Origin of the sequence: Streptomyces massasporeus, from assembly GCF_014648995.1 — a bacterium.
GTDB lineage: Bacteria > Actinomycetota > Actinomycetes > Streptomycetales > Streptomycetaceae > Streptomyces > Streptomyces massasporeus.
Window position 1 is genome coordinate 1 of sequence record NZ_BMSE01000012.1, and the last position, 57554, is coordinate 57554.

The following is a 57554-nucleotide window of genomic DNA, read 5'->3' on the forward strand; positions in this document are numbered from 1 at the left end:
ACAACTTCGTTGCACGCAAAGCCAGTGACAGCAGCTCAGAGCCGAGATTTCATTGCAACGACCTTGCCGCCTAACGCAACAACGCCCCTCACGCCGTTGCAATGAAATGAAGATGAACGCTATGGTGCGGACATCACGCACCACGAAGGAGGCCGCGATGCCGGGAGGCAGACTCACTCAGCAGGAGCGCCAGCAGATCGCACTGGGACTGGCCGACGGCCTCGCCTACGCGGAGATCGCCCGGCGCCTTGACCGCCCGACCTCGACGGTCACCCGCGAGGTCATGCGCAACGGCGGCCCCACGGCCTACCGCGCCGACCTGGCCCATCGCGCCACGGAACGCCGCACCCGCCGCAAACAGGCCGCACCACGGGACCCGAAGGCGCTCCCGCAGCCCGACGGACGGGACGCCGAGGCCGTACGCGAGTACGAGGAGACGTTCACGACCGTCATGATGGGGTCGGGCATGCCGAAAATGATGTCGCGCGTGATGGCCTGCCTCTGCATGACCGACTCGGGCAGCCTCACGGCCTCCGAACTGGCCCAGCGCCTCCAGGTCAGCCCGGCGTCGGTGTCCAAGGCGGTCGCGTACCTCGACAGCCAGGGCTTCGTCCGCAGGGAGGCCGACCAGGGCCGCCGCGAGCGCTACGTCGTCGACGACGACATCTGGTACCGGTCGATGCTGGCCAGCGCACAGGCCATCGCCAAGGTCGTCGACACCGCACGGCAGGGCGTCGGCATCCTCGGCCCCGGCACTCCGGCCGCCGTACGCCTCGAGAACATCGCCCGTTTCCTCGACTTCGTCGCCGAGAGCTCCGCCCGCGCCGCGGAGCAGGCACGCGACGTCCTCCATACCAAGCCCGAGACCGCTTCCGACTCCCCCACAAACCCCCGGTAGCCCCACCGCCACCTCGGCAGATAGGTTCGTTGCATGCCCGACTACCTCGACGACCTGCGTCTGGCCCACGTCCTCGCCGACGCCGCCGACGCCGCGACGATGGACCGGTTCAAGGCCCTCGACCTCAAGGTCGAGACCAAACCGGACATGACCCCGGTGAGCGAGGCGGACAAGGCCGCGGAGGAACTCATCCGCGGCCACCTCGGGCGCGCCCGCCCCAGAGACGCGATCCTCGGCGAGGAGTACGGCGTCGAGGGCACCGGCCCCCGTCGCTGGGTGATCGACCCGATCGACGGCACCAAGAACTACGTGCGCGGTGTTCCCGTCTGGGCCACGCTCATCTCGCTGATGGAGGCCGGCGAGGGCGGCTTCCAGCCCGTCGTCGGCGTCGTGTCCGCCCCCGCCCTCGGCCGTCGCTGGTGGGCCGCGAAGGGCCATGGCGCGTTCTCCGGCCGCAGCCTCACCAAGGCCTCCCGGCTGCAGGTCTCCCGCGTCTCCAAGCTCTCCGACGCCTCCTTCTCGTACTCCTCGCTGAGCGGCTGGGAGGAGCAGGGCCGCCTGGACGGCTTCCTGGACCTGACCCGCGAGGTGTGGCGCACACGGGCGTACGGCGACTTCTGGCCGTACATGATGGTCGCGGAAGGCGCCGTCGACATGTGCGCCGAGCCGGAACTGTCCCTGTGGGACATGGCCGCCACCGCCATCGTCGTCACCGAGGCGGGCGGCACCTTCACCGGCCTCGACGCGCGCCCGGGCCCCCACAGCGGCAACGCGGCCGCGTCGAACGGTCTGCTCCACGACGAGCTGCTGGGATACCTCAACCAGCGCTACTGAGCCCCCCGTTGTTACCGAGCGCCCCCTTGTTGACCCTCCCTTTACCTGCCACCCTGAGAGTCCCCCACTTGTGAATTTGTGAAATTCTGAACGAACGGCGGGGAGACTCCCAGGAGGTGGCTCCATCCATGCTCGTCCGTGACGCCATGAGCACTGTCGTCCTCACCATCGGCCCGACCCACACCCTGCGTCAGGCCGCAGCGCTGATGTCCGCGCGCAAGGTCGGGGCGGCCGTCGTCCACGACCCCGACGCCGGCATCGGCATCCTCACCGAACGCGACATCCTCAACTCCGTGGGCCTGGGCCAGGACCCGGACACGGAACGCACCCACGCCCACACCACCAACGACGTCGTGTTCGCCGCCCCGGCCTGGACCCTGGAGGAGGCGGCGGCCGCCATGGCGCACGGCGGCTTCCGGCACCTCATCGTGCTGGACGGCGGCGAACCCGCCGGCATCGTCTCGGTCCGCGACATCATCCGCTGCTGGGCACCGGCACGACAGCGGGTTCCGGCGTAACCACGCGGACGGGCCGGGCCCCCGAAGAGCCCGGCCCGTCCGCCACCGCAAGCGGTCCAGCGCTGGAGTTCAGCCGCGCAGGGCCTGGACCGCGACCTCCAGCCGCTTGCCGTAGTCTCCGTCGGCCCGACGGAAGTTGTCGATCGCCCGCTCGACGATGTCGTCGCGCGAGACCTTGGCGATGAAGCCGGCCAGGTTGGCGACCAGGCGCTCCTTCTCGCCCTCGCTCATCAGACGGTAGAGATGGCCCGCCTGCACGAAGTCGTCGTCCTCGGCGTGCACCGGAGCCGGGTGGTTGCCCGTCGCGCCGCTCACGGCCGTGGCGGACCACAGCGGACGGTCCGTCTGGAACGGGCCGCCGAAGCTGTTCGGCTCGTAGTTCTTCGCACCCGCGTGCCGGCCGTCGTAGAGGTACCCGTCCCGGGAATTGGTGCGCGCCACGGTGGCGTGCGGCCGGTTCACCGGCAGGTGGTCGGCGTTGATGCCGACCCGGTATCGGTGGGCGTCGCCGTAGGCGAAGAGGCGGCCCTGGAGCATCTTGTCCGGGGAGGGGCCGATGCCCGGCACGAAGTGGGCGGGGCTGAAGATCGACTGCTCGACCTCGGCGAAGACGTTCTCCGGGTTGCGGTTGAGCTCCAGCCTGCCGATCTCGACCACCGGGTAGTCCGCGTGCGGCCAGACCTTGGTCAGGTCGAACGGGTTGAAGCGGTAGGTCGCCGCCTCGGCCACCGGCATGATCTGCACGCCGACGGTCCAGGTCGGGTACTCGCCGCGCTCGATGGCCTGGCGGAGGTCACGCTGGTGGGAGTCGGGGTCCTCACCGGCGAGCCGGGCCGCCGCGTCGGCCGTCAGGTTCTCGATGCCCTGGTCGGTCTTGAAGTGGTACTTCACCCAGAACGCCTCGCCGGCCTCGTTGCTCCACTGGAAGGTGTGCGAGCCGAAGCCGTCCATGTGGCGGTACGAGGCGGGGATGCCGCGGTCGCCGAACAGCCAGGTCACCTGGTGCGTGGACTCGGGTGACAGGCTCCAGAAGTCCCAGACGTTGTCCGCCTCCGTGGAGCCCGTGTAGGGGTCGCGCTTCTGGGTGTGGATGAAGTCCGGGAACTTGATGGCGTCCTTGATGAAGAACACCGGGGTGTTGTTGCCGACGAGGTCGTAGTTGCCCTCCTCGGTGTAGAACTTCAGCGCGAAGCCGCGCGGGTCGCGGACCGCGTCCGCCGCCCCCAGATTGCCCGCCACCGTCGAGAAGCGCAGGAAGACCTCGGTCTGCTTGCCGATCCCGGAGAGGAAGGCGGCCCGCGTGTACGGGGTGACGTCGGCGGTCACCGTGAAGGTGCCGTACGCACCCGCGCCGCGGGCGTGGACGACACGCTCCGGGATGCGCTCACGGTTGAAGTGGGCCAGCTTCTCCAGCAGCAGCTGGTCCTGGACGAGCACCGGGCCGCCGACGCCCGCGGTCTCGCTGTTCTGGTTGTCGGCGACCGGAGCCCCGGCCTCCGTCGTAAGCGGTCCCTGCGTCACGTGCGCCTCCTGCACCATTCCTGACCAGTCCTGTCCACCGGCCAAAGCCGTTCTCGATCCTACAATAGACAATGTCTAAAGCAAGTGTGGCTCTAAACTCACACCTGTTCGGGACCTGGTCCCCTTAGCTGTTAGGCTGGTGGCCATGAGTGACCTTCTGGAACGCCTGCGCGGACGCGGATGGCGAATGACCGCGCAGCGGCGCGTCGTGGCCGAGGTCCTCGACGGCGAACACGTCCATCTGACGGCCGACGAGGTCCACGCCCGGGCCGTCGCCAAGCTGCCCGAGATCTCCCGGGCGACCGTGTACAACACGCTGGGTGAGCTCGTAACCCTCGGCGAGGTGCTGGAGGTCTCCACCGACCAGCGCGCCAAGCGGTACGACCCGAACGCCCACCAGCCACACCACCACCTGGTCTGCGCCCAGTGCGGCGCGATCCGGGACGTCCACCCGGTCGGCAACCCGCTGGCGGACCTCCCCGACACCGAGCGCTTCGGCTTCACGGTCTCGGACGTCGAGGTGACCTACCGCGGCGTCTGCCCGAACTGCGCGGCCGCCTAGCCCCCACAAACGCGCGAGAGCCCCGGCACTGATGGGTGCCGGGGCTCTCTGCTGCCATGCTGCATGACGCCGCCGCAAACACCGAGGGCCGGAACCCTTTCGGATTCCGACCCTCGGCCTTCAGTAGCGGGGACAGGATTTGAACCTGCGACCTCTGGGTTATGAGCCCAGCGAGCTACCGAGCTGCTCCACCCCGCGTCGTTGAATGCAACGTTACGTCACTGCGGAGGGCGGATGCAAATCCATTGCCCGGCTGCACCCCGGCCCCACCCACCACACCCCACACCACCTCACGCGGACAGCTCCTGCCGCAGCGCGTCCCTCAGCCGCTCCGCCCGCTCGGTGACGGACGCCGGCCCCAGCGACACCGCCCGGTCGGCCCACCGCTGGCCCTCCGCCAGTTCACCCCGACGCGCGTAGACCAGGGCCAGCCGCAACGCCGCCCGCCCATGCCCCGCGTCGGCGGCGCGCGTCCACCAGACCGCCGCCTCGGGCTCGCTCCCCTCCCGGGCCAGCAACAGCCCGAGATTGAACGCGCCGTTGCGGGACCCGGCCTCGGCCGCCTCCCGGTACCACCGAGCCGCCTCGACGACGTCGCCCCGGGCCGCCGCCAGCATGCCGACCCGCACCTGCGCCCGCCGATGCCCCTGGGAGGCCGCCCGCTCGTACCACTCCTCGCACTCGCTCCGCCGGTGCACCGGCTCCCCGAGCTCGTGAGCGGGCTCCGGCGGCCGCCGTGCGTCGAGCACGGTCGCCAGCCGGTACGCGGCCTCGGCGCTCCCGCCCCCGGCCGCACACCGCAGATGCCGCTCGGCCTCCTGCTCGTCGCCGTCCCGCAGCCTCGCCATGCCGACCTGGAGCGCCGCCTCGGTGTGCCCGGCGGCAGCGGCCCGCTCGTACCAGCGCAGCGCGGCCTGCTCCTCGCCCCGCCCGGCGTGCAGGATGCCGAGGTTGAAGGCGGCGTCCACGCTCCCGGCCTCCGCGGCCTTGGAGAACCACGGCTCCGCGCCCGTCTCGTCGCCGCCCCGCAGCAGCAGGATCGCCAGCGCGTTGGCGGCCTCCCGGTGCCCGGCGTAGGCCGCGCGCCGGTACCACTGCTCGGCCTGCGGCGTGCGCCCCTGCTCGGCGCACAGCAGGCCGAGGTTGTACGCGCCGTTCACGTCGCCCGCGTCCATCGCGGCCCGGTACCACCGCTCGGCGGTCTGGGTCTCGCCCCGCTCGGCGTGCAGCGCGCCCAGCGCGTTCGCCGCGTTGCCGTCGCCGTCCTGGGCGGCCCGCAGCCACCACACGGCGGCGTTCTCGGTGTCGCCCGCGTCGCGCAGCAGGAAGCCGAGCGCGCAGGCGGCCCGCGCCTCGCCGTCCTTGGCGGACGTCAGGTACCAGCGTCCGGCCTCCTTGAGCTCGCCGCGCCGCTCCAGGATCGTCCCGAGGTGCAGCGCGGCCCGCCGGTGACCGCGCGCGGCGGCCTGCCGGTACCACTGCTCGGCCTCCTCGGGCGCCTGGACACCGTTGTCACCGTCGGCTTCCCGCGGCGCCTTGCGGTCCAGCGTCCGCGCCAGCCGGTACGCCGCCTCCCGGTGCCCGCGCTCGGCGGCGACCCGCATCCACTGCTCGGCTGCGGCGTCCCCGCGGTGCTCCAGCAGGTCGGCGAGCGCGTACGCGCCCAGCGTGTGCCCCTGCTCGGCGGACTGGCGCAGCCAGTACTCGGCGGCGGGCTCGTCACCGCGCTCGCGGTGGTGCCGGCCGAGGGCGTGCGCGGCCGCCGTGGATCCGGCGACGGCGGCGATCCGCCACCATCCGGCGGCCTCGTCGGCGTACCCCCGCTGGTGAAGGAGGACTCCCAGGTTGTTGGCCGCCGCCCGGTCGCCCGCGGCGGTGGCGGCACGCAGATGAGGCTCGGCACCGTCGAGATCGCCACGGCGCAGCAGCATGGCCCCGAGGACACTCATCGCTTCGACGTCGCCGGCCTCGGCGGCCAGCCGCTGACGCAGCTCCTCGGCCGCCTCGTCGGCGATCTCCCCGGTCTCGTCCGGGGTCTCGGTGTCCTCCCGGCTGGAAGGCTGCACAAAACGCCCTGTCTCGAACAGAGTTGCCTTGTCCCCCATAACGTCCATCGTCGCACCACCTGCAACCTGGGTACACCTGGTATACCGCAGCCAGTGAGGTCACTTCAGCGTTTTGTCGACATGCCCACAGAGAGACAAGTCAAACACAGATCGGCCAACTCCCCCCGGCGGCGCGGCCACAACCTGCGCCAGCACATGCGTTCACACATCACGAAGGCCCGGATTCCTGTGTGGAATCCGGGCCTTCGATGTCGCTCTGTCACTCGGACATTGCGATTTCAGTAGCGGGGACAGGATTTGAACCTGCGACCTCTGGGTTATGAGCCCAGCGAGCTACCGAGCTGCTCCACCCCGCGCCGTTGTGTTCACAACCGTATCACGGCGCGGGGTGGGCATTTGACCAGGCCAGGGCCCTAGCTGCTCGGCTTCGGGCTGGGGCTGCCGCTCGGCTTGTCGCCGGGCTTGCTCTCGCCGCCCCCGGCGCCGCCCTTGCGGCTCGCCTCGGACTGCGCGTCCTCGGCCCGCCGCAGGGCGTCCTCGAGGTCGTTCTGCGCCTTGCCGTACGCCTCCCAGTCGTTCTTCTTCAGGGCCTCCTGGCCCGCGTCGAACGCCTTCTGGGCGTCCTCCAGAGCCTGTTGGACCGTCGGGTTGTCGGACGTCGGCGGGGGTGTCGTCGTATCGCCCTCGTCCGGTGGCTCGGTGGTCGGGCCGTCCGCTCCGAAGACCTTGTTGAGGGCCTCGTCGAGGGTGTTCTCGAAGGCGGTCTGACCTCCGTAGGTGACCAGCACCTTGCGCAACAGCGGGTACTTCAGTCCGCCACCGCGTACGTAGACCGGCTCCACGTACAGCAGTCCGCCGTCGAGCGGCACCGTCAGCAGGTTGCCGTACTCGACCTCGGAGTCGCCGCCTCTCAGGAGCCTGATGGACTCGGCGATGTCCTCTTGCGAGTTGAACTGGCTCTGGACCTGCTTGGGTCCGTTGACCGTGGTGTTCGTCGGCAGTTTCAGGATTCTGATCTTGCCGTAGTCACTGGTGCCCGCCTCGGCGTCGACCGCCATGAAAGCACTGAGGTTGTCCCGGCCGTTGGGCGTGAGGGTCGTCGTCAGCGAGAAGGCCTGCGCCTTCTGGTCGGGCATCTTCATGCTCAGGTAGTACGGCGGCACCGCACTGCCCGACCGGTTCGTCGGGTCGTCCGGCACCTGCCACACCTCGCTGCCGCTGAGGAACGTCGTGGCGTCCTTCACGTGGTAGCGGGTGAGCAGCTCCCGCTGGACCTTGAACAGGTCCTGCGGGTAGCGCAGGTGGTCCATCAGGTCCTTGGAGATGCCGCTCTTGGGCTCCACCGTGTTCGGGAAGGCCTTCATCCAGGTCTTCAGGACCGGGTCCTTGGTGTCCCACTGGTAGAGCTTGACCTCGCCGGTGTACGCGTCGACGGTCGCCTTCACCGAGTTGCGGATGTAGTTGACCTGGTTCTGCTGGGCCACCACCGCGCGGTTGTCGTTGGTGGCGGTCAGCGAGTCAGCCGTCGTGTCACCGAGGGTCGTACGCGAGGAGTACGGGTATCCGTTGGTCGTCGTGTACGCGTCGACGATCCACTGGATCCGGTGGTTCACCACCGCCGGGTAGGCGTCGCCGTCGATGGTCAGCCAGGGCGCGACCGCCTCGACGCGCTCCTTGGGCGTGCGGTTGTACAGGATCCGCGAACCGTCGCCGATGGCACCGGAGTACAGGATCTGCGGCTCGCCGAACGCCACCGCGTACGCGGCCCGGTTGACCGGGTTGGAGAGGTTGACCCCGCTGTCGCCCTTGTAGCTGGTGGTCTTCTCGCCGTTGTCGTCGGAGTAGTCGATCTCCTTCTGGGGACCGCCGACGATCGAGTACGTGGTGGTCTTCTCGCCGTAGTAGACCCGCTGCTCGTACGTGCCGAGGTCGCCCTCGGACGGGAGGTCGGACTCCGTGAAGTTCGGCCGGCCCTGGGCGTCGGCGCTGGTGCCCTCGGCGGCGACCACTCCGTATCCGTGGGTGTAGCGGAAGTGGTTGTTGATCCAGTTCTTCTTCGGGATGCCCGCGAGGTTCAGCTCACGCAGACCGATGACCGTGTCCTGGTCCTTGCCGTCCTTGGCGTAGCGGTCCACGTCCAGGTTGTCCGGGAACGCGTAGTAGTTCCTGATCTGCTGGAGCTGCTGGAACGTCGGCGAGACGATGTTCGGGTCCATGATCCGGATGCTCGCCGTGGAGGGGACGTCGTCGCGCAGGGTCGACTTGTCCTCGGTCTTGCTCGTGCCCGAGTAGTCGGTGACCTTCGTGCCGTCGATGCCGTACGCCTGGCGCGTGGCCTCGAGGTTCTTCTCGACGTACGGCGCTTCCTTGGCCTGCTCGTTCGGCTGGACCTGGAACTTCTGCACGATGGCCGGGTAGAGGCCGCCGATGAGGATCGCGGAGAGCACCATCAGACCGAAGCCGATCACGGGCAGCTGCCAGGTGCGCCGCCAGATGGTGGCGAAGAACAGCAGCGCGCAGATGACGGCGATGCAGAACAGGATGGTCTTCGCCGGCAGGTAGGCGTTGGCATCGACGTACCGCAGGCCCGTCCAGTTGTCGGTCGCCCTGAAGTCGCTGGACTTCACCGCGAGTCCGTAGCGGTCGAGCCAGTACGCGACCGCCTTGAGGGCCACGAAGATGCCGATGAGCACCGACAGGTGCCCGGTGGCCGCGGCCGTGGCGCGGGCGCCGGGGCTGGTGACGCGCAGGCCGCCGTACAGGTAGTGCGTGAGCGCGGCGGCGATCACGGACAGGATCGCGGCGGCGAAGCCGAAGCCGAGCAGGAACCGGTACCAGGGCAGGTCGAAGGCGTAGAAGGAGACGTCCAGCTTGAACTGGGGGTCCTTCTGACCGAAGGGCACGCCGTTGACCCACATCAGCCATGTGCGCCACTGGCCGGAGGCGGAGGCTCCGGCGATCAGACCCACCAGGGCGGTGATCCCGAACAGCAGCCACTTCTTGTAGGGCGCGATGCCCATCCGGTAGCGGTCGAGGTTCTGCTGCTCCATCGACATGGCGCTCAGCGGCGGCCGCAGCCGGTGCGCCAGCCAGATGTTGAAGCCGACGGCGAGGGCCATGAGCACGCCGAAGACGAAGAAGAGCCCGATCTTGGTCCACAGGGTGGTGGTGAAGACCGAGGAGTAGTTCACCGAGCGGTACCAGAGCCAGTCCGTCCAAAACCCCGCGAACATGGTGAACGCCATGCCGAGAACGGCCAGGACGCCCAGCGTCATGAGCAGGGTCCGGACACGCCGGGACGGGCGGCCCACTCTGATCCGCGGCCCCGAAGGGCCTCCGCCGCGGTCCGGCATCTGGAAAGCCAAGGTGCGCACCTCGAAGTTCGCTGTTGATTCGTCAGGCCCGCGTCTTCACGGACCGTGCGTGGCCCCCGTGATCGTGGGCCCCCACCTATGCAACTTACTCACCGTTTACTCGGTTCCCGATTCCGGTCAGGAACGAGAGAGGATTGTGACCATGTCCAACACTCCCATGGCTGCGAACCCGCTCACCCGGGCCGTTCTCGAGATCGACGAGTACGTCTCCGGCCTCGGCTGGGACCAGCCAGCCCGCCTTTTCGCCCTCGTCGACACCGCACGGCTGCGGGCCGAACAGCCCTCGCTCGCGGACCGGCTCGGCCTGGGGGACGAGCCGGAGAATTCCGGCCTCACCCCGATCGAGCAGGATGAAGTTCCAACGGGCAAGCCGCTCGACGAGTTCCTCGCCACCATCGCCTGGCCCGACGCGGTGGTCGGCTGCTCCCTCGCCGTGGAGCGCCTGATGCTGCCGCCGTCCGCGGAGGCCCAGGTTCCGAAGGGTCTGAGCGAGGCCGCGCTCACGAAGTGGGTGGCGGATCACCCGGACCGCCAGGAGGTCCGCATGACGGTCGCGGTCCTGCGCGACGGCACGCGCGAGTCGGCCCTGCGGCTGCGCGAGAAGGACTCCCCCACCGAGGTCCTGACCGGCTCCGACCTGGTCCCGGGCCTGGCGGAGGCGCTGGCGGCGACGTTCGAGGAGTAGTCCCTGACGGCGGAGGGGTCCGGCCTTCCGGACCCCTGGCTCCTTGGTCCTCCGGCCCTCTGACGCCTTGGTGCCTTGGTCCTGGCCTACTTACCGCACTTCGGCAGATCCGCGGTGTCGCCGCTGCGGATGTCCTTGAGAGCGCCGAGGGCGTCCTTGATGGTGCCCACCTTGATCAGGGTGAGGCCGTCGGGGGTGTCCTTGGCGGCGGCCGCGCAGTTGTCGGCGGGCGTCAGGAAGTACTGCGCGCCCTTGGCCCGCGCGCCCACGGTCTTCATCTCGATGCCGCCGATCGGCCCGACCTTGCCGGCGTCGTCGATCGTGCCGGTGCCGGCCACGAACCTGCCGCCGGTCAGGCTGCCCGGGGTGAGCTTGTCGTAGATGCCGAGCGCGAACATCAGCCCGGCGCTCGGTCCGCCGACGTCGGCGAGCTTGATGTCGATGGTGAACGGGAACGTGTGGTCGGTTCCCGCGGAGATCCCCACGATGGCCCGCTTCTCACCGGCGTCGTCCGACGTCGTGGTGGTCATCGTGATGTCCTGCGTCTTGGTCGGCGTCCGCTTCTCCTTCTCCGCGGCGGCCTGCTCCTTGGCCGGCACGATCGTGAAGCGGACCTCCTGGCCCGGCTTGTGCTTCGTGACGAGCTTCGCGACGTCGGCCGGCTCCTTCACCGCCGTACCGTCGACGGCCTTGATCACGTCCCCCGCGTGCAGCTTGCCCTCCGCGGGGGACCCCTTGACGACCGTCGAGACGATCACCCAGGACTTCACCGGAACGTCCAGCTGCTTCAGGGCGGCGACCTTGGCGCTCTCCTGGGACTGGCTGAACTCCTCGGCGTTCTCCTGGGTGGACTGCTCCTCGGTCTTGCCGTCCGGGTAGAGCGTCTCGTGCGGCACGACCTTGTTGTCGTGCGCGAGCCAGCCGTAGACGGCCTCGACCAGGTTCATCCGGTAGTCGGCGCTCGTGACCCGGACCGTGGTCATGTTCAGGTGGCCACTGGTCGCGTACGTCTTCTTGTCCGCGATCTGCAGCACCGGCTCACCATCGTGATCGCCCAGCGTGTTCACCGTCGGCCCCGGGGACATCTCCGCGTAAGGCACGGGGATGAACACTCCCGCGCACAGGAGCGCGATCAGCATCAGGGTGGAGGCGAGCATCGTCGCGGTGCGGCGTGGCATGACACGACACTACGGGACGGTCCTGTCAGCGCACCGTCAGGGCCGCCCGTCCGGGGCGACCCTGAGCTCCATCACGCTTGTGACCTGCTGTTTCCTGGCCCGTCAGGCACCAGGCCGGGGCTTCTCCATGGCCTCCCGGAAGCGGGCGTAGCCGGTGAGCTCCGGGCCGTCGTTACGGACCTTGCGGGTCCGGTTGGCCCAACTGCCCCAGAGCCCCGCGCCGATGGCAGCCACAAGCGGAATCAGCAACCAGGCGAGAGCCGCCATGCCGACCTCCAACCCCATTGAGCGTCCGCAACTGACTGATCAGCAGATTAACCATCCGCAGTGACAACGCTCACGCCGGGGGTGCGGTTACGCAACCGGAAGGCGGCCCCCGAGATCAGCAGGCGCCGACCCACTCCTCGGTGCCGTCGGAGAACTTCTGGTGCTTCCAGATCGGCACCTCGTGCTTGAGGTCGTCGATCAGCTTCCGGCAGGCCTCGAAGGCCTCTCCGCGATGCGGGCAGGAGACGGCCACGACCACGGCGAGATCCCCGACCCGGAGGTCCCCCACGCGATGCACGGCCGCCAGGGCCCGCACCGGGAACTCCGCGACGACCTTCTCGGCGATCCGCCGCATCTCGGCCTCGGCGCTGGGGTGGCACGAATACCCCAGCTCGTCGACGTCGGCACCCCCGTCGTGGTTGCGCACGGTTCCCACGAAGAGCGCGGTGCCGCCGGCGGCGTCATCCCCGACCGCCCGGAACACCTCGTCCAGGGAGAGGGCCGAGTCCCGGATCCCGATCAGCTTGATCGGGTCCTGCGCGGCCTGCTCACCGGGGTGATCGTTCGTGGTTGCCATGGGTCCATCGTGCCGCACGCGACCGACAGCGCGGAATAGAGTCATCGACCGGCACGCGCGCGTACCCGTTTGGAGTCTCCTACAGGGGCCTCCTTCTTCGGCCCCTGCATGGGTGTCCTCAGATCCGCCGTCGGGCCTTCCGCGCCCGCCGCACCACCGCCGCCGCGCCCAGCAGCGCCACCGTCGCACCCGCGGCACCCGCGGCCGTGGCGTCCTTGCGGCCCAGCCGCCGTCCGGCGACCGTGTGCCGGCCGGACACCTCCTCCAGGAGTTCCGCCAGCACCTCCTCGTTGGTGTACTGCGGCCGCCACCCGGCGTCGTGCAGCCGGCTGCCGCTCACCACCCAGGGGTACATCGTGTACGCCAGGTCCCCGGCCGGGGACGGCGTGAGCCCGATCCGGTGCAGGCGGGCCGCCGCCCCCAGAGCCACCGCCGACGGCAGCTCCATGCGCCGGATCCCGCTGAGCTCCTCGACCTCCTCCTGCTCCAGCCAGCCGTCGCACCCGACGGTCAGTTCCCCGTCGACCTTCTCCAGGACCGCGTACTCCAGCGCGCTGCACAGGTCCTCGACGTGGCAGAACTGCCACGCGGGCCGCGACCCGGCGACGACGAGCAGCCGGGGAGACTCGAAGTACCTGGTCAGCGCGGTGTCCGTGCCTCCGCCCACCAGTACGGCGGGCCGCACCACGGTGACGTTGAGCCCCGGGTGCGCCCGGGGCGCCCGGCGCGCCAGCCGTTCGATCTCCAGCAGGTCGCCGACGCCGGTCGCCTCGGCCGTGGCGCGCAGCTCGGCGTCCTCGGACAGCGGCAGCTCGTTGTCGGGCAGCGCCCCGTAGACCATCGCCGAGGTGCACAGCACGACCCGGTGCACTCCGGCCGCCGCGGCAGCCGTCAGGACGGTCTGCGTCCCCCGTACGTTGTAGGCCGTTCGGGCGGCCGCGTCGGTCTCGAGATCGAGATCCAGCGCCAGGTGCACCACCACGTCGGCCCCGCGCAGCTTGTCCGCGATGGCCGGATCCCGTACGTCCAGGATGTGCCACTGGGCCGCCGCGCACTCGCCGCGCCGCTCGTCGATGGCGAGGACCTGCTTGACCTCGTCGGATGCGGCGAGCCGCTCCGTGAGCAGGGCTCCTACGCCGTACGCGGCGCCGGTCACCGCGACGACGGGTCCGCGCGCCGCGGGACTCGCGGAACTGGTTGACTGGTTTCGCGCTGCGCGAACCTGCGGATCTGGGGAACTCACCGGGCGTCTCCAGCGGTTGTCTTCAGTACGAGCGCGTCCGACGCGTGCGTACCAGGTGGCATCCATCCTGCCGCAGGCCGTCAGTCGGCGAAGCACCGAGGCCCGATCCGCCCCAGGTGTCTACGCTGGGTGGTGTTGTCGGGCAGCCGTGCCGCCGGAAAGAACCGGCGGCCCTACCAGCCGAGGAATCCCGTGAGTGACACCCCATTCGGATTCGGCCTTCCGCCGGAGGAGCCGGACGACGGCGACGAGGGCAAGAAGAAGGACCAGGAGAGCGGTGGTGGTCAGGGACCGGCCAACCCGTTCGGATTTGGCGGCCTGCCCGGAGCCGGAGGCTTCGGCTCAGGCCCCGGTGGCCCCGGCGGCCCCGGTGCGGACAATCCGTTCGCAGCCATGTTCGGGTCGCTGAACCCCACCGACCTGGGCGCCGCGTTCCAGCAGCTGGGCCAGATGCTCTCCTACGAGGGCGGCCCGGTGAACTGGGACATGGCCAAGCAGATCGCCCGCCAGACGGTCTCCCAGGGCAGTCCTGACGGCACCAAGGACGCCAGCATCGGTCCCGCCGACCGCAAGGGCGTCGAGGAAGCCGTCCGCCTGGCCGACCTGTGGCTCGACGATGCCACGTCGCTGCCCTCCGGCGCCGCCTCCGCGGTGGCCTGGAGCCGCGCGGAGTGGGTCGAGGCGACCCTGCCCGCCTGGAAGGAGCTCGTCGACCCGGTCGCCGAGCGCGTCGGCACCGCCATGGGCGACGTCCTGCCGGAAGAGATGCAGGCCATGGCCGGCCCGCTGATCGGCATGATGCGCTCGATGGGCGGCGCCATGTTCGGCACGCAGATCGGGCAGGCCGTCGGCGTGCTCGCCGGTGAGGTCGTCGGCTCGTCCGACATCGGCCTTCCGCTCGGCCCGGCCGGCAAGGCCGCGCTGCTGCCGGTGAACATCGAGACGTTCGGCAAGGACCTGAGCGTTCCCCAGGAGGAGGTGCGGCTGTATCTCGCCCTGCGCGAGGCCGCCCACCAGCGCCTCTTCGCGCACGTGCCGTGGCTGCGCTCGCATCTGTTCGGCGCGGTCGACGGCTACGCCCGCGGGATCAAGGTCGACACGGCCAAGCTGGAGGACGTGGTCGGCCAGTTCGACCCGCAGAACCCGGAGCAGCTGCAGGAAGCCCTCCAGCAGGGCATGTTCCAGCCGGAGGACACGCCCGAGCAGAAGGCCGCCCTGGCGCGTCTGGAGACGGCCCTGGCGCTCGTGGAGGGCTGGGTGGACGCGGTGGTCCACGCCGCGGCGAAACCCCGCCTGGCATCCGCCGACGCCCTGCGCGAGACGCTGCGCCGCCGCCGCGCCTCGGGCGGTCCTGCCGAGCAGACGTTCGCCACGCTGATCGGCCTGGAGCTGCGCCCGCGCCGTCTGCGGGACGCCTCCCGTCTGTGGGCCTCGCTCACGGACGCGCGCGGTGTCGACGGCCGGGACGCCCTGTGGCACCACCCGGACATGCTGCCGACGGCGACCGACCTGGACGACCCGGACGGCTTCGTGCACCGCGAGCAGATCGACTTCTCCGAGCTGGACAAGATGCTCGGCGAGGCGGCGGACAAGCCCGACCTGAAGAAGAAGGACGAGGGCGGGGCCGAGGACGAGAGCAAGGGCGACGACGCCGGGTGAGCCTGCACGACGACGCGGTCCTCGTACTGAAGGGGTACGAGGACCAGACCGAGCTGCGCCAGGCCTATCTGGACCACCTGACGGAGCACCCGGACGGCCTGTGGAAGGCCTGCCACGCGGGTCACATCACGGCGAGCGCCCTGGTGATCGACCCCGAGGGCGGCCGGGTGCTGCTGACCCTGCACAGGAAGCTGCGGATGTGGCTGCAGATGGGCGGCCACTGCGAGCCCGGCGACGCCTCCCTGGCGGACGCGGCCCTGCGTGAGGCGACGGAGGAGTCCGGCGTCCCGGGCCTCTCCCTGCTGCCCGGCGGCCCGGTGCGCCTGGACCGGCATCCGATCCCGCCGCCGTGCCACTGCCACTTCGACGTCCAGTACGCGGTCGTGGCGCCCCCGGACGCCGCGCACGCGATCAGTGACGAATCGCTCGACGTGCGCTGGTTCGGGTACGACGAGGTGGCCGAGGTGGCGGACGAGTCGGTCGTGCAGCTGCTGGCGGCGACCCGCGCGAGGCTCGGGGCCTGAACATCGGTAAGGGGCGACCGCTCTTGCGGCCGCCCCTTACATGGTGATCCTTACAGGGGGTTGCGCCCCCGTCAGGGGCGCGGGGAACTGCGCGATCGAGCACGGACGGCCCGCGGGCTGAGGCGAGACCGCACAGCCCCCGACCTGAATCGGCCGAACCCCGCGGAGCGCTCGCTCAGCTCCAGACGTTGCCCTGGTTCTGCCCCCGCGCTCCCTGCTGGCCCATGCCGTACTGCGCGGCGAGGCCCGAGCCGATCTGGGCGCCCTGCGGCGGCAGCAGTTCGCTCGGCTGGACGAGCGCGAAGCCGGTGCCCATGAAGCTCAGCTCCCAGCCCTCGCCGGTGCTGCCCCGGCGCCGCCACACCCCGGAGGAGTGCGTCTGCGCCTGCATCTGCACCCGCAGGCTCGTCGACCAGGCGACGATCGCGTCGGCGTCGCAGTTGACGTACTTGTCGGGCGTCACCTGCAGCGCCAGCGGCATGCCGGAGGTCATCAGGGCGACCTTGCCCCGGCCGGTGATGTTGAGCTGGTACTTCCCGGAGCCGGAGATGCCGTACAGGCTGTCCACGGCGATGACCTCGTGGTGCAGGGAGGAGTCCATCGCCAGCACGTAGCTGCTGTCGACGGTGAGGCCGTCCTGGTCCACCTCCATGACGTGGACGTGCTGCTTGAGGTTGGCGAGGTAGACCGTGCCCTGCCCGTGGCAGCGCATCAGGTCCAGGCCCTCTCCGGTCTGCGCACGCGCGCATGACTGCTGGTTGCTCTGGAACTCGGCGTCGAACTCGACGAGACCCTGGTAGGCGACCATCGTGCCCTTGCGGGCCAGGATGTCGTCGTGGCCCTCCAGGGCGACGCGCAGCATCTGCTTGTTCTGCAGGCTCCAGCGTTCCTGGGTCTGCTGCTCGTTGTAGGCGAAAATCGGGCTCTGCATGGCGTGTGGCTCCCCCTCAGCCCCGGACCCGGAGGCGGTCGGTGCTGTCCTCGCTGGGCTGGACGACGACGATGCCCTGACCGGAGAAGGCCATCTGGTAGGCCTCGCCGCTGCCGCGGCCGATCAGCGACTGGGCCCGGAAACTGCGCTTGCCCTTCACCTTGAGGTTCGGGGACCAGGCGACGAGCGCGTCGGGGTCGACGTAGGTCTCGTCCTCGCCGCCTCCGCAGTCGACGACGATGGGCTTGCCCCGGGAGGTCAGCGCGACCCAGCCCTGCCCGGAGATCTTGGTGTTCCACAGTCCCTGCCCGGCGAACTTCGCCAGGCCCTTGACCCGCTCCACGCCCCACGTGAGGTGGGCGTCGAAGGCGAGCAGGTTGGTGGCGTTGACGGAGATGCCGTCGCCGTTGAGGTTGATCACGACGACGTTCGCCCCATAGTCGGCGAGGTAGAGCAGGCCGTCGCCGGAGCACTTCATCAGGGGCGCGCCCTCGCCGGTCATCCAGTCCTTGGCGATCTGGCGCACGGCCGGCGGGTTCGGCTCGTACTGGACGAACCCTTCATAGGCGACCATCGACCCCACGCGCGCGAGGAGGTCGTTTCCGGTCTGCATGGCGACCTTCAGCATGTGGTTGCCGTGGTTCTCCATGCGGGCGGTGACGGGTGCTGGGGCGTGGCCCGCGAGCTGCTGTGTCATGACGGGCTCCCTCAGACCTCGTACGGCTGGACGACGATGAAGTTGCCGGGCGCTCCCCGGAACTGGAGGTTCACGCTCTCCCCCGTGTCACCGGGGTAGGCGTTGCGGCGCATCCGCACCTGGCTGGACACGACGACCTGGGCGGCGGCCGACCAGGCGACCACGGCGTTGCAGTCGGCGAACGTGGTCGGCGTGACGGGCAGCACCACGGGAGTGCCGTGCGTCTTCACGACGATGGTGCCGGTGCCCTGGAACTGCATGGTGAACAGTGCGCCGCCGGGGATGCCGTGGCCCTCGATGCGGCGGACCTCGTAGGTGAGGCTCTCGTCGAACGCGAGGACGTTCTCGGCGGAGACGCAGACGGCGTCACCCTGCAGCTCGAGGGGGTGCAGCATGGTCGAGTTCTCGGCGAGGAACACCTGTCCCTGGCCCGTGCAGCGCATCAGCTGCATCTCCTGGCCGGTCGCGTTGCCCACGATCCGGCCGGCGAACCCGGCGCCCTTGTAGCTGAAGTCGACCTTGCCCTGGTAGAGCACCATGCTGCCCTGCCGGGCCAGCACCGGCTGTCCGCCGATGCCGAGGTCGACGCGGACGAGCTTCTTGTTCTGCTGCGTCCAGCGCTGCCCCGTGGGGGTCTCCTTGAACTGCTGGAGCGCTCCGGACACACCGGGGCCCTGGGGAGCACCTTGGGGGGCACCCTGTGGGACGCCCTGCGGGGCTCCGTAGGGGGCCTGCCCGAACGGCGGCTGCTGTCCGTATCCGGGGGGCGGGGTGGGCTGGCCGTAGCCGGGCGGCGGGGCCGGGGCTTGGGGCGCATGAGGCTCATGAGGCGCATGAGGTGCCTGGGGCTGGCCGTAGCCAGGAGGCGGCGGCGCGGTCTGACCGGGGACCTGGCCGTACTGCGGCGGCTGCTGGCCCGGCTGACCGTACGGCGCGGGCGCCGGGGCCGGAGGCGGCACCTGCGAGCCACCCGGCGGAGTGTGCAAGGGCGCGACGATGGTCGGGGCGGCGTGCACCTGGGGCGCGGGCGCCGGGGCGGGAGGCGGGGTGGAGCCGGGCGGGGGCGCGAAGCCCTGGGCGGCCGGCTGGGGCGCGGGCGCCGGAGGCGCCGCCGGGGCGGGTTCCGGAGTGCCGGGAACGCCGAACGCGGGCGGGGCGAAGCCCGGGGCTGCGCCCGCCTGCGGCTGCTGCGGGGCGGGCGCGGGCGTCTCCTCCTCGGCCACCTCACCGCCGAAGTTCTTCAGCAGCGCGTCCAGACCACCGTCGAAGCCCTGGCCGACGGCGGCGAACCGCCAGACGTCCTTCAGGTAGAAGTCGCCCAGCATCACGGCCCGTTCGGTGGAGAACTCCGAGCCGCTGAAGGAGTAGCGCGCCACCTCCTCGCCGCCCGCGACGATGCGGATGTAGCCGGGGGCGATCTGAGACATCTGGCCGGCGCCGTCGATCGTCGCCGTGAAGGACAGCTTCTGGATCTGCGAGGGGATCCGGTCGAGCGTCACGCGGAAGGACTCCGTGTCGCCCGCCTGGGCGCCCAGGAGCTGAATGGACTCCTCGGGGGACTTCGGCTGGTTGAAGAAGACGAAGTACCGGTCGTCCGAGAGCCGTTCATCGGCGTCGAGGCCGAAGCAGCTGATGTCGAAACTCAGTCCGGGGCCGGCGATCTGTACACCTACGTACAGATCCGTGCCCGCGGTGAGGTCACTGATCCTGGCCTTGTGGCCGCGTTGGAATTCCCTGGCCATGCGTAACGACCGTCCCCCATCCAGAACGTGATTGCGTCGCGCCAGGCTAACGGCAAACTCGGACACCGGACGAGGTCGGTACAGAGCCGGTACAGAACGGCCGCTCGGCCGTATCGGCTGTTCGCTCGCGGAAAGCGGCCGGTCACCCCGCGGGGCTCTCCCCCCGCGCGCCGGGCACGTGGGGCAACCGCTCGGCGGCGACCACGCCTTCGAGGTACCCCCGGGCCCGCTCGGTGCGCGGATAGGCCGTGAGGAGTTCCCAGAAGCGTGGTCCGTGTCCGGGGACGAGCAGATGGGCGAGTTCGTGGAGGAGGACGTAGTCGACGACGTACTCGGGCATGCCCTGGAGGCGGTGCGAGAGGCGGATGCTGCCCTCGGCGGGGGTGCAGGATCCCCAGCGCGTGTTCTGGTTGGTCACCCAGCGCACCGACGCGGGCCGGGCCCGTCCGCCGAAGTACTGCTCCGACAGGCGCCGGGCCCGCTCGGCCAGCTCGGCGTCGCCGAGGGCCCGCTTGCTCTCCTGGGCGGCCAGCTTGTCGAGCATGACGTTCACCCAGCGCTGCTCCTCCGCCTCGGACATGCGGGCGGGGATGAGCACCACGGTGCGATCGCCCTCGCGGTACGCGGAGACCGTTCTGCGTCGGCGGGCGCTCCTGCGAACCTCGATCGCGCTCGCCCCCGAGCCGCTCGGCGGCTGGCTCGTCGTGCTGCGGTGTGGCGTTCCGGCGCGGTGCAGTGGGTCGGCAGGCACGCCCCGACGTTACCCGCTGCACACGGGGAAGTCCCGACTCCGGGACGGTTCGGTGCCGCCGCCCCCACCGGCCGCCGGATTTGTACGACGAATGCCCGCGCCTGTGGACAACTTTCGACGCTCGGCGGCGGGGTTGGGCATGCTGGATCCCGTCGGCGAAGCGATGGCGGGTCGGTCCGGGACCAGGGGCCGTTCCGCCCTCGGGTTCGGCCTGTGCCGGGCGCGCCCGTGCCCGGGTCGGGCTTGGGCAGGGCTCTGACTTGCGACCGGCCTCGGCGTGACCTGCCCGGGCCTGCACCCTCGCTCCGCCGACATACGGGGACGATCTATGGCATACGGGGGCCTGTCATGCATCCGATGGTGAAACCCGCGCTCAGGCGCGGCTGGCGCGACCTCAACACCGTGCAGTTCGGGATGACACCGGCGCATGCGATGACTCTCGGCCCGATGGACCTGGCGACGGGCAGCTTCCTCGACCTGCTGAACGGCACGCGAGGGCTGGAGCTCCTGCGCGAGGAGGGACGCCGCATGGACCTGCCCGACGGTCATGTCGACGGGCTGGTGCGGGGGCTCGCCCGGGCCGGACTGCTGGACGACGCCCGGGGCGGCGGGCCGGCGGCCGACGCCCTGCGGAAGAAGAAGGAGGTCCTCGACCGGCTGCGCCCCGACCTGGCCTCCCTGTCCCTCACGACCTCGGCCCCCGGGGACGCCATCGGGCAGCTGGCGGCCCGGCGCTCGCAGCGCGTGCAGGTGCGGGGCGCGGGCCGGGTGGGTGCCGTGCTGGCCTCGCTCCTCGCCGGGGCCGGCGTGGCCGAGGTGGACGTGCTCGACGGTGGCCGTGTGGAGCCGTGGGACGTCGCGCCGGGCGGGCTTCCCGCGGAGTCCGTCGGCGACCGCAGGGACGAGTCGGCCCGCCGTGCCGTGCGCCGGGCGGCCCCGGACCGGCCGCGGCGCCGCGCGACGGCCCAGACATCCCCAGGGGCGGGAGACCCGGGATTCTCGCTGGTGATCATCGCCCCGCGGGACGATGTCGCCGTGCACGCGCCGGACCCCGCCGCCGCCGAGCCGCTGATGGCTTCCGGGACACCCCATCTGTACGCCGGTGTCGTGGAGGGCACCGGCGTGGTCGGCCCTCTCGTGCTGCCCGGGGAGACGAGCTGCGCGGGGTGTCTGCAGGAGGGCCGCACCGACCGGGACCCGGCCTGGCCGCGCTTGGTCGCCCAGTGGCGCTCCGGCAGACAGCGGCAGGTCAGGCCCTGCGATCTGACGCTGGCCACGACCGTGGCCGGCCTGGCGGCCGCCCACGCACTCGCCTTCCTGGACGGCAAAGTCCCCTCCAGTGCCGGGTCACGCTGGGAGGTCTCCGTCCCCGGTCTCCGCTGGCATGCACGGTCGATCCGGGCGCATCCGGAATGCCCGTGCGCGGCGGCGGAGAGAGGAAAAGGGGAGCACCTCTCGGAGGACGGGGAGTCGCACGAGACAATGGCGGTGCAACGGCCGTCGGAGCAGTGCCGTGAGGCAGAGGCGGAGCGGCCGGCTGGGACTTGGAGGGCGCATGTCTGATCTTCCCCGGAAGGCGGTTACCCGGACCGCCAAGCTCGCCGCGCTCCCGCTCGGCATCGCCGGGCGGGCGACCTGGGGATTCGGAAAGCGGATCGTCGGTGAATCCGCCGAGCTTGTCGGCCGCGAACTCCAACAGCGCACGGCTGAGCAGCTGTTCAAGGTGCTCGGCGAGCTCAAGGGCGGGGCGATGAAGTTCGGCCAGGCCCTGTCCGTCTTCGAGTCCGCGCTCCCCGAGGAGGTGGCCGGCCCCTACCGGGCCGCGCTGACCAAGCTCCAGGAGGCCGCGCCGCCCATGCCGACCCGTACCGTGCACGCGGTGCTGGCGGAGCGGCTCGGCGAGGGCTGGCACGAGCTGTTCCTGGAGTTCGAGGACAAGCCCGCAGCGGCGGCCTCGATCGGCCAGGTCCACAGGGGGGTGTGGCACGACGGCCGCGAGGTCGCGGTCAAGGTGCAGTACCCGGGCGCCGGTGAAGCGCTGCTGTCGGATCTGAACCAGCTGAGCCGCTTCTCGCGGCTGCTCGGTCCGCTGATCCCCGGCATGGACATCAAGCCGCTGATCGCGGAGCTGAAGGACCGCGTCTCGGAGGAGCTGGACTACGGTCTGGAGGCCCAGGCCCAGCAGGCCCACGCGGAGGAGTTCACGGACGACCCGGACGTGGTCGTGCCGCAGGTGGTCCACCAGTCCGACCAGGTCCTGGTCACCGAGTGGATCGACGGCATCCCGCTGTCGGAGATCATCTCGGACGGCACCCAGGAGCAGCGCGACCGTGCCGGTCAGCTCTTGGCCCGCTTCCTTTTCTCCGGCCCCGCCCGCACGGGGCTGCTGCACGCCGACCCCCACCCGGGCAACTTCAGGCTCCTGCCCGGCGGCCCGGAGGGCGAGGACGACTGGCGCCTCGGCGTCCTGGACTTCGGCACGGTCGACCGGCTCCCCGGCGGCCTGCCCGCCACCATCGGCGAGTCCCTGCGGATGACCCTCGACGGGGAGGCCGAGGCGGTCTACGAGCTGCTGCGCGTGGAAGGGTTCGTCAAGGAGACGATAGAGCTGGACCCGGACGCCGTCATGGACTACCTGCTGCCGATCATCGAGCCGGCCCAGGTCGAGGAGTTCACCTTCACCCGGGGCTGGATGCGCAGCCAGGCGGCCCGGGTCGCCGACCCCCGCTCCCCCGCCTACCAGCTCGGCAAGCAGCTCAACCTGCCCCCGTCCTATCTGCTGATCCACCGGGTGACGCTGAGCACGATCGGGGTGCTGTGCCAGCTCGGGGCGACAGTGCGGCTGCGCGAGGAGCTCGAGGAGTGGCTGCCGGGGTTCGTCCCGGAGGACCCGGCGGACGGGGAGGAAGCGGTGGCGGAGGCGTGAGTCCGGACCGGGGGCGTCACCACCAGTCCGAGTCCAGGCGCCCCTCGATGGACCTGAGGTTCTCCCGGGAGCAGGTCTCGCAGTAGTGGCGGCGCGCGCCGTCCTCCACGGAGTAGGTCCAGGTGAGCGGCGGACCGTCGGTCAGGACGTCGGCCGCGGCGCCGCAGCGGGCACAGACAAAGCGCCGCGGCTGCGCGGCGGAGCCGTTGTCACTGCCTCCTGAGGGACTCGTCACCTGGCGACGATAACTCCGCACCGGGCGACACGGTGGAATAACGCCCCCGGGGCACCACCCCGGCGGGAAGGCCACGACGCCTCGGGCTCGACGGACGCCGCGCCCCCCGTACAACGCACCACGGGGGCCCGTCCGTTCGGTACGGACGGGCCCCCGTGGTGAGAGTTCGGCGGAGGCAGCCCGGGCTCATGGGCCGGGCTGTCCCCACGTCAGGTGCGGCGGGTTACTGCATGACCGCCATGGCGAGCGCCCGGCGGGCACGCAGCGAAGCGCGCTCCGCCCTGCGCTGCATCCGGCGGGCGGCCATCAGGCGCACGGCCTGTCGATCCCGCTCCGCCTCCTGCAGTCGCTCACGCATATGCGCGCGAGCCATGGCTTCTGGGATGAGTTGCATCTCTCGGGTCCTGTTCTGACGCGAGTCCTTCGCGCCGCTGATGGTGAAGTCTTGGTTCGCGGAGCCTGCGGGCTCGTAAGTGGACGGCTTCATCGGGGCCTGCTTCTGGGGGTCGTGCGTGAGGGGGCGGTCGATCGTTCCTGCGGTGTTCATGCCGTGACCGGGTTCTTGCGCGGGCGACCACGCGGCCGCTTCCGGGCGACGACGACACCCTGGACGAACAGCTCGCCACCCCAGACGCCCCAGGGCTCACGCCGCTCCTTGGCGCCGGCGAGGCAGGCCTCGACCAGCGGGCAGGTACGGCAGAGGGACTTGGCGTACTCGACGTCCGCTGGCGACTCGGCGAAGAAGACCTCCGGGTCGTAGGACCGGCACGGGACGGGTACGCCGAGGTTCTCGATGGCGTCGTCGAGCGCGGTGAGCGCGGTGAGCGGGGTCAAGGTGGGGTCCTCCGTGGAGCCGGGCTTGGGGATCGTGTCGGAAGGCGGTACGGACGGGGCGTGCGCTTCGAGTTGCACGGTTCGTCTTCCTCGTCTGTTCGTTCCGGCCTGTTGGCCGGGGGGTGGTGGTACCGGGTTCTTTTCTTGTCCCGAGGCTCCCTCGGTCCGTCATCCCTGGTCAGGGACAAACAGAAGGGCCGCGGATCCCGGATGGGGTTCCGCGGCCCTGAAGGCGCCGGCCTGATCTGCGATCAGGCTGGATCACTCCAGGGTTCTGGCCCACGGAAGGCCCACATCTGGTGGTGCTGCGTCGTCTGCTTCCGGAATCCGGCACCGGTTGCCGTAAAGGCATAGGCCTGCGCCTGTGCCTCTACTGCCGCTTCCAGTGCCTTGGTCGGTCGCTCATTGCGCTCGCGGACGGGAAGGCCCGCGGGAGCAGCGGAGGAGGACGCCGGACGGACGGCACGAATGCCGGACAGACCGGTGCCCAGGTTCGAAACGCCGAGCATGCACGCGGAGACGGCCGAGCGATCGGTCATTTTCACGATGCTGACGGAGCTGGTGTTGATGCTGATCACTGGACTCGCCTCCTCTCGGCGTCTCGGGGGACTGGACGAACCAGTCCTGCGGATATGCAAGTACAACACGGAATCAGGGCCTCCGAGAAGGCCGCTGTTCTCGTGCCTAAGAACCTATGGGGATTGCTGGGGCATGCGCAAACTATTTTTTCGACGAGTTCGTGTCAGTCCTGATCTGTGTTCTCAGCGAGGGACTGGCCTGCGCAGATGGCCAGCACGTCGGCCCCGTAGCGGGTGAGCTTGCGCATCCCGACGCCCGGGATGCGGGCGAGCTCGCGCTCGTCGTCGGGGGCGGACTCGGCGATCGCCATCAGAGTGCGGTCCGTGAACACGCAGAAGGCGGGCTGGCCGCTGCTGCGTGCCTGGTCGGCGCGCCACTCGCGCAGCCGCTCGTACAGGCCCTCGTTCATGTCGGAGGGGCAGTCGTCGCAGCGCATCAGCTTCATCTCGCCCGCGTCGGTCAGCGTGCGGCCGCAGACTCGGCAGCGGGCGGGAACTCGCTGGGCCCGTCTCGGGGCGGACTCCCTGGTTCCGGGGATTCCGCGCTCGATTCCGCCCGCTCCGCCCGCGGTGGTGCGGCCCGTGGTGGCCGTCGAGCCGGGGCGCAGTCCGTCGAGGAAGCGACTGGGGCGGCGGTTGGGACGGCCCCCGGGTGAGCGGGAGAGCGCCCAGGAGACGCGGAGGTGTTCGCGCGCGCGGGTCACACCGACATAGAGGAGGCGGCGTTCCTCCTCGATCTGTTCGTCGGTCTTCGCGTAGGTGATCGGCATCATGCCCTCGGCCACGCCGACCAGGAAGACGACGTCCCACTCCAGGCCCTTGGCCGAGTGCAGGGAGGCGAGGGTGACGCCCTGCACGGTGGGGGCGTGCTGGGCGTTCGCCCGTTCGTCGAGTTCGGCGACGAGGTCGGCCAGGGTGGCGCCCGGTTTGGCGGCGGCGAAGTCCTGGGCGAGGTTCACCAGGGCGGCCAGGGACTCCCAGCGCTCTCGCACGGCGCCGGAGCCGGCCGGCGGCTGCGTCGTCCAGCCCTCTCCCGACAGCACGGCACGCACCTGGGAGGGGAGGTCGACGACGTCGTCGAGGAGGGAGTCGTTGCCGCCGAAGCGGGCCGCGCCGCGCAGGGCGATGCCCGCCTTGCGCACCTCCGGGCGGTCGAAGAACCGCTCGGCGCCGCGCAGCTGGTAGGGCACTCCGGCGTCGGCCAGGGCCTGCTCGTACGTCTCGGACTGCGCGTTCGTACGGAAGAGGATCGCGATCTCGGAGGCCGGGACCCCCGAGTCGATGAGCTCGCGGATCCGGCGCGCCGCGCCTTCCGCCTCGGCGGGCTCGTCGGTGTACTCGGCGTAGACGGGCTCGGGCCCCGCGGGGCGCTGGGAGACGAGCTCCAGGCGGTGGTCGGCGGCCCGGCCCCGGGCCTGGGCGAGCAGGCCGTTGGCGAGGTGGACGACCTGGGGGGTGGAGCGGTAGTCGCGGACCAGTTTGACGACCGTGGCACCGGGGTGGCGGGTGCGGAAGTCGAGCAGGTGGTCCGGGGTCGCCCCCGTGAAGGAGTAGATCGTCTGGCTTGCGTCCCCGACCACGCACAGGCTGTCGCGCTCGCCCAGCCACAGGTCGAGCAGGCGCTGCTGGAGAGGGCTGACGTCCTGGTACTCGTCGACCACGAAGTGCTGGTACTGGGCGCGGATCTGCTCGGCGATGTCGTGCCGGTCCTGCAGGACGGCCACGGTCAGCAGCAGCACGTCCTCGAAGTCGATGACGGACCGCTCACGCTTGACGTCCTCGTAGGCGGCGTAGAGCTGGGCGATCTCGGCGGGGTCGCGGGGCGACTCGCGGCCGGCCTTGGCTGCGGCTGGCGCGTAGTCGGCGGGGACGGTCTGGGTGACCTTGGACCATTCGATCTCGGCGGTGACGTCCCGCAGCTCGCCCCGGTCGAGACGGATGCGGCACGCGGCGGCCGCGTCGGCGACGAGCTGGATCTTGCGGTCGACGAGCCGGGGCATGGAGCCGCCGATCGCTTTCGGCCAGAAGTACTGGAGCTGACGCAGCGCGGCCGAGTGGAACGTGCGGGCCTGGACGCCCGCGGCGCCGAGCTGGCGCAGCCGGCCGCGCATCTCTCCGGCTGCGCGGTTGGTGAAGGTGACGGCGAGGACGCTGGAGGGGTGCAGGATGCCGGCGCGCACCCCGTAGGCGATGCGGTGGGTGATCGCCCGAGTCTTGCCCGTGCCCGCGCCCGCCAGGACGCACACCGGGCCGTGCAGGGCCGTCGCCACCTCGCGCTGCTCGGGGTCGAGCCCTTCGAGCACCGCGTCGGCGGAGTCCGGTACCTGCGGGAACAGGGTGGAGTGCGTTGCTGCTGTCACACGGCCATGCTGCCAGGTCGCGCGAGACGGCCGCGCAGGTTGTCCACAGGCGGGCACTGATAGTCGTACCAATGCGGCAGGCGTCACGTCGGGCCGGACCCGGGGCACGGGAATGGTGGACCTTTCACATACGTTCCCTCACTGCGACCACCCGCCCCGAGCCAACGAAGGAGCACGAGACACATGCTGGGCACTGTGACGATGTACAGCACCACGTGGTGCGGCTACTGCCGCCGGCTGAAGAGCCAGATGGACCGCGAGGGCATCGCGTACACCGAGATCAACATCGAGCAGGACCCGGAGTCCGCCGCGTTCGTGGAGAAGGCGAATGGCGGAAACCAGACGGTGCCCACCGTCCTGTTCCCGGACGGCTCGACGCTCACGAACCCGTCGCTGGCGCAGGTGAAGCAGAAGATCGGCGCCTAGTCGTCGCGTGCTCGTGCGGGGAAGGCGGCTCCTGAGGCAGCTCAGGGGCCGCCTTCTTCTCGTGGTCGGTCCCACACCATGAGGAGGCCGACTACCTCGCCGACGGGGCGCTGCCGGTAGGTGACGTTGCCGGGCACGCGCGTGTGCCCGCGAGCACGTTCGATCATCTCCGCGGAGCGGTCGACGCCCGTGACGGATGCCGACCGTTCCGCCGGCTTGCGGGCGAGCAGCCCGTCGCCGCAGCCCGCGTCCAGGGCCGTGCGGCAGCCGTCCGGGACGGCGGCCAGCACGGCCGGATGGTGATGGACGTTGTGGTTCCAGTACGGGTCGGTCACCGGCGGCGGCGTCAGGCGGCGCTCCGCGTCGGGAGCGGCTTGCCGTACCAGAGCTCGATCAGGCGGGCCGCGATCGAGATCCCGTAGGGCGGGAGCACCTCACCGGACTCGAAAGCGGCGCGCAGCTCCTCGCGGGAGAACCAGCGGGCCTCGTGGATCTCGTCACCGTCGACCTCGATCTCGGTCGAGGTGGCGCGGGCCATGAAGCCCAGCATGAGGCTGGACGGGAAGGGCCAGGGCTGACTGGCGACGTACTCGACCTGGCCGACGCTGATGCCGACCTCCTCCAGGACCTCACGGCGCACCGACTGCTCGATCGACTCACCGGGCTCGACGAAGCCGGCCAGCGTCGAGAAGCGGCCCTCGGGCCAGTGGACCTGGCGGCCGAGCAGGACGCGGTCGTCCTCGTCGGTCACGGCCATGATCACGGCGGGGTCCGTGCGCGGGTAGTGCTCCGCGCCGCAGGCCGGGCAGCGGCGGATGTGGCCGGCGGCGGCGATGACGGTGCGCTCGCCGCAGCGCGAGCAGAAGCGATGCGTGCGCTGCCAGTTCTCCAGGCCCACCGCGTGCACCATCAGGCCCACGTCGCGGGCCGACAGCAGCGCGCCCGCCTCGCGCAGACCCGCGGGGCGCGCGGACTGGTCCATGCGCCCGGGCAGGGAGTCCTTCTGCAGGGCGAAGTAGCTGACGCCGTCCTCGTCGTTGCCGAGGAAGTAGCGGTGTGCCTCGGTGAGAGGGGCCTCGAAGGACGGGGTCATGACGAGTTCGGTGCGCCCGTCCGCCGTCTCGTCGATGAGGACCTGTCCGCCGGAGACGACGAAGCAGCGCGTCGTCGGGTGGCTCCACGCCGCCGCGAGCCAGGCCTCGTCGAGCCGGTGGTGAGCGGCCCGGTCGATGCCGCTCGGGGCGGTGAGCGAGATGGGGCGGTCGGCGTTGGGGTCGGTCCAGGTGGTCACGGGTGCTTCCAACTCCCCGGTGGAACGGTCGGGTTCGGCGTGCGGTTCAGTGGGACGTGCGGTGGGAGGCGACCGTGTCCGGCGGGCTCGGGCGGTGCGGGGCGGCGCCTCCAGTGTGCCCCGCGCGTGTGCCCGGCCCGGACGGAACGGTGGGCTCAGGGTGCATGGCGCCAGTTCTCGGCGAGGTCACCCCACAGGTACGCGGTGGTCTCGACGCCCTTGAGGAGGAGGTCGAGTTCGACTTTCTCGTTCGGGGCGTGCCAGCCGTCCGAGGGGACGGAGATGCCCAGGAACAGCACCGGGGCGCCGAGGACGTCCTGGAGGTCCGCCGCAGGTCCGGAGCCGCCCTCGCGCGTGAAGCGGACCGGCTTCTCGAAGGCCCGGCCCATGGCGCGGGTGACCGATTCCAGAGCCGGGTGGTCCAGCGGCGTCAGGCACGGGCGCGTGGCGCCGCTGAACGTGATGTGGCAGCGGATCCCCGTCGGCACCTGCTGCTCGGCCCAGGCGCGGACGGCCTTCTCCACATGGCCGGGGTCCTGGCCCGCCACCAGGCGGAAGGACAGCTTCACCAGGGCGGAGGCGGGGATGATCGTCTTGCTGCCGGGGCCCTGGTAGCCGCCGCCGATGCCGTTGACCTCCGCGGTGGGGCGGGCCCAGATCCGCTCCAGGGTGGTGTAGCCGGCCTCCCCCTGGGCGGCGTACGACTTGGCCGTGCGCAGCCACTGCTGCTCGTCGAAGGGCAGTTCGGCGAGGAGTTCGCGCTCGCGGTCGGTGAGTTCGACCACGCCGTCGTAGAAGCCGGGGATCGCCACGCGTGCGTGCTCGTCGTGCAGGGCGGCGACCAGGCGGGCGGCGGCCGTCGCCGGGTTGGGCACCGCGCCGCCGAAGGACCCGGAGTGGATGTCCTGGTCGGGGCCGTGCAGGCGTATCTCGCACTCGGCGAGGCCGCGCATGCCGGTGCAGACCGTGGGGGTGTCCTCGGACCACATGCCGGTGTCGGAGACGATCACGGCGTCGGCGGTGAGCCGCTCGGCGTGCTGCTCGACCAGGGCCCGGAAGTGCGGGGAGCCGGACTCCTCCTCGCCCTCGACGATCAGCTTGAGGTGCACGGCCGGGGTGCTGCGGCCGGTGGCGGCGAGGTGGGCGCGGACGCCGAGGGTGTGGAAGAACACCTGGCCCTTGTCGTCGGCCGCCCCGCGCGCGTAGAGGCGGTTCCCGCGCACGACCGGCTCGAAGGGCTCGCTGTCCCAGCCGTCCTCCCGGGCGGCGGGCTGCACGTCGTGGTGGCCGTAGACCAGGACCGTGGGCGCCTGCGGGTCGTCACAGGGCCACTCGGCGAACACGGCGGGCGCTCCCGGGGTCTGCCAGACCTCGACCGTCGGGAAGCCGGTCTCCTTCAGCTTGGCGGCGAGCCAGTCGGCGCTGCGTCGTACGTCGGGCGCGTGGTCCGGCTGGGCGGACACCGACGGGATGCGCAGCCACTCGGTGAGGTCGTCGAGGAAGGCGGCGCGGTGCTGCTGGATGTACGTACGGACGACGCTGTCCGGGGTCTGGCTCATGGTCACGAGCCTATCGGCCCTCACCGACGTCCTCGGAGTGCGGTTCCTCACCGGGCGGCTCCTCGCTCAGCAGCCGCTCCAGCGCCGCCCGGTCCGGCAGGCCGTCGGGTCGGACGATCTCGCCGCTGCGTACGTACAGGAACGCGGCCGTGACGGACTCCGGGGGAACGCCCTGCTGCTCGGCCCACGCGATGCGGTAGACGGCGAGCTGGAGGGGGTCCGCGGTGCGTGCGCGGTGGGTCTTCCAGTCGACGATCTCGTAGGTCGCGCCCTCACCGTGGCCCACCTTGTAGACGGCGTCGATGCGGCCCCGTACGACGCGGCCGGCGAGGGCGAGCTGGAAGGGGGCCTCCACCCGGTAGGGCGTGCGGTGCGCGTACTCGGTCTGCTCGAAGGCCTCCTTGAGGGACTCCAGGTCCCGTTCGTCAGAGATCTCCGCTTCGCTGCCGGGCAGCTCCTCCGGCTCCAGCATGGGCAGCGTCAGCTCTTCGAAACGGGCCTCGACCCAGGCGTGGAAGCGGGTGCCGCGGCGGGCGGCCGGCTGGGGCGGCCGGGGCATGGGGCGGGCCAGCTCCTGGGCGAGGCCGTCCGGGTCGGCGGCCAGGAGCAGCAGCTGGGAGGCCGTGAGGGACGTGGGCAGGGGGACCTCGGTGACACTGTCGCGGGCGCGCAGGAACTCGCCGGTGAGGGCGTCGAGGTCGCGGTCCCAGGAGGCGATGGTGCGGGCTTCCTCCGGAGTGAGGTGCGGCCTGGGGTGTCGCCGCGGGACCTGGGGTTCCGGTGGTCCCGCCTGGTGGGGGACCGTGGGGCGGTTCGCCGCCGACCGTGTGTCCCTGTCCGCCGCCGACCGTGCGTGGCCGTCCGTCGCTGACCGTGCGTCCCCATCCTTCGCTGACCGTGCGTCCCCGTCCGCCGGTCCCTCTGCGTCCGTGAAGGCATCTCCGCCGGGGGCGTCTTCTTCGGAGGACGGTGCGCCGAGGGCGTCGTCGTGGAAGGCGTCTTCGTCGAAGTCGAACGGGTCCGGTTCGTCGTAGGGAGGCTCGTCGTCCTCGGGAGGCGGCGGCCACTCCGGGTCGTCGAGGGCGTCCGGGTCGTGCGCGGCCGGGGGGTGCCCGGCCTCTTCGGACGCGAGGTCCTCCAGGTGGGCCAGGACGGTCTCGGCGGCGGCGCGGCGGCGGGCCAGGGCCGCAGCGTCCAGGGGCAGGGGCCACACCTGGTCGGCCGCCCCCTGGTGCAGGGCCGGGTTTTCCTCGTCCTCGGCGGGTTCCTCCGCCCAGGCCTCGATCTCGCCGTACCCGGCTTCGCAATGCTCGTAGAGGGACTGGAGGAACGCGGACGGCCCCCGGCGCTTCTTCTGAGTGGGCCCCCACCAGTGGCCGGAGCCCAGGAGGAGGGAGCGGGGGCGGGTGAAGGTGACGTAGCCGAGGCGGAGTTCCTCGGTGTGCTGATGGTCCTTCATGGCCTCGTGGAAGGCCTTCAGGCCCTTGGCGTCCCAGGACGTCACGTCGGGCAGGGTGTCGGCGTCGCCGCGCAGCTCGTGCGGCAGGACCTTGCCCTGGGAGGTCCACTTCTCGCGGCCCTGGCTGCTGGGGAAGGTGCCGGTGACCAGGCCGGGGACGACCACGACGTCCCACTCCAGGCCCTTGGACTTGTGGGCGGTGAGCACCTTGACGGTGTTCTCGCCGCCGGGGAGAGCGTTGTCCAGGCCCTTCTCGTACTGGGCCGCGGTGCGCAAGAAGCCGAGGAAGGCGAGCAGGGACGCCTCGTTGTCGCCGGCGGCGAAGGAGGCGGCGACGTCCAGGAAGTTGGACAGGGTCTCGCGGCGGCGGGCGGCCAGGGCGTGCGGGGACGCCGACAGCTCCACCTCCAGGCCGGTGACGGCGAGGACGCGGTGCAGGACGTCCATCAGCGGGTCGGCCAGGGAGCGGCGCAGCTCGCGCAGTTCGGTGGCCAGCCGGGCGAAGCGCACGCGCGCGTCGGGCGAGAACGGCAGTCCGTCGTCGTCCCCGCGGCCGTCCAGTGGTGTTTCCAGGAACGTGTCGAGGGCGTCCGCGAGGGAGATCACCTCGGACGGGTCGACCCCTTCGACGGCTTCGGCGAGGCGGCGGTCCTGGTCGTCGTCGTCCGCCACGCGCGCGTGGGCCACGAGGAGCCGGGCACGCCGCCCCAGGAGGGCGAGGTCGCGCGGGCCGATGCGCCAGCGCGGGCCGGTGAGCAGGCGCACCAGGGCGGCGTTGGCGCCGGGGTCCTGGAGGACCTCGCAGACGGCGACGAGGTCGGCGATCTCGGGCAGGTGCAGCAGCCCGGACAGGCCGACGACCTCGACCGGGATGTCCCGGGCGACCAGGGCGCCCTGGATCTCGGCGAAGTCGGTCGCGGTGCGGCACAGAACGGCGATCTCGCCGGGCGCGGTTCCGGTCCGGACGAGATGGGCCACGGAGTCGGCGGCCCAGCCGATCTCCTCGGCGTGGGTGGGCAGCAGAGCGCAGCGGACCATCCCGTCGCGTTCGGCGCCGGGGGCCGGGCGGAGAGCCTCCACGCCCGCGTGGAGGGCGCGCAGGGGCTCCGCCAGACCGTTGGCGAGGTCCAGGAGGCGGCCGCCGCTGCGGCGGTTCTCGCTGAGGGCCTGGCGGCTCGCGGGCCGGCCGTCGGCGTGGGCGAAGTGTTCGGGGAAGTCGTCGAGGTTGGCGACGGAGGCGCCGCGCCAGCCGTAGATCGCCTGGCAGGGGTCGCCGACGGCGGTGACGGGGTGGCCGGTGCCCTCGCCGAACAGGCCGGCCAGGAGGACGCGTTGGGCGACCGACGTGTCCTGGTACTCGTCGAGCAGGACCACGCGGAACTCGTCGCGCAGGACCTGGCCCACTTCGGGGGTCCCGGCGAGCCTGGCCGACAGGGCGATCTGGTCGCCGAAGTCGAGCAGGTCCCGCTCGCGCTTGGCGGTCCGGTAGCGGGTGACCAGCTCGGCGAGTTCGCGCCGGGCGGCCGCGGCGTCGGGGACCTTGCGCAGGTCGGCGTTGCTGAGCTTGGCGCTTCGCAGGGTCAGCAGCAGTTCGGCGTCGTAGGCGCGCAGTGCCTCCGGGCGCACGAGGTGCTCGGAGAGTTCGGAGTCGAGGGCGAGGAGGTCGCCGACGAGGTCCGGGAAGGAACGGGTCAGGGCCGGGTAGGGCCCGGGGGCCTCGCGCAGGACACGCGCGGCGAGCTGGAAGCGGGTGGCGTCGGCGAGCAGCCGGGACGTCGGCTCGAGACCGATGCGCAGGCCGTGGTCGGTCAGCAGGCGGCCCGCGAACGCGTGGTAGGTGGAGATCACCGGCTCGCCCGGCGGGTTGTCCGGGTCGATGGCGTCCGGGTCGGTGACGCCGGCCTTGACCAGCGCCTTGCGGACGCGCTCGGCGAGTTCGGCGGCGGCCTTGTTGGTGAAGGTGAGGCCGAGCACCTGCTCGGGGGCGACCTGGCCGGTGCCGACGAGCCACACCACGCGTGCCGCCATCACCGTTGTCTTGCCCGAGCCGGCTCCGGCCACGATCACCTGCGGGGCGGGCGGCGCGGTGATGCACGCCGTCTGCTCCGGGGTGAACGGGATGCCGAGGAGCTCCTTGAGCTGTTCGGGATCGGAGATACGGGCGGGCACATCGAAAGGCTAGCGGCGGCCACTGACAGCGGTGACCGGACCGGCCTCAGGAGGAGGAAGAAGCGCAGGTCAGCACACGTGGTGCGATACCTCACTCCAAGACTGCTCACGCCACGGCTGCTGACTCCATGACTGCTGGCTCCGAGACTGCTGAGTCCAGGACTTCTCACTCACCACGACAGCTCACTCCACGACGTGACGCCCCTCCTGCCGCGCGCTGCACGAGGCTCGGAACGCGCAGTGCGTGCAGTGCTGCCCGGCGGTCGGCGTGAACCTCTCGTCGAGGACCTTGCCTGCGGCGGTGGCGAGCAGGTCGCCGACCCACTCCCCCTCCAGCGGCTCCTGGGCCTGCACCTTGGGCAGGCTCTCGCCGCCGTCGCGCTTGGCGGCCCCCTGACGGAGGTGGACGAGTTCGGCGCCGCCCGGCTCGGGGCGTACGCCGTCGAAGGCCTCGTCGACGGCGCCCTCGCGGACGGCCAGCTGGTAGACGGCGAGCTGTGGGTGGCGCTCCACCTCCTTGGAACTGGGCGCCTGCTTGCCGGTCTTGAAGTCGACCACATAGGCGCGGCCGTCGCCGTCCGCCTCGACCCGGTCCATCTGGCCGCGGATGCGCACCTGGTAGTCGCCCGCTTCGAGGGTGACGTCGAAGTCGTGCTCGCTGGCCACCGGGGTCCGCCCGGTGCGGTTCGTCACGTGCCACTGCAGGAACCGTTCGAGGGCCACGCGCGCGTTGTCCTTCTCCTGGGCCGACTTCCACGGCGCGTCGAAGGCCAGCGCGTTCCACACGGAGTCGAGGCGTTCCATGAGGACGGTGAGGTCGGCCGGGGTGTGCCCGGAGGCGACCTCGTCGGCGAGGACGTGCACCACGTTGCCGAAGCCCTGGGCGACGGTCGCGGGCGCGTCGGCCTTCACCTCACGGCCGAGGAACCACTGGAGGGCGCAGGTGTTGGCCAGTTGGTCGAGGGCGCTGCCGGAGAGCACCACGGGCTGGTCGCGATCGCGCAGCGGCACCTTGGACTCGGTGGGTTCGAACATGCCCCACCAGCGGTAGGGGTGCGCGGACGGCACCAGGGGGCGGCCGTCCTCGTCGGCGAGGGCGGCGAGCCGGGCCAGGCGGCGGGCGGCGGCCTCCCGGAGGACGTCGGAGACGCGCGGGTCGACCGTGGTGGCGCGCAGTTCGGCCACGAGCGCGGCGACGGACAGCGGTCGGCGGGGGCGTCCGGTGACGTCCTTGGGTTCGACGCCGAGTTCGGTCAGGAAGCGCGAGGGCTGGTCGCCGTCGTCCGCGGGGGCCTTGACCGCGGTGACGACGAGGCGTTCACGCGCGCGTGTGGCGGCCACGTAGAAGAGGCGGCGCTCCTCGGCGAGCAGCGCGCCGGGGGTGAGGGGTTCGGCGAGTCCGTCGCGGCCGATGCGGTCGGCCTCCAGGAGGGAGCCGCGGCGGCGCAGGTCCGGCCACAGGCCCTCCTGGACGCCCGCGACGACCACGAGGCGCCACTCCAGTCCCTTGGAGCGGTGCGCTGTCATCAGGCGGACGGCGGCGGGGCGTACGGCTCGCCTGGTGAGGGTGTCGGCGGCGATGTCCTCGGCGTCGATCTCCGCCAGGAAGTTCAGGGTGCCCCGGCCTCCGGTGCGTTCCTCGGCGCGGGCGGCGGTGGCGAAGAGGGCGCAGACGGCGTCCAGGTCGCGGTCCGCGTTGCGCCCGGCGGCGCCGCCCCGGCGGGCTGCCCGTTCCAGGCGCGTGGGCCATGGCGTGCCTTCCCACAGGTCCCACAGCGCCTCCTCGGCCGTGCCGCCGCCGGCGAGGCGTTCGCGGGCCTTGTGCAGCAGCGCGCCGAGGCGCTGGGCGCCACGCGCGTACGTGGGGTCGTGCACGACGAGGCGCTCCGGCTCGGCGAGCGCTTGGGCGAGCAGCACGTCGGAGGGCGGCGGCAGCGGGTTGCCGGCGGCCCTCTCCTCGTCGCGCAGGGCGCGGCCGAGGCGGCGCAGGTCGGCGGCGTCCATGCTCGCGAGGGGCGAGGTCAGGAGGGAGAGGGCGGTTTCGGTGTCGAGCCAGCAGGCGTCCTGCGGCGCGGCGGGAGCGGCCTCGGAGGAGGGCCCTGTGGCCTCGGACTCCCCATTCCGAACCTCCCCGGAGGAGGACCCCGCGGCCCCGGACTCCCCAGACCGAACATCCCCGGAGGAAGACCCCGCGGCCCCGGACTCCCCAGACCGAACATCCCCGGAGGAGGACCCCCCGGCCCCGGACTCCCGCTGCTCGGGAGACCCCGCCTCCGCCGCGGCCACCGCCCGCAGTGCCGTCAGCAGCGGTGCCACCGCCGGTTCGTGCCGCAGTGGCACGTCGTCACCGTCGACGTCCACGGGGACGCCCGCCGCCGTGAGGGCGCGGCGGAGCATCGGGATGGTGCGGGAGCCGGCGCGCACAAGGACGGCCATGTCGCTCCAGGGGACGCCGTCCTCCAGGTGGGCCCTGCGGAGGATGTCGGCGATGTTGTCCAGCTCCGTCCCGGACGTCGGGTAGGTGTACGCCTCGACGCGGCCGCCGTCCCGTACGGGGGAGAGTTCGCGGTGGGCGCGCACCTTCTCGGCGGGCAGGCGGGTCAGCGGCATGCGCTGGGTGAGCAGCCGGGTGGCGGCCAGCAGGCCGGCGCCGGAGCGGCGGGACGTTCGCAGCACGGAGACCGGGGCCGGGCGGCCGTCCACGCGGGGGAAGGCGTGCGGGAAGTCCAGGATGCCGTTGACGTCGGCGCCGCGGAACGCGTAGATCGACTGGTCGGGATCGCCGAAGGCCACGAGCGTGCGGCCACCGCCGGCCAGGGCGTCCAGCAGTCGTACCTGAGCGGGATCCGTGTCCTGGTACTCGTCGACGTAGACGGCGTCGTACCGGGCGGCGAGCCACGCCGCGACCTCGGGGCGGCGGGCGAGGAGCACCGCGCGGTGGACGAGTTCCGCATAGTCGATCACGCCCTGCAGGTCGAGCACGTCGAGGTACTCGGCGAGGAAGGCGGCCGCGGCGCGCCAGTCGGGCCGTCCCGTGCGGCGGGCGAAGGCGTCCAGGGCGTCGGGGCCGAGGCCCAGTTCACGGCTGCGGGCGAGGACCGCGCGGACCTCGTCGGCGAAACCGCGGGTGGTCAGGCAGGCGCGCAGTTCGTCCGGCCAGCGCACATGGGCGAGTCCGAGTCGTTCCAGATCGACCTGGCCCGCGAGCAGCTCCCGTACCGAGACGTCCTGCTCGGGACCGGACAGCAGGCGCAGCGGTTCGACGAACAGGTCGTTGTCCTGGTGGGCGCGGACCAGGGCGTAGCAGAACGAGTGAAAGGTGGTCGCCTGGGGGGCGCGGGCCGCGCCGGCCCGCCGGGCCATGCGGTCGCGCAGCTCGACGGCGGCCTTGCGGCTGAACGTGAGGACCAGGATGCGCTCGGGATCCACGCCCCGGGCGACGCGTTCGGCCACCGACTCGACGAGCGTGGTGGTCTTGCCGGTGCCCGGACCTGCGAGGACGAGCAGCGGGCCCCGCGTGTGGTCAACCACGGAGCGCTGCGAGGCGTCCAAAAGAGGGGGGTCCACCCGAGCAGGAGGGGTACGTACCAGTCGGTAAGCGCCACGGCTCCCCCGTCGCACCCGGGGGTGCGACAGGCCGCTGGTGAAGGAAGAGGAGCTCACGTGGTTCGCCGGTTCTGGTGGAAGTGCTGGTTGGCGGGCCACCGCGGGTGGCGGGCGGTGACCGCGGGGTGACGGGGGCACGCGCAGCCGACGCTACGCCGACGGACGAGGCGGAAGCAGGGCTTCCCCTTCTTCCCGCCGGCCACTCTCGGCACTCGTGGCACTCATGCCCCTCGCCTCACGAACGTACGTCATGCCCCCGGTGTGCCCCGATTCCCCCGTACGGATCACGCGTCACACGACAGGCGGTCCGATGGCGGAAGCTGTCAGGTGTGACCCTCCGCGCGATCGCCGCCGTCCCACCGCGCCCGTCTCATGTCGATGCGCGGCAGGTGGCCCTCGGCGGCGCGGCTCGCCTCCTTCAGGGGCGTGCCCTCCGCCCGGTAGTGGCCGAGCGCCCGCTGTTCGTGCCCGGGCAGCAGGACGCCGTCCGCGCGGACGACCCGCCACCAGGGAGCGGCTCCCCCGTAGAGCGCCATCACACGGCCCACCTGCCGCGGGCCCCCCTGTTCCAGCCACTCGGCGACGTCCCCGTAGGTCATGACACGACCCGGCGGAATCAGTTCGGCGACGTCGAGGACCTGCTCGGCGTACTCGGGCAGCGCTTGCGCGGGCCCGTCCTCGTACCGGCCCCCCTCAGGGCTCTGCTCACTCATCCGCCCCATCCTGCCCCACCCCACCGACAACGGGCCGGGCGTGCTCCGGAGCGTTTCCGTCACCCGGCAGGGGCACATCGGGCAGACTGTCCGCCCCCGCATGTGCACCCTGATTGCCCCGTGTGCCGGTGCGGCATGCCACCATCGTGCGGGCGGTGATCGGTGATACGAGACCAAGAAGAGACGATGAAGCAGCAGGGTGCGCACCCCGAGGACACGGAGGGCACCTCTGACGCTTCGTCGCGCCCGGGCACTCCGGACAACGGTCCGAAGGGGGCCGCGAAGAAGTCCAGGGCGGCCGCCGAGGAGCCCGACTTCGCCCACATCGACGAGGTGGAGGGCGACGAACCGCTGCTCCCCGCGCGCGTGCACCGCCCGTCCGACCTGATGCGCCTGCTGGTGGGCGTACTCGCCGTCGCGGTCCTGATCGGGATCGCCGCCTTCGCGCACGGCACCACCTCGGGCCTCGAACAGGACATCAACAAGGGCACCGGGCAGGCACCCGATCTCCTCATCAAGATCGCGGGGCTGGCCTCCAGCATCGCGATCCTGCTGGTACCGGTCGCCTTCGCCATCGAGCGGCTGATCAAGCGGGACGGGCTGCGCATCGCCGACGGCGTGCTCGCGGCGGTCCTCGCGCACGGTGTGACCCTCGCCACGGACCTGTGGGTGGCCCGGGCCGCCCCCGATTCGATCCAGGAGGCGCTCACCCAGCCCTCCCCGGGCGACATCCACGCGCTGACCGATCCCGTGCACGGATATCTGGCCCCGGTCATCGCCTACATGACGGCCGTCGGCATGTCGCGCAGACCGAGATGGCGCGCGGTGCTGTGGGTCGTGCTGCTTCTCGACGCCTTCTCGATGCTCGTCACCGGGTACACGACCCCGTTCTCGATCATCCTGACCGTGCTGATCGGCTGGACCGTGGCCTACGGGACCCTGTACGCGGTCGGCTCGCCCAATGTCCGGCCCACCGGGCAGACGCTGATGGCCGGCCTGCGGACCGTCGGGTTCCGCCCGGTCAGCGCCTCACGCGAGGACACCTCGGACAATCCGGACACCGGGGACCGGGGCCGCCGCTACTTCGTCACGCTGGAGGACGGCCCGCCGCTGGACGTGACGGTCGTCGACCGGGAGCAGCAGGCCCAGGGCTTCTTCTACCGCGCCTGGCGCAACCTGACCCTGCGCGGCTTCGCCACCCGCAGCAGCCTCCAGTCGCTGCGCCAGGCCCTGGAGCAGGAGGCCCTGCTCGCGTACGCGGCCATCGCGGCCGGGGCCAACGCGCCCAAGCTGATCGCCACCTCCGAGCTCGGCCCCGACGCGGTGATGCTCGTCTACGAGCACAGCGGCGGGCGCACCCTCGACTCGCTGCCGGACGAGGAGATCACCGACAGCCTGCTGCGCGACACCTGGCGCCAGGTGAAGGCCCTGCAGTCGCGGCGCATCGCGCATCGCAGGCTGGTGGGCGACGCGATTCTGGTGGATCGTTCCGGCAAGGTGATCCTCACCGACCTGCGCGTCGGCGAGATCGCGGCCGGCGATCTGCTGCTGCGCATGGACACCTCCCAGCTGCTGGTGACCCTCGGCCTGCGGGTCGGCGCCGAGCGCACGGTGGCCTCGGCGGTGGGGGTGCTCGGACCCGACGCGGTGGCGGACTGCCTGCCGATGCTCCAGCCCATCGCCCTCAGCCGCTCCACGCGCGCGACGCTGCGCAGGCTGGCCCGCGAGCGGGCACAGCGCGAACGCGAGGCGGTCCTGGAGGCGTCCGGGCAGGCCAAGCAGGCCCGCCTGGAAGAGAACGCGGACGACTCGCCCGTCGTCCTGGAGAAGCCCGACAAGAAGGCCGTACGGGCGGAGCAGCGGGCCGAGAAGCGGGCGATCGACGAGGCCCTGGAAGAAGCCCGCGAGGAGGACCTGCTCACGCAGATCCGGCACGCGGTGCTGCGGATCAGGCCGCAGGCGCCCGTCGAGCCGGCCCGGCTGGAGCGGGTGCGGCCGCGCACACTGATCAGTTTCATCGCCGGCGCGATCGGCGCGTACTTCCTGCTGACGCAGCTCACGCACATCGAGTTCGGGCCGCTCATCGCCAACGCCGAGTGGGGCTGGGTCGCCGCGGCCGTGCTCTTCTCGATGTGCAGCTACGTCGCGGCGGCGATGGCGTTGCTGGGGTTCGTGCCCGAGCGGGTGCCGTTCGTGCGGACCGTGGCGGCGCAGGTCGCCGGGTCGTTCGTGAAGATCGTCGCCCCGGCGGCGGTGGGCGGGGTCGCCCTGAACACGCGCTTCCTGCAGCGCGCGGGAGTGCGTCCGGGGCTCGCGGTGGCGAGTGTCGGCGCCTCGCAGTTGTTCGGGCTCGGCTGCCACATCCTGATGCTGCTGTCCTTCGGCTATCTGACCGGCACCGAGAAGACGCCGTCCCTGTCGCCCTCCCGGACGGTCATCGCCGGGCTGCTCACGGTGGCCGTGCTGGTGCTCGTGGTGACGTCGGTGCCGTTCCTGCGCAAGTTCGTCGTCACGCGCGTGCGGTCGCTGTTCGCGGGTGTCGTGCCGCGCATGCTGGACGTGCTTCAGCGGCCGCAGAAGCTGGTCACCGGCATCGGCGGCATGCTGCTGCTGACCGCCTGCTTCGTCATGTGCCTGGACGCGTCGATCCGCGCGTTCGGCGACGAGTCCACGTCGATCAGCATCGCCAGCGTCGCCGTCGTCTTCCTCGCGGGCAACGCCCTGGGGTCAGCGGCGCCGACACCGGGCGGTGTGGGCGCGGTCGAGGCGACCCTGACGGTCGGTCTGATCGCCGTCGGGCTGCCGAAGGAGGTCGCGGCGCCGGCGGTCCTGCTGTTCCGCCTGTTGACGCTGTGGCTGCCGGTGCTGCCGGGCTGGCTGGCCTTCAACCATCTCTCGCGCAAGCAGGCCCTCTGACCCGAGCGGGCGGGAAGCAGGGCCTCCCCTGCCCCTCCTACCTCATACGGCACGCGTCCCGCGCGCCCCGTTCGCTGCCGCCGCAGGATGGAACCATGCCATCCCTCCTCCGGCTGCGCGCCGCCGCCCTGACCGCCTCCGCCGTGCTGTTGTCCACCGTGCTGGCGGGTTGCGGCGACGACGCCAAGGACGAGGACCTCACGCGGCAGGACTTGAGCTGGAAGGCCTGCCCGGCCCCGGACGCGGCCCAGGGCGGTGGCACCTCGCCCTCTCCCCTGCCGGACGACGGTGAGTGGCAGTGCGCGACCATGAAGGCCCCGCTCGACTGGGGCGACCCGAAGGGCGACACGATCGGCCTGGAGCTGATCCGGGTCAGGACGACCGGCGCGCAGAACGCCCGCATCGGTTCGCTCATCTTCAACTTCGGCGGCCCCGGCGGCTCGGGCGTCACCTCGCTGCCCGCCTTCGCGGAGGGCTACGAGAAGCTGCGCACCCGCTACGACCTGGTCAGCTTCGACCCACGCGGGGTCGGCCGCAGCGACCCCGTGCTCTGCGAGAACGACCAGCAGCTCGACGCCTACTTCCAGCAGGACGCCACCCCCGACGACGCCGCCGAGCGCACGCAGCTCGTGGACAACACCAAGGAGTTCAACAACGCCTGCGAGGACAACTCGGAGAAGGTCCTGCCGCACGTGCGCACCACCGACGCGGCCCGCGATCTGGACCTGATGCGCCAGGTCCTCGGCGACGACAAGCTGTACTACTTCGGCATCTCCTACGGCACCGAGCTGGGCGGCGTCTACGCCCACCTGTTCCCGAAGCGGGTCGGCAGAGCCCTGTTCGACGCCGTCGTCGACCCCACACAGGACCCCGAACAGGGGTCGCTGGGGCAGGCCAAGGGCTTCCAGCTCGCACTCGACAACTTCGCCGAGGACTGCGTGTCGCAGGCCGAGGAGTGCCCGATCGGCGACAGTGCCCAGGACGTGAAGGACCGTATCGCCAGACTGCTCGACGAGCTCGACCGCACTCCGATCCAGGGGATCTTCCCGCGCCAGCTGACCCAGACCGCGGCGACCAGCGGCATCGCACAGGCGCTGTACTCGAAGGACTTCTGGGAGTACCTCACCGAGGGCCTGGAGCAGGCGTACGACGGCGACGGCAGGATCCTGCTGTCGCTGGCCGACTCGATGAACGGTCGCAGCGAGAACGGCGAGTACAGCAACATCACCCCCGCCAACGTCGCCATCAACTGCGCCGACGACAAACCCCGCTACGACACCGCTTACGTCGAGCGGAAGCTGCCCGAGTTCCGGGCCGCGTCCGACCTGTTCGGCGACTACCTGGCGTGGTCCATGCTCAGCTGCACCGACTGGGCCGTGCCGGGGGCCGCCGACCACCCGGACGTCAGCGCTCCGGGCTCGGCGCCCATCCTGGTCGTCGGCAACACCGGCGACCCGGCCACGCCGTACGAGGGCGCGCGGGCCATGGTGAACGCGCTGGGCAAGGGCGTCGGCGTCGAGCTGACGTACCGGGGCCAGGGGCATGGCGCCTACGACAGCAAGAACAAGTGCGTGCAGGGGGCGGTGGACGGCTATCTGCTGGACGGGAAGGTGCCGCCGGCGGGGACCGTCTGCTCCTGACACCTGCAACGGTCTCGACGAACCCGCAGGTCAGAAGGTTATCCACAGGCCGAAACGGTCGGCGCGGGATCTGCCTACCATGGCCTGACCGCCATCCGCGGCACGGAGCGGACGGCCTGCGAGGGGGATGGGCAATGACGCGCTTGGTTCGGTGGACCGCTCTGGCGGCCGCCTCGGCCCTGCTGGCCGCCGGTTGCAGCGGCGGTTCGTCCGACGACGACAAGAGCGGGCTCTCCTGGGGCCGTTGCAAGGCGACCGCCGACGGCCCCGCGCCGAGCAGTGAATGGCAGTGCGCGACAGTGAAGGTGCCGCTGGACTGGTCGAAGCCGGACGGCGAGACCATCGGCCTGGGTCTGATCCGCGCCAAGGCCCGCGGCGGCGACCGCCTCGGGTCCCTGCTGTTCAACTTCGGCGGCCCGGGCGCCTCGGGTGTGTCCATGATGCCGTCGTACGCCCCGACCGTCTCCTCGCTCCGCGAGCGATACGACCTGGTGAGCTGGGACCCGCGCGGCGTGGGCGCCAGCGAGGGCGTGCGCTGCCGCGGCGACAAGGAGATCCAGGCCGCCGAGTCGGTGGACGTCACCCCGGACACCCCCGCCGAGGAGAAGGCGTACGTCGAGGACGCCGCCGACTTCGGCAAGGGCTGCCAGAAGGACGCCGGGAAGCTGATGGCCCACGTCTCGACCGCCGACTCGGCGCGCGACATGGACCGCATCCGAGAGGTCCTCGGCGACGACAGGATGAACTACTTCGGCATCTCCTACGGCACCGAACTGGGCGGCACCTATGCCCACCTCTTCCCGAAGAAGGTGGGGCGCGTGACGCTGGACGCGGTCGTCGACCCCACCGCCGACACCGTGGGCCACGCCCAGAACCAGGCCAGGGGCTTCCAGCGCGCGCTGAACGGCTATCTCAGGTCCACGGGCCAGGACCCCGAGGACGGCACGCGCAAGATCGCGGACCTGCTCCAGCGCATCGACGCCCGCCCCCTGGCGACCGGGGCGCCGGGGCGGAAGCTGACCCAGACCCTCGCGGTCACCGGCATCATCCTGCCGCTGTACAGCAAGGACAGCTGGCCGACCCTGACGAGCGCCCTGAAGGCGGCGGAGGCAGGGGACGGCTCGGAGTTGCTGGTCCTCGCCGACCGCTACAACGAACGCGACCCGTCGGGGCGCTACGGCACGACGACCCACTCCCAGCGGGTCATATCGTGCCTGGACGACAGGCAGCGGCCCACGGTGGCCGAGACGAAGAAGCTGCTGCCTCGATTCGAGAGGATCTCCCCGGTCTTCGGGAGGTTCCTCGGCTGGGACACGGCCGGCTGGTGCCACGACTGGCCGGTGCCCGGACAGCACGACACCCCGGAGGTGAGCGCCCCCGACGCGGCACCGGTCCTGGTCGTCGGCAACACCGGCGACCCGGCCACGCCGTACGAGGGCGCGCTGAGGATGGCCGGCGAGCTGGGCAAGGGCGTCGGGGTGCTGCTCACCTGGCGGGGCGAGGGGCATGGCGCCTACGGCAGCGGGAGCAACTGCGTGGACTCCGCGGTGGACGCGTATCTGCTGGACGGCTCGGTGCCGAAGAACGGCAAGGTCTGCTCATGACGACGGCGGGGGCTTCGCGCACTCGTGGTGCCCGAAGCCCCCGCCGCTGGGAAAGCGAGGCCGGATACGGCTCAGTGGACCGGCTCGGCCCAGTGCACCGGTACGGCTCAGTACACCGGCTTGGACGGCTCGATCTGGTTGACCCAGCCGATCACGCCACCACCGACGTGCACCGCGTCCGAGAAGCCCGCGGACTTCAGGACCGCGAGGACTTCCGCACTGCGGACACCCGTCTTGCAATGCAGGACGATCTTCTTGTCCTGCGGGAGGCTCTCCAGGGCGGTGCCCATGAGGAACTCGTTCTTCGGGATCAGCCGGGCGCCCGGGATGGAGACGATCTCGTACTCGTTCGGCTCGCGGACGTCGATGATGTCGATGCTCTCGCCGTCGTCGATCCACTCCTTGAGCTGCTTGGGAGTGATCGTGGAGTCGGCGGCCGCCGCCTGGGCCTCTTCGGAGACGACGCCACAGAAGGCCTCGTAGTCGATGAGCTCGGTGACGGTCGGGTTCTCGCCGCAGACCGCGCAGTTCGGGTCCTTGCGGACCTTGACCTGGCGGTACTGCATCTCCAGGGCGTCGTAGATCATCAGCCGGCCGACCAGCGGGTCGCCGATGCCGGCGAGGAGCTTGATGGCCTCGTTGACCTGAATGGAGCCGATGGACGCGCAGAGCACGCCCAGGACGCCGCCCTCGGCGCAGGAGGGGACCATGCCGGGGGGCGGGGGCTCCGGGTAGAGGCAGCGGTAGCAGGGCCCGTGCTCGGACCAGAAGACGGACGCCTGGCCGTCGAAGCGGTAGATCGAGCCCCAGACGTACGGCTTGTTCAGCAGCACGCACGCGTCGTTGACCAGGTAGCGGGTCGCGAAGTTGTCCGTACCGTCGACGATCAGGTCGTACTGGCTGAAGATGTCCATCACGTTGTCGGCCTCGAGCCGCTCCTCGTGAAGGATCACGTTCACGTACGGGTTGATGCCCTTGACGCTGTCGCGGGCGGACTCGGCCTTCGGGCGGCCGATGTCGGCCTGGCTGTGGATGATCTGGCGCTGCAGGTTCGACTCGTCGACCTCGTCGAACTCCACGATGCCGAGGGTGCCGACGCCCGCGGCGGCCAGGTACATCAGCGCCGGCGAGCCCAGGCCGCCGGCGCCCACACACAGCACCTTGGCGTTCTTCAGCCGCTTCTGCCCGTCCATCCCCACGTCGGGGATGATCAGGTGGCGGGAGTACCTGCGGACCTCGTCTACGGTGAGCTCGGAAGCCGGCTCGACCAGGGGTGGCAGCGACACGGGGACTCCGTTGGTCGGTCAATCACTACGGTTGTTCTCCCCGTAACAGTGCCATGCCCTTTTTCATTCCGAGACACCTGTTCCGATACGCGAGACGAATTCGTCCCAGTAGCCGGGCATGGCCTCCCAGGGATCGGTGCTGCCGCCGCGATCCGTGTGGTCGGTGATCCAGACCGTCGCGGCGCCCTGCCAGCAGGCGATGCGCAGTGCCTCGGCCAGGTGGGCGCGGGGCACGCCGTGGACGAAGTGGCAGAAGCGCTCGGGCGCGTGGTCGGCGGTCCACTCGGCCACCTGCGACCAGCGGTAGTCGCTCCAGGGGCCGGAGAAGGTGACCAGCTGGTCGGCGAGTTCGACGTAGCCGGGGTGCGGGTGAATGCCGTGACCGAGGACGATGTGGGCAGCGTCACGGATCACACGCAGCGTGGCGACCGTGCGGCGGACCTCGGGCAGCCCGGCGTGGTCCGCCGGGCAGCGCTCCAGGAGGAAGCCGTCGACCCGGTACCAGTCGACGAAGCGGTGGGCGTCCGAGATCAGCTCGCCGAAGTTGCGGGTGCCGTAGCGGGTGTCGAGGTGACCGAGGACGCGGATGCCCGCGTTGCGCAGCCGGCCGGCCGCCTCCAGGCAGTGCGGGTCGGGGCGGGCGCCGGGGCCGTCGGCCACGTTGAGGACCACCCAGTGCAGGGGGGTGCCGGGGCGGGTCAGCTCACCCCACTCGGTGGGGGCGAGAAGGGGGTGCGCATAGCCGGGGACGCCGACCCCGGGGCGCAGTTCCGTGTCCGAGGTGCGCCGCCGGGATCTGGTCAGATGCGGCATGCCGCCTCCATCCAGATGTCGGCGAGGGACTCCTCCAGGCCGATCCGGGGACGCCAGCCGAGCCGGTCGCGCGCGGTGCGCACGTCGGCCTGCTGCCAGCTGCCGCAGCCGTCGGGGTACGGGTACGCGACGGGGGGCACGTGGTCCGGGTCGGGGCGGGGGTGGCCGATGGCCGCGCGCAGGGCGCCGGGCGGTCCGTCGAGTTCGTGGAGGGCGCCGCCGTATCCGGCGACGCGAGCGAGGACGGCGGCGGCGTCGCGCAGGCGCACGGCGCGGCCGGAGCCGATGTTGATGACGCCCTGCGCTGCGGAGAGCGAGGCGGCGTGGACGGCTCGGGCCACGTCGCGGACGTCGACGAAGTCGCGCTGCGCGCCGAGGCCGCCGAGTTTCAGCTCCCCGTCCCCGGACTGCATGGCCCGGCGCATGGCCTCGGCGAGACGACCCAGCGGGGAGCCGGCGGGGGTGCCGGGTCCAGCCGGTGAGAAGACCCGCAGGACGACGGCGTCCAGGCCGGAGCCGAGGACCAGTTCGGTGGCGGCGAGTTTGCTGACGCCGTACGGGCCGCCGGGCCGGGGCACGGCGTCCTCGGCGGTGGAGGAGCCGGGCTGGCTCGGGCCGTACTCCGCGCTGCAGCCGATCTGCACCAGCCGGGCCCCGCAGCCGCTGCGCCGCAGGGCCTCGCAGACGGTGGCGACGGCGACGGTGTTGTGGCGGGTGAGCTCGCGGGCGCCGCCGCGGGCGGCGCCCGCGCAGTTGACGACGACGCCCGGGTGGACGGCGTCGAGGAAGCGGGTGAGGGCGCCGGGGCTGCCGGAGGCGAGGTCGAAGCGGACGTCGGCGTCGTCACCGCGGCCGAGGGCGGTGAGCTGCACGGCCGGGTCGGCGAGCAGGCGGTCGGCGACGAAGCGCCCGATGTAGCCGTTGGCTCCGATCAGCAGGACTCTCATCGCACGGCTCCCCATGTCGCCGGGGTTCCTGGGTGGGTGATCATGCGGGTTCTCCTCGAGGCGGAAAGGAAGGGACGGGACGGGTGCTGCCTGCGGTGGGGCCGGTGTCCGCGGCGCTCACCGCGCGGGCTCCGGCGGTGCGTGGGCCGAGGCCCGGGTGAGCTTGCGGGTCGTGTGGACCAGGAGGGCCAGCGCCGCAGCTCCGCAGGTGAGGGTGGGGACGCTGTCGGCACCCCAGGTGGTGACGAGGGTTTCGACGGGGGTGGCCAGGAAGCCGACACCGGGGAGGCGGGAGGCGAAGACCGTGGCGAGGGCGGCCGCCTCGACCGTGGCCGCCGCGGTGAGGACCACGGCGGGGGCGTAGGTGAAGCCGTGCGTGGTGAGGAGGCGGGCCAGGAAGAGGAGGGCGCCCAGGGCGAGGGCCTGGGCGTAGGCCGCGGGCTCGCCGAGGGCCGCCCCGCTGAGGGTGAGCAAGGCTGCCAGGGCACCCAGGAACAGGGCGAACACGCCGAGCAGGAGGGGGCGTACGGCGGCGGCGAAGTCCTCCAGGCCGCGGCTGGCCGCGAGTTTGCGGCGCGCTCGGGCGGTGAGGAGGTGCGCGGTCCAGGCGGCGGGTGCGCAGGCCAGGGCGAGGGCCAGGGTCGGGGCGGCGGTGAGGGGCCAGGGGCCGTCGGCCGTGCCGGTGGGCAGGGTGTCGGGGCCTCCGGCGAGTGCGTTGTCGAGCAGGCCGTTGCCCAGGAGGGAGTAGGCGACGAGCCACACGGTCCACGGGGTGGTCCTGCCGGAGGCCGCGCCGGGCCGCGGCCCGGGCCGGTCCGTGTCGGTCCTGCTCAGGGGCCCTCGGCGCAAGGCCGCATGGAGGGCCAGGGCCACGGCGAGGGCCCCGGCTGCCGCCGCGAACAGGCGCGACTGCCCGTGGGTGAGGTGCACGGCGGCGAGGGCGGCGGCGCACAGCGCCCCGGGCAGGAGGGTCAGCAGAACCCAGTCGGCGCGCACGCGGGGAGCGGCGGGCGGGGCGGGCAGGGGTGTGTCTCCGTCCCGGGAGACGCGCGCGTACATCTCCTCGGCGAGGGAGAAGACGTCCCGGTGCCGAAAGCGGGCGGCGGTCCGGTCGGTGATGCCGTGCGCTTCCAGTCCGGCGGCGATCTCGAGGGGGTCCACCGCGCGCTCGCAGAGCTCCCGGTGACGGTGCATCAGCGCCTTCACCGGATCGACGGCGCCGCGCCGCGGGGTGGGGGTGGCGCGGTCGGCGGCCGACTCCGGCTTCCCAGGGCCTGTGCCGTCACAGGCAGACTCCGGCTTCCCAGGCCCTGCGCCGTCAACGGCAGACCCCGGCTTCCCGGACCTCGTGCGGTCACGGGCGGAGCCGGTCGGGGTTCCCGGTCGGTCCAGTTCGCCCAGGCCGCTCATCGCGCTCCCTCCGGGGCGGGGACGGGAGTGGTGGCGCGTACGGGCCTGCCCGCCGCCCAGGCGGGGCCGCCGCGGGCGGCGAGGCGGGGTGACGCGGCGGTCCAGCGGACGGGCACGTGCGCCTCGGCGGGAACCGAGAAGGGCAGCGGCTCCCCCGCTCCGTCGAGGACGACCCGGCGGACGGGCGCACGCGAGACGATCTCCAGGTAAATGCCGTGAAATGCCTCGATGTTCTGCTCGACCGTGAACAGTTCGAGGGCACGGGCGCGAGCGGCGGCACCCAGGCGCGCACGGCGCTCGGGGTCACGCAGCAGCGCCACGCACGCCTCGGCGAGCGCCCGCGGATTGCGCGGTGGTACGACGAGCCCGGTGCCGCCGATGACCTCCACGACCGCGCCGACGTCCGTCGACACCGTCGCACGCCCGCAGAGCATGGCCTCGGCGAGGCCGACGGGGAAGCCCTCGACGACGCTGGAGAGGACGGTCACGGCGCCCGAGGCGTAGGCGTAGGCGGCGACCGGGAGGTCGGGGCCGCCGATCTCCTCGAAGGACACCGGGTTGTCGCCGGTGGCGTGCGGGCCCGCGGCCTCGTCGGGGAAGAGCTGGGCGGCCAGGGTCCTGCAGTGTCCGAGGTAGGCCGCACCCTCGGGGCCGGCGGGGGCGCCGACGATGCGCAGGCGCGTCTTCGGCTGCCGCTTGCGGACCTCCGCGAAGGCGTGCAGCAGCGAGACCAGGTCCTTGGCGGGCTCGACGCGGCCGACCCAGACGAGCATGTCCGGGTCCGCGCAGTCCGTGGACTCGCCCACCTCGGCGAAGGGCCGGGCGTCCATGCCGGGATAGACCGTGCGGAGCCTCTCGCGGTCGGCGCCGCAGCGCTCCTGCCAGCGGCGGGTGTGGGTGTTGCCGGCGGTGACGACCTCGGCCCGCCCGTAGGCCTCGGCCGCGAGCCGGCCCTGGAAGGCGGCCAGCAGGGACCGTACGGCGGGTGGGGCGTCCGGGGTGGTGAGGTAGTGCGTCCGCAGGCGCACGCCGTACTCGGTGACCATCAGGGGTACGCCGGTGAAGTGCCGGGCCAGCAGACCGGGCAGGACGGCCGTGCCGCCGGACGCGGCGTGGCAGAGGTCGACCGCGCCGAGCCCGTCGTCCTCGTACCAGTCGAGGGAGAGGGGGCGCAGGGCGCGTTCCAGATGGGCGGCGACGGCGAGCAGATCCGGTACGCGCGCCTCGCGCGCGGCGCGATGGGCGCCGGGCGCGCGACAGGCGCGTTCCAGGGTGCGTACGGCGGCCTCCGAACGGAGGGCTCCCGCCAGCCCGCCCTCGTCGCGGGCGAGTTCGGCGAGCCCGTACAGAGCGTTGGCGAAACGGTCCGCCTCGGAGGCCGACGCCCCTTCGGAGAGGCTCCTGACCGCACCCGAGGCGCCCTCGGGGACCCCACACAGGACGGCGGCCAGTTCCCCGAAGTACTCGGTGAACCGCCGGCGTGCGCGGCGCCCGAGCACCACCTCGTCGTCCTCGGCCATCCACAGCGGGGCGGTGCGCACCCGGCGGACGTTCGGTGGCAGCGGGATCCAGCCCTCGTCCTCCTGGTGCTCGCTGCGGCTGAGCGCGTAGACGTCGAACTCGTGCTGGGCGAGTCCGTGCACCAGCCGGTCGCACCAGAGCCTGGCGTCACCGCTCACATACGGATAGCCACCCTCCGTAAGCAGTCCGATGCGCACGAGTGCACCCCCGATCTCCCGTATGGGGAGCCGCCGTTGCCCGGCGGCTCGCAGCGGGACGAACGTATGCGGACAAGGCGGTGGTGCGACGGACGGTTGTCCGTCGCACCACCAAAAGGGGTGAACGGTCGTAACTTTCCTGTGCGGGTCGCGTTCTGTCGCGCTAGGAGTTCAACCGGACACGGATCGTCATGCCGCGGCGAAGTCCCGCCTCCGCGGCGTCTCTCCGCGGCCGCCTCCCGACGCCGCGCCCCGCGTCATGCCGCCGCCGACTCCCGACGCCGCGCCCCGCGTCATGCCGCCGCCAACTCCCGTCGCCGTGCCCGCCGTCGCGCCGCGGCCTCCGGGTCCAGCGCCGGTACCGCGGCGAGCAATTGCCTGGTGTAGGGGTCGCGCGGCGACTCGTACACCTCCTCCACGGGCCCTTCCTCGACGATCCGGCCGCGCCGCATCACGGCGACCCGGTCGCTGACCTGGCGGACGACGGCCAGGTCGTGCGCGACGAAGACCAGCGCGAGCCCGAGTTCCCGCTGCAACTCCCCCAGCAGGGCGACCACATGCGCCTGGGTGGTGACGTCGAGGGCCGAGACCGGCTCGTCGCAGACGATGACGCGCGGGTCGGCCGCGAGGGCACGGGCGATGCCGACGCGCTGGCGCTGCCCGCCGCTGAACTCATGGGGGTAGCGGTCGTAGTGCCCCGCTTCGAGCCCCACGCGCTCCAGCAGTTCCTCCACGCGCTCCCGGATGCGCCCCTCCTGCCGCTCACCTCGGGCGCGCAGCGGGTCGGCGATGGACTCGCCCACGCTGCGGCGGGGGTTGAGGGAGGAGACGGGGTCCTGGAAGACCATCTGCACCGCCGGGTTCACCCCGGTGTGCGGGCGGCCGTCGAAGCCCAGCGATCCGGCTGTCGGCTCCAGCAGCCCGACGAGCATGCGCCCGAGCGTCGTCTTGCCGCTGCCGCTCTCGCCGACGATGCCGAGGGTCTCACCGCGGCGCAGGGTCAGCGACACGTCGTCCACGGCCGTGACCGCCCGTTTCCCGCGCCCGAACTCGCGCCGCAGTCCGGTCGCCTCCATGACGACCTCCGCGGGGTCCGTCGAGGCCTTCCGCGGCGCGTCCAGCCGGGGGACCGCGGCCAGCAGCTCCCGGGTGTACGGCTCGGCCGGTGCGCCCAGCACGTCGGCGACCGGGCCGTGCTCGACCGCCCTGCCGTGCCGCATCACCAGCACCTCGTCGACGCTCTCGGCGGCGACGCCCACGTCGTGCGTGACGAGCAGCAGGCCCATGCCGGTCTCCTCGCGCAGGGTGTGGAGCAGGTCGAGGACCTGGGCCTGGACCGTCACGTCGAGGGCGGTCGTCGGCTCGTCGGCGATCAGCAGCCGGGGCTCGCACGCGAGCGCCATCGCGATCAGGGCGCGCTGGCGCATGCCGCCGCTGAACTCGTGCGGACGGGACCGGGACCGCCGGGCCGCGTCCGGGATGCCCACCCGGTCCAGGACCTCCACGGCACGCGCGCGTGCCGCCCGCCGGGACGCCCGCGCGTGCACGCGGTACACCTCGGCGATCTGGTCGCCGATCGCGTAGTACGGGTCGAGGGAGGACAGCGGATCCTGGAACACCATGGCGGCCCGCCCGCCGCGCAGCCGCCGCAACTCCTCGTCGGAGGCCCGCTGCACGTCGGTGCCGGCCACCTCGACCGAGCCCTCGACCCGCGCGCCCGTGCCGCGGTGCAGGCCGAGCAGCGCGGACGCCACGGTCGACTTGCCGGAGCCGGACTCGCCGACCAGGGCCAGGGCGGCGCCCTCCTCCAGGCGGAAGGAGAGTCCGTCGACGGCGCGCAGCGCGCCGAACTCCACACGCAGACCGGTCACGTCGACCAGGCTCATGTCAGCACCACCCGTCGGTCGGCCACCGCGTAGAGGACGTCCGCGACGGCGTTGGCGAGGACCACGAAGAATCCGATGACCAGGACCATGCCGACCACGACCGGCAGGTCGACGACGTTGACGGCATGGACGAGTTCCTGTCCGATGCCGGGCAGGCCGAACAGGGTCTCGGTGAGTACCGCGCCGCCGATGGCCGATCCGACGTTGTTGGCGTTCAGCGCGATGACCGGGGCGAACGCCCCGCGCAGTGCGTGCCGTCCGACGATCGACCGTTCGCCGACGCCGTAGGCGCGGAACGTGCGGATGTGGTCCTCGGCCAGGGTCTCCAGCATCGAGGCCCGGGTCAGCCGGGCGAACGCGGCGGCCTCGATGAGGGCGAGCGACAGCCAGGGCAGCAGCAGGTTCCACGCCCATTGTTCCGGGTCGTCGCCGAGCGCCACGTACTGCGGGAAGGGCAGCAGTTGCAGTTCCCCGCAGACGACGATCATGAGGACCAGGCCGATGACGAAGACCGGGGTGGCCGTGCCGGCGAGGGTGATGCCGGTCAGCACCCGCTCGGAGAACCGGCCGCGCCGCCAGGCGGAGAGCACGCCGGTGCCGACGCCGAGGACCAGCCAGATGACCATCGCCCCGCCCACCAGGGACAGACTGACCGGGAGCTTGGCCAGGATCAGCTGCGTGACCTGCTGATCGCTCTGGTACGACATGCCGAGGCAGGGAGCGGTGCAGTGCTGCACGGACGTGCCGGTCGAGTAGTCCTGGCCGGCGACGAGGCCCTGGAGGAAGTGCCCGTAGCGCACGAACAGCGGGTCGTCCAGGTTCAGCTGCCGGGCCACCTGGTGCACCTGTTCCGGGGAGCAGCGCGGACCGCAGGTGATCTGGGCGACGTTGCCGGGGGTGGCGTAGAAGACGACGTAGACGATCACCGAGATGGCGAGCAGGGTGGCCACGGCGGCGACGGTGCGGCGCAGGACGAAGCCGGTGAACCCGTTCATGCCGTGCCTCCCTCGGCCGCCTTCGACTCCCGCCTGCGGCCCGTGCCGACGCGCAGCCGGGAGGCCGCGCGCGGGTCGAGGGCGGTGCGGACTCCGTCGCCGAGGACGGTGAGGGCGAGCACCGTGACGAACAGGGCGCCCGCGGGCAGCAGCAGGTACTGCGGGGCGGCCTGGTACCAGACGTCGGCGGCGGTGAGCATCTGTCCCCAGGAGGGCGTCGGCGGTTTCACGCCCACGCCGAGGAAGGACAGCGCGGCCTCGACGGTGATGTTCGTCGGGACGAGCAGCGCGGCGTACGTGATGACGGGCGCGGCGAGCCCGGGCAGGAGTTCGCGGCGGGCGATGCTCCAGGTGCCCCAGCCGCTGAGCCGGGCCGCTGCGACGTGGTCGAGTTCCTTGAGGGTGAGCGTCTGCGCCCGCACGATCCGTGCGATGTTGCCCCAGCCGATCAGGCCGATGACGAGCGCGACGAGCACCGGCCGCGGGAAGCTCGACGGCACGATCGCGAGCAGCGCCAGCGACATGATCATGAGCGGCATCGCGACGATGATGTCCGTGAACCGGCTCAACAGTTGATCAACCCATCGCTTCCCGAGTGCGGCCGCGATGCCCAGGGTGATCCCGAGTGCGACCTGCACGACCGTCGCGGCCAGGGCGACGCCCAGGGACACACGTGCGCCGTACACCAGCCGCGCGAACAGGTCGCGGCCGGTCTGCGGTTCGACGCCGAACCAGTGGTCGGCGCTCGCTCCGCCGAGGGATCCGATGGGCACACCGCCGCGCGCGGAGTCCACGAGGGAGGGGTGGTAGGTGGTCGGGTCCTGGCCCTCGACGGCGGTGAGCAGCGGCGCGGCGAGCGCGACCAGAACGAGCAGTGCGACGACTCCGGCCGCGACGAGGGCGGCGCGCTGCGTGCGCAGCCGCCGCCAGAACTGACGGGCCCCCGAGGCGGCCGGGACGGCAGGATCCGTCACGGCCGCCTCGGCGGCGAGAAGTGCCTCACTCACGGTGTCACTTCACCGCGACCTGGGAGATGTCCAGCACGCCGGTCCAGTCGCTGATCACGACGTTCTTGACGTCCTTGCCGACCAGTCGCTTGTAGACGGGGTGGAACAGCGGCACGGTCAGGGCCTGCTCGCCGATCTTCTTGTCCAGTGCGCCCCACCTCTGGGCGGCCTGGTCGAGATCGGTCAACTTGTTGATCGCGTCGATCTCGGTGTTGACCGACTTGTCGTTCAGCAGGCCCGTGTTGAAGTTCGCACCGTCCTTGACGATCTGCCGGCCGTCGAAGATCGGGGCGAGGAACGGACCGCCGGAGGGCCAGTCGGCACCCCAGTGGGCGAGGAAGAAGCCGGGCTCGGTCTTCACGTTGTGGATCTTGTCGGAGTAGTCGTTCTCCTCCAGGCCCTGGAGCTTGACCGTGATGCCGGCTTTCTTGAGGGCGTCCTGGATGGCGGTCGCGATCTCGGGGCTGGTCTCGAAGTCCTTGGCGTTGGAGTGCGTCAGCGTGACGGTGAGGCCCTTGGCGTACCCGGCCTCCTTCAGCAGCGCCTTGGCCTTGGCCGGGTCGCCGGCCTTGCCCGCCGGGAAGAGGTCGTACGGCGTGTAGCCGAAGGACTTCTGGTCGGGCAGGAAGGTGGTGGCGGGCTCGGCCAGGGCGGAACCGCCCGCGGCGTTCACCACGGACGACCGGTCGATGGCGTACGAGATCGCCTGCCGCACCTTGGGGTCGTCGAACGGCTTGGTCTTCGGGTTGAACGCGATGTAGTTGGTGTAGCCGAAGTGCCCGGTGCCGACGCGTGAGGCGAGGTCCTTGTCACCGGTGACCTTGGCCAGTTCGGCCGGGCCGAGGTTGGTGTCCGTGGTGACGGCGGCGGCGTCCGCTCCCTGGGACGCGGACAGGCGCTGGTTGATCACGGACGAGTCGAGCCCGGACCGTACGTCGATCGTGTCCGGGTACGCCTTGCGCTCGGCGTCGGTCGCGGCGGACCAGTGCGGGTTGCGCTCCAGAACCAGCCGCTCACCGTCGTTCTCGTTCCGCACGACCTTGTACGGCCCGGAGGAGACCGGGTGCTCCTCGTACTTCGTGCCGGTGTCCTTGCTCTTCGGCACGGGGGTGAACTGCGTCTGCGTGGCGAGGTAGGGGAACTCGCCCTCGGGCTTGTTCAGATGGAAGACGATGGTCCGCTCGTCCGGCGTCTCGATCGCGTCGAGGCCCTTCTTGTCCTTGTACGGGCCCTGGTAGTCGGCCGCCCCGGTCAGCCAGTCCCGCAGGTAGGGGGCGCCGCCCGACAGCTCGGGGGCGAAGGAGCGCTCGATGCCGTACTTGATGTCGGCCGAGGTGATCGGGGTGCCGTCCTCGTACTTCAGGCCCTTCTTCAGGGTGTAGGTCCACTCGGTCGCGTCCTTGTTGGGGCGCCCGGTGTCGGTGGCGAGGTCGGGGACGACCTCGGCGCCGGCGGCGCCGTTCTCGCGGTTGCGGGTGGTGAGCGTACGGAAGACCAGGGACGGCACGTTGCCGCCGCCGGAGGTGTAGAGGCGAGCCGGGTCGAAGTCCTGCTGAGGGTTGGCATTCAGCACGGAGAGGGTGCCGCCCTTGTGGGGCGTGGAGTCGCCGCCGGCGCCCTTGGCATCGTTGTCCTTCGGCCCGCAGGCGGCGGCACCCGCTGCCAGGACCAGGCTGACGGATGCCGCGGCCACGCGGCGCGCTCTGACGGACGGTTGGCGCATCGGAATGACGACCTCTCGGAAGGGCGCCTCGGAATCACGGATCATGGACTACGGATCACGGATCTCGGATCGCGAGACGAAATGACGAAGGGTGAGACGAAAGAAGACAGACGTCTGCCCGGCGCCGGTCGTCGAAAGAGCCGCGACAGAGTCACGGGGAAGAGTCAGCGACGCGCGCCGGGGGCGGGCGTCAGCAACAGTGAATGTCGGCCACGCAGAGCGGGGTCACGCCGATGAGCGCCAGCTCGATGGCGGCGCGAACGGAGACATGACGGGGCGACATGCCCAGAAATATGAACGAACTTTCCGAGCATGTCAACGCGAGCCGCGCCACACCGGCTGTGACGCCTGTCAACTCCCGGGATAGGCCCAGGCGTTGGCGCGGCAGTGGATGCCGTCGTGATCGAGGAACTTGGTCTGCTGCTGCATGACCGGCGCGAGGTCGCCGTCCTTGTCGCAGGTGACGTGGCCGTAGCCGAGACGGTGGCCGACCTCGTGGTTGATCAGCATCTGCCGGTAGGCGTGGATCTTGGCGTCTCCGTAGGTCTCCGAGCCCTGCGCCCACCGGTAGGCGTTGATCATCACGCGCTCGGTCGCGGCCGAGTCGCAGGAGACGTTGTCCTCGGTGGTGTCCAGACCCGACTTGGCGCACCAGTCGGCGGTCGTGCCGGGGCTGGCGAGCGTGATCACGAAGTCGGGCTTGCCGGAGTAGATGCGCTCGAAGGTCCGCGCTCCGTTGTGGGCCCAGCTGCGCTGGTCGTTGAGCGTCTTCTGCACGGCCTCGGCGAACAGCGCGCCGTCCAGCCCGAGCCCCTGTTCCACGTCCACGCGGTAGGTGAACTTCTGCCCGGTCCCCGGCGCCTCGGCGATGCCGGGGACGGCGTCGAACTTCCCGGAGCCCTTGAGCTCGGCGCCGAGCGGATAGATCCGGCCCATCTTCTCGTCGTACGTCAGCGGGGTGACCTCGGGGGCGGGTGCCCGGCCGTCCGCGCGGGACGCACCGTCCCGGACGTCACGGGCCCGGTCGGGGGCGGACTGCGACTGCACGCCGGCGCCGCCGGGGTCGTCGGCGACCTGCCCGGCGACGATGACGGCCAGCACCGTGGTGACGGCAGCGGCCGCGATGCCGGTGAAGGCGCGACCCTTGCCGCCCCTGCCCTCAACGGGCGTGCCGGTGGGCCCCGCGTCGTCGTGACCACCGGACCCGGAGTCGGCCGGGGTGCCGACGGTCCAGTCCGTGACGGAGGCGTAGGCGTCCGCGGCGTGCGCGGAGGCGGGCGTACGGGGCGCGAAGACGTCGTCCTCCTCGTGGAAGGCGTCGAGGTAGTCCTGCCGCGGCCCGGGCACGGAGGCCCGGCGCTGCCGCGGTATGGGAACACCGACACCGGCGGGCCCCCCGCCATTCCCCCTCAACTCGCCCCAGCCG

46 protein-coding genes and 2 tRNA genes (1 of these 48 running past the window's edge) are annotated in these 57554 nt (G+C 71.6%); 13 read left to right on the forward strand and 35 right to left on the reverse strand.

The window, feature by feature from the left end:
- The first annotated feature begins 157 nt into the window (after positions 1-157).
- The 3 genes from IE153_RS24645 (at position 158) to IE153_RS24655 (ending at position 2250) form a co-directional block, all read left to right on the forward strand.
- Complete coding sequence (locus IE153_RS24645) at positions 158-898, forward strand: GbsR/MarR family transcriptional regulator (protein ID WP_189592016.1); 741 nt, start codon at positions 158-160, stop codon at positions 896-898.
- A 33-nt stretch (positions 899-931) separates the two neighbouring features.
- Positions 932-1732, forward strand: a complete 801-nt coding sequence (gene hisN / locus IE153_RS24650; protein WP_031110445.1) for a histidinol-phosphatase — start codon at positions 932-934, stop codon at positions 1730-1732.
- Positions 1733-1860: 128 nt separating this feature from the next.
- Positions 1861-2250 (forward strand): CBS domain-containing protein, encoded by a 390-nt coding sequence (locus IE153_RS24655; protein WP_189592017.1) that lies wholly within the window; start codon positions 1861-1863, stop codon positions 2248-2250.
- Between the two features lie 69 nt (positions 2251-2319).
- Here IE153_RS24655 and IE153_RS24660 read toward each other — a convergent pair whose 3' ends face one another.
- Positions 2320-3771 carry a catalase gene (locus IE153_RS24660; protein WP_189592018.1) on the reverse strand — a complete coding sequence of 484 codons (1452 nt, stop codon included), beginning with the start codon at positions 3769-3771 and terminating at the stop codon, positions 2320-2322.
- 145 nt (positions 3772-3916) lie between these two features.
- Here IE153_RS24660 and IE153_RS24665 point away from each other — a divergent pair, with 145 nt between their 5' ends.
- Positions 3917-4333 carry a Fur family transcriptional regulator gene (locus tag IE153_RS24665; protein WP_031110441.1) on the forward strand — a complete coding sequence of 139 codons (417 nt, stop codon included), beginning with the start codon at positions 3917-3919 and terminating at the stop codon, positions 4331-4333.
- Positions 4334-4457: 124 nt separating this feature from the next.
- Here IE153_RS24665 and IE153_RS24670 read toward each other — a convergent pair.
- From IE153_RS24670 to IE153_RS24685, 4 genes are all read right to left on the reverse strand, one after another.
- A tRNA-Met gene (locus IE153_RS24670) sits at positions 4458-4531 on the reverse strand.
- Positions 4532-4623: 92 nt separating this feature from the next.
- Positions 4624-6447, reverse strand: coding sequence for a tetratricopeptide repeat protein (locus IE153_RS24675; RefSeq protein ID WP_189592019.1), 1824 nt, complete (start codon positions 6445-6447; stop codon positions 4624-4626).
- 234 nt (positions 6448-6681) lie between these two features.
- A tRNA-Met gene (locus IE153_RS24680) sits at positions 6682-6755 on the reverse strand.
- Positions 6756-6812: 57 nt separating this feature from the next.
- On the reverse strand, positions 6813-9752 hold the full coding sequence (locus IE153_RS24685; protein ID WP_189592187.1) for a UPF0182 family membrane protein: 2940 nt from the start codon (positions 9750-9752) through the stop codon (positions 6813-6815).
- A gap of 163 nt (positions 9753-9915) precedes the next feature.
- On the opposite strand from IE153_RS24685, the gene IE153_RS24690 reads away from it, so the two are divergent.
- A complete protein-coding gene (locus tag IE153_RS24690; protein WP_189592020.1) occupies positions 9916-10458 on the forward strand; it encodes a PPA1309 family protein in 543 nt (180 codons plus the stop codon).
- 86 nt (positions 10459-10544) lie between these two features.
- On the opposite strand, the gene IE153_RS24695 is transcribed toward IE153_RS24690, so the two are convergent.
- From IE153_RS24695 to IE153_RS24710, 4 genes are all read right to left on the reverse strand, one after another.
- Positions 10545-11636: a YlbL family protein gene (locus tag IE153_RS24695; RefSeq protein WP_189592021.1), complete on the reverse strand. Its 1092-nt coding sequence runs from the start codon at positions 11634-11636 to the stop codon at positions 10545-10547.
- Positions 11637-11738: 102 nt separating this feature from the next.
- On the reverse strand, positions 11739-11921 hold the full coding sequence (locus IE153_RS24700) for a hypothetical protein (RefSeq protein ID WP_189592198.1): 183 nt from the start codon (positions 11919-11921) through the stop codon (positions 11739-11741).
- Positions 11922-12018: 97 nt separating this feature from the next.
- On the reverse strand, positions 12019-12480 hold the full coding sequence (locus tag IE153_RS24705; protein ID WP_189592022.1) for a molybdenum cofactor biosynthesis protein MoaE: 462 nt from the start codon (positions 12478-12480) through the stop codon (positions 12019-12021).
- A gap of 118 nt (positions 12481-12598) precedes the next feature.
- Positions 12599-13723, reverse strand: a complete 1125-nt coding sequence (locus IE153_RS24710) for an SDR family oxidoreductase (protein WP_189592023.1) — start codon at positions 13721-13723, stop codon at positions 12599-12601.
- 192 nt (positions 13724-13915) lie between these two features.
- On the opposite strand from IE153_RS24710, the gene IE153_RS24715 reads away from it, so the two are divergent.
- Entirely contained in the window at positions 13916-15382 is a 1467-nt protein-coding gene (locus IE153_RS24715; protein WP_189592024.1) for a zinc-dependent metalloprotease, read from the forward strand.
- Positions 15379-15906, forward strand: a complete 528-nt coding sequence (locus tag IE153_RS24720; protein WP_189592025.1) for an NUDIX hydrolase — start codon at positions 15379-15381, stop codon at positions 15904-15906. Before IE153_RS24715 ends, IE153_RS24720 begins: the two co-directional genes overlap by 4 nt.
- Positions 15907-16081: 175 nt before the next feature.
- Here IE153_RS24720 and IE153_RS24725 read toward each other — a convergent pair whose 3' ends face one another.
- From IE153_RS24725 to IE153_RS24740, 4 genes are all read right to left on the reverse strand, one after another.
- Positions 16082-16837 carry an AIM24 family protein gene (locus IE153_RS24725; RefSeq protein WP_189592026.1) on the reverse strand — a complete coding sequence of 252 codons (756 nt, stop codon included), beginning with the start codon at positions 16835-16837 and terminating at the stop codon, positions 16082-16084.
- Positions 16838-16853: 16 nt separating this feature from the next.
- Entirely contained in the window at positions 16854-17534 is a 681-nt protein-coding gene (locus IE153_RS24730; RefSeq protein ID WP_031112077.1) for an AIM24 family protein, read from the reverse strand.
- An 11-nt stretch (positions 17535-17545) separates the two neighbouring features.
- Positions 17546-19276, reverse strand: coding sequence for a TerD family protein (locus IE153_RS24735; RefSeq protein WP_189592027.1), 1731 nt, complete (start codon positions 19274-19276; stop codon positions 17546-17548).
- 142 nt (positions 19277-19418) lie between these two features.
- Entirely contained in the window at positions 19419-20027 is a 609-nt protein-coding gene (locus tag IE153_RS24740) for a M48 metallopeptidase family protein (protein ID WP_189592028.1), read from the reverse strand.
- A gap of 348 nt (positions 20028-20375) precedes the next feature.
- Here IE153_RS24740 and IE153_RS24745 point away from each other — a divergent pair, with 348 nt between their 5' ends.
- Both IE153_RS24745 and IE153_RS24750 read left to right on the forward strand, forming a co-directional pair.
- The gene (locus tag IE153_RS24745; protein ID WP_189592029.1) at positions 20376-21590 is read left to right on the forward strand and encodes a ThiF family adenylyltransferase; all 1215 of its coding nucleotides are present in this window, start codon (positions 20376-20378) and stop codon (positions 21588-21590) included.
- Positions 21583-22953, forward strand: coding sequence for an ABC1 kinase family protein (locus IE153_RS24750; protein WP_189592030.1), 1371 nt, complete (start codon positions 21583-21585; stop codon positions 22951-22953). Before IE153_RS24745 ends, IE153_RS24750 begins: the two co-directional genes overlap by 8 nt.
- Positions 22954-22969: 16 nt before the next feature.
- Here IE153_RS24750 and IE153_RS24755 read toward each other — a convergent pair whose 3' ends face one another.
- The 5 genes from IE153_RS24755 to IE153_RS24775 all read right to left on the reverse strand — a co-directional run bounded on the left by IE153_RS24755 (position 22970) and on the right by IE153_RS24775 (position 26960).
- Positions 22970-23188 (reverse strand): hypothetical protein, encoded by a 219-nt coding sequence (locus IE153_RS24755; RefSeq protein WP_189592031.1) that lies wholly within the window; start codon positions 23186-23188, stop codon positions 22970-22972.
- Positions 23189-23411: 223 nt separating this feature from the next.
- The gene (locus IE153_RS24760; protein WP_031108233.1) at positions 23412-23735 is read right to left on the reverse strand and encodes a putative WhiB-interacting protein; all 324 of its coding nucleotides are present in this window, start codon (positions 23733-23735) and stop codon (positions 23412-23414) included.
- Positions 23732-24100, reverse strand: a complete 369-nt coding sequence (locus IE153_RS24765) for a WhiB family transcriptional regulator (RefSeq protein ID WP_004983671.1) — start codon at positions 24098-24100, stop codon at positions 23732-23734. The genes IE153_RS24760 and IE153_RS24765 overlap by 4 nt, the downstream gene beginning before the upstream one ends.
- 173 nt (positions 24101-24273) lie before the next feature.
- Positions 24274-24600 (reverse strand): hypothetical protein, encoded by a 327-nt coding sequence (locus tag IE153_RS24770; protein WP_189592032.1) that lies wholly within the window; start codon positions 24598-24600, stop codon positions 24274-24276.
- A gap of 164 nt (positions 24601-24764) precedes the next feature.
- Entirely contained in the window at positions 24765-26960 is a 2196-nt protein-coding gene (locus tag IE153_RS24775) for an ATP-dependent DNA helicase UvrD2 (protein ID WP_189592033.1), read from the reverse strand.
- A 183-nt stretch (positions 26961-27143) separates the two neighbouring features.
- Between IE153_RS24775 and IE153_RS24780 the strand changes: the two genes are divergently transcribed.
- Entirely contained in the window at positions 27144-27386 is a 243-nt protein-coding gene (locus IE153_RS24780; protein ID WP_003992805.1) for a mycoredoxin, read from the forward strand.
- A gap of 41 nt (positions 27387-27427) precedes the next feature.
- Here the strand turns inward: IE153_RS24780 and IE153_RS42400 are convergent, their stop codons facing one another.
- The 6 genes from IE153_RS42400 to IE153_RS24810 all read right to left on the reverse strand — a co-directional run bounded on the left by IE153_RS42400 (position 27428) and on the right by IE153_RS24810 (position 38183).
- Positions 27428-27721, reverse strand: coding sequence for a class I SAM-dependent methyltransferase (locus IE153_RS42400; protein ID WP_189592034.1), 294 nt, complete (start codon positions 27719-27721; stop codon positions 27428-27430).
- Between the two features lie 11 nt (positions 27722-27732).
- Positions 27733-28677, reverse strand: a complete 945-nt coding sequence (gene nudC / locus IE153_RS24790; RefSeq protein WP_031108230.1) for an NAD(+) diphosphatase — start codon at positions 28675-28677, stop codon at positions 27733-27735.
- A gap of 155 nt (positions 28678-28832) precedes the next feature.
- Positions 28833-30236, reverse strand: coding sequence for a dipeptidase (locus tag IE153_RS24795; RefSeq protein WP_189592036.1), 1404 nt, complete (start codon positions 30234-30236; stop codon positions 28833-28835).
- A 10-nt stretch (positions 30237-30246) separates the two neighbouring features.
- Positions 30247-33864 (reverse strand): ATP-dependent DNA helicase, encoded by a 3618-nt coding sequence (locus IE153_RS24800; RefSeq protein WP_189592037.1) that lies wholly within the window; start codon positions 33862-33864, stop codon positions 30247-30249.
- A 183-nt stretch (positions 33865-34047) separates the two neighbouring features.
- On the reverse strand, positions 34048-37527 hold the full coding sequence (locus IE153_RS24805) for an ATP-dependent helicase (protein ID WP_189592038.1): 3480 nt from the start codon (positions 37525-37527) through the stop codon (positions 34048-34050).
- 266 nt (positions 37528-37793) lie between these two features.
- Positions 37794-38183: an MGMT family protein gene (locus IE153_RS24810; RefSeq protein WP_229829154.1), complete on the reverse strand. Its 390-nt coding sequence runs from the start codon at positions 38181-38183 to the stop codon at positions 37794-37796.
- A 186-nt stretch (positions 38184-38369) separates the two neighbouring features.
- Here IE153_RS24810 and IE153_RS24815 point away from each other — a divergent pair, with 186 nt between their 5' ends.
- From IE153_RS24815 to IE153_RS24825, 3 genes are all read left to right on the forward strand, one after another.
- Positions 38370-41099 carry a lysylphosphatidylglycerol synthase domain-containing protein gene (locus IE153_RS24815; RefSeq protein ID WP_189592040.1) on the forward strand — a complete coding sequence of 910 codons (2730 nt, stop codon included), beginning with the start codon at positions 38370-38372 and terminating at the stop codon, positions 41097-41099.
- Between the two features lie 95 nt (positions 41100-41194).
- Positions 41195-42739 carry an alpha/beta hydrolase gene (locus IE153_RS24820; protein ID WP_189592041.1) on the forward strand — a complete coding sequence of 515 codons (1545 nt, stop codon included), beginning with the start codon at positions 41195-41197 and terminating at the stop codon, positions 42737-42739.
- 134 nt (positions 42740-42873) lie between these two features.
- Positions 42874-44343, forward strand: coding sequence for an alpha/beta hydrolase (locus tag IE153_RS24825; RefSeq protein ID WP_189592042.1), 1470 nt, complete (start codon positions 42874-42876; stop codon positions 44341-44343).
- 107 nt (positions 44344-44450) lie between these two features.
- On the opposite strand, the gene moeZ is transcribed toward IE153_RS24825, so the two are convergent.
- From moeZ to IE153_RS24875, 11 genes are all read right to left on the reverse strand, one after another.
- The gene (gene moeZ, locus IE153_RS24830; RefSeq protein ID WP_031112256.1) at positions 44451-45629 is read right to left on the reverse strand and encodes an adenylyltransferase/sulfurtransferase MoeZ; all 1179 of its coding nucleotides are present in this window, start codon (positions 45627-45629) and stop codon (positions 44451-44453) included.
- A gap of 63 nt (positions 45630-45692) precedes the next feature.
- Positions 45693-46442 carry a spherulation-specific family 4 protein gene (locus tag IE153_RS24835; protein ID WP_189592043.1) on the reverse strand — a complete coding sequence of 250 codons (750 nt, stop codon included), beginning with the start codon at positions 46440-46442 and terminating at the stop codon, positions 45693-45695.
- Entirely contained in the window at positions 46430-47389 is a 960-nt protein-coding gene (locus IE153_RS24840; protein WP_189592044.1) for an NAD-dependent epimerase/dehydratase family protein, read from the reverse strand. Before IE153_RS24840 ends, IE153_RS24835 begins: the two co-directional genes overlap by 13 nt.
- A 117-nt stretch (positions 47390-47506) precedes the next feature.
- Complete coding sequence (locus IE153_RS24845; RefSeq protein WP_189592045.1) at positions 47507-48799, reverse strand: hypothetical protein; 1293 nt, start codon at positions 48797-48799, stop codon at positions 47507-47509.
- Positions 48796-50517 carry a DUF3492 domain-containing protein gene (locus tag IE153_RS24850; RefSeq protein WP_189592046.1) on the reverse strand — a complete coding sequence of 574 codons (1722 nt, stop codon included), beginning with the start codon at positions 50515-50517 and terminating at the stop codon, positions 48796-48798. Before IE153_RS24850 ends, IE153_RS24845 begins: the two co-directional genes overlap by 4 nt.
- Before the next feature lie 293 nt (positions 50518-50810).
- Complete coding sequence (locus IE153_RS24855) at positions 50811-52403, reverse strand: dipeptide ABC transporter ATP-binding protein (RefSeq protein WP_189592047.1); 1593 nt, start codon at positions 52401-52403, stop codon at positions 50811-50813.
- Positions 52400-53398, reverse strand: coding sequence for an ABC transporter permease (locus IE153_RS24860; RefSeq protein ID WP_189592048.1), 999 nt, complete (start codon positions 53396-53398; stop codon positions 52400-52402). The genes IE153_RS24855 and IE153_RS24860 overlap by 4 nt, the downstream gene beginning before the upstream one ends.
- A complete protein-coding gene (locus IE153_RS24865; RefSeq protein WP_189592049.1) occupies positions 53395-54405 on the reverse strand; it encodes an ABC transporter permease in 1011 nt (336 codons plus the stop codon). Before IE153_RS24865 ends, IE153_RS24860 begins: the two co-directional genes overlap by 4 nt.
- Before the next feature lie 4 nt (positions 54406-54409).
- Entirely contained in the window at positions 54410-56128 is a 1719-nt protein-coding gene (locus tag IE153_RS24870; protein WP_189592050.1) for an ABC transporter substrate-binding protein, read from the reverse strand.
- 190 nt (positions 56129-56318) lie between these two features.
- Positions 56319-56411, reverse strand: a complete 93-nt coding sequence (locus IE153_RS42770) for an Ms4533A family Cys-rich leader peptide (protein WP_311774658.1) — start codon at positions 56409-56411, stop codon at positions 56319-56321.
- A gap of 68 nt (positions 56412-56479) precedes the next feature.
- Positions 56480-57554, reverse strand: the 3' portion of a protein-coding gene (locus tag IE153_RS24875) for a DUF3152 domain-containing protein (RefSeq protein ID WP_189592051.1). It continues 674 nt past the right edge of the window; the window shows 1075 of its 1749 coding nt (coding positions 675-1749); the start codon falls outside the window, past its right edge; the stop codon is at positions 56480-56482.

What these genes read in the sequence shown, in the direction of transcription:
- IE153_RS24750 (WP_189592030.1), top strand. Translation starts at nt 21,583, where the DNA reads ATGTCTGATCTTCCCCGGAAGGCGGTTACCCGGACCGCCAAGCTCGCC.
- IE153_RS24700 (WP_189592198.1), bottom strand. Translation starts at nt 11,921, where the DNA reads ATGGGGTTGGAGGTCGGCATGGCGGCTCTCGCCTGGTTGCTGATTCCG.
- IE153_RS24745 (WP_189592029.1), top strand. Translation starts at nt 20,376, where the DNA reads ATGCATCCGATGGTGAAACCCGCGCTCAGGCGCGGCTGGCGCGACCTC.
- IE153_RS24840 (WP_189592044.1), bottom strand. Translation starts at nt 47,389, where the DNA reads ATGAGAGTCCTGCTGATCGGAGCCAACGGCTACATCGGGCGCTTCGTC.
- IE153_RS24780 (WP_003992805.1), top strand. Translation starts at nt 27,144, where the DNA reads ATGCTGGGCACTGTGACGATGTACAGCACCACGTGGTGCGGCTACTGC.
- IE153_RS24760 (WP_031108233.1), bottom strand. Translation starts at nt 23,735, where the DNA reads ATGAACACCGCAGGAACGATCGACCGCCCCCTCACGCACGACCCCCAG.
- IE153_RS24810 (WP_229829154.1), bottom strand. Translation starts at nt 38,183, where the DNA reads ATGAGTGAGCAGAGCCCTGAGGGGGGCCGGTACGAGGACGGGCCCGCG.
- IE153_RS24835 (WP_189592043.1), bottom strand. Translation starts at nt 46,442, where the DNA reads ATGCCGCATCTGACCAGATCCCGGCGGCGCACCTCGGACACGGAACTG.
- IE153_RS24855 (WP_189592047.1), bottom strand. Translation starts at nt 52,403, where the DNA reads ATGAGCCTGGTCGACGTGACCGGTCTGCGTGTGGAGTTCGGCGCGCTG.
- IE153_RS24665 (WP_031110441.1), top strand. Translation starts at nt 3,917, where the DNA reads ATGAGTGACCTTCTGGAACGCCTGCGCGGACGCGGATGGCGAATGACC.
- IE153_RS24795 (WP_189592036.1), bottom strand. Translation starts at nt 30,236, where the DNA reads ATGAGCCAGACCCCGGACAGCGTCGTCCGTACGTACATCCAGCAGCAC.
- IE153_RS24725 (WP_189592026.1), bottom strand. Translation starts at nt 16,837, where the DNA reads ATGCAGAGCCCGATTTTCGCCTACAACGAGCAGCAGACCCAGGAACGC.
- IE153_RS24655 (WP_189592017.1), top strand. Translation starts at nt 1,861, where the DNA reads ATGCTCGTCCGTGACGCCATGAGCACTGTCGTCCTCACCATCGGCCCG.
- IE153_RS24815 (WP_189592040.1), top strand. Translation starts at nt 38,370, where the DNA reads ATGAAGCAGCAGGGTGCGCACCCCGAGGACACGGAGGGCACCTCTGAC.
- IE153_RS24820 (WP_189592041.1), top strand. Translation starts at nt 41,195, where the DNA reads ATGCCATCCCTCCTCCGGCTGCGCGCCGCCGCCCTGACCGCCTCCGCC.
- hisN (WP_031110445.1), top strand. Translation starts at nt 932, where the DNA reads ATGCCCGACTACCTCGACGACCTGCGTCTGGCCCACGTCCTCGCCGAC.
- IE153_RS24675 (WP_189592019.1), bottom strand. Translation starts at nt 6,447, where the DNA reads ATGGACGTTATGGGGGACAAGGCAACTCTGTTCGAGACAGGGCGTTTT.
- IE153_RS24645 (WP_189592016.1), top strand. Translation starts at nt 158, where the DNA reads ATGCCGGGAGGCAGACTCACTCAGCAGGAGCGCCAGCAGATCGCACTG.
- IE153_RS24730 (WP_031112077.1), bottom strand. Translation starts at nt 17,534, where the DNA reads ATGACACAGCAGCTCGCGGGCCACGCCCCAGCACCCGTCACCGCCCGC.
- IE153_RS24870 (WP_189592050.1), bottom strand. Translation starts at nt 56,128, where the DNA reads ATGCGCCAACCGTCCGTCAGAGCGCGCCGCGTGGCCGCGGCATCCGTC.
- IE153_RS24685 (WP_189592187.1), bottom strand. Translation starts at nt 9,752, where the DNA reads ATGCCGGACCGCGGCGGAGGCCCTTCGGGGCCGCGGATCAGAGTGGGC.
- IE153_RS24860 (WP_189592048.1), bottom strand. Translation starts at nt 53,398, where the DNA reads ATGAACGGGTTCACCGGCTTCGTCCTGCGCCGCACCGTCGCCGCCGTG.
- IE153_RS24690 (WP_189592020.1), top strand. Translation starts at nt 9,916, where the DNA reads ATGTCCAACACTCCCATGGCTGCGAACCCGCTCACCCGGGCCGTTCTC.
- IE153_RS24845 (WP_189592045.1), bottom strand. Translation starts at nt 48,799, where the DNA reads ATGAGCGGCCTGGGCGAACTGGACCGACCGGGAACCCCGACCGGCTCC.
- IE153_RS24695 (WP_189592021.1), bottom strand. Translation starts at nt 11,636, where the DNA reads ATGCCACGCCGCACCGCGACGATGCTCGCCTCCACCCTGATGCTGATC.
- IE153_RS24735 (WP_189592027.1), bottom strand. Translation starts at nt 19,276, where the DNA reads ATGGCCAGGGAATTCCAACGCGGCCACAAGGCCAGGATCAGTGACCTC.
- IE153_RS24825 (WP_189592042.1), top strand. Translation starts at nt 42,874, where the DNA reads ATGACGCGCTTGGTTCGGTGGACCGCTCTGGCGGCCGCCTCGGCCCTG.
- IE153_RS24705 (WP_189592022.1), bottom strand. Translation starts at nt 12,480, where the DNA reads ATGGCAACCACGAACGATCACCCCGGTGAGCAGGCCGCGCAGGACCCG.
- IE153_RS42770 (WP_311774658.1), bottom strand. Translation starts at nt 56,411, where the DNA reads ATGTCGCCCCGTCATGTCTCCGTTCGCGCCGCCATCGAGCTGGCGCTC.